Here is a 57,671-nt window from a genome sequence, read left to right as displayed (position 1 = left end):
ATCATAACTGTAGCAATCATTAAGACGATAAATGAATATCTTCTCATGGTACTCCCCCTCTTTAGTCCCTAAACGAATTTTGTATTTGGAATGTTCCGCATAAACTCTATTTTGTTTAATCCTTAAAGTACATCGATGTTACTGGTGGAGGTGTGTCCATATGAAATTTATGAAGGTGTTGTTAATATGTTCACTGTTATTTATATTGAGTGCATGTACCATTTTTAATTCAAATGATCAATGGGTTCAAGGGTATGTAAAAGAGATTGATCAATCGAACAAAAGAATTCTTGTAATAAGTGATTTGGTACCAGAGGATCTTCAGGAAGATACTAATAAATTAATACAATCAAACAAATATAGTGAAGTATATTGGGTTAGTGGTATAAACCTGTCTAAGTTTAATGTTGGGGACGAGATAGAAATAACCTATGATACTTTAGAGACATCGTACCTTAGAAATATACTAAGTTAGCAAATGAGTAAAACAAGATGGCTTAAATCGATTTAATATATGAAGAGTGTTGTCTATGCTGATTTAGTGCAACACTCTTCTTTCTTTTTGCTTAGAAATCTGTATGTGATTTAGTTGACTCCAGAGTTTGAAATAGTTTGCACTTCAAACTTCACTTTTGAATCATTGCGGGAAGAGGCGACAGCGGAGCAGATTGGGCGGTATCGGGTGATGCTGGAGGAAATGAAGTAGGAAAGGTATTTACTGAAACTGGTAGGATATGCCTTGAAGTGGGTATATGCATATAGGACCATAGCACCGATGAGTAGCACAGCTTGTGTTTTTACCATGGTGAAATCAGGATGTTAGCCGGATAGTTTACATATTACACTTCTGCTAACATAGGATAATCCTATTTCAAATGAGCGGAGAAACGTATGAGTACAATCAAAGTTACCCCTGAACAACTACATCACGTATCGAATCAGGTGGATCAAGCCAGACAACAGTTGGAGAGTATACGAAGTGATCTGACGAGACAGATCATGTTCGTTCAGATGATGTGGATGGGCGCGACGCAGGAGCGATTTTACTATGAGTTCGAGCAGTCACGACCTATACTGGATAAAGCGTTGGAGAGTATGGTGAATACATCCAAGGGATTGAAGGATATCGCCACGCGTTTCCAAGATGCAGATGCTCAGAAGGGAAGTCTGGGTGGTGCGTTTGGAGCAGTCGGTGCTGCAGCTATGATGACCAAATCAACAGGTGATTCAGGTTCGGGTGACAAGGGCTATCGGATGGCGCAAATCAATATGTTCGGTAAATTGGTATGGATGCCCGTCAACGAGAATGGTGTTGCGGATCAGGCTGCTCTTCAGGCTTATCAGAGGGATCAGGGAAATCTGGACTTTAATCGCATGCAAGCTGTGAACGTTGAACCGCCTGGGGAAGATATTTTTGCGTTACAGATCAAGGCGTTTGAGATGGGCATTCATCCTACGACAGGAGAGCCTGTATCGTATAAGTATGCTCAGATGATGGTTGCGTCTCTGAAGTTTAGTCAGATATTCATGGCGATTCAGATGGTTCGTGGGAGTATGCCGGGACGTTCAGGACCGTTTAAAACTTCGTCATCTGGCTTGGCATCTAAGATTCAGAATAATATAAAGAAAGCTGAATCGGAAGCCAAAATGGGTAATAAGCCAGCGGAGAAAACAGTTGAGGGAACACCGAGCTCTCCTATTGTCGAGGATCTTTCTAGAGCGCAACAAAGGAACCTTACAACATTGGATAATATAGTTGATAAGCATCTTACTGAGATGGATTTTTCCGGTACTTTACGTGATTTGCAAGGAAACCCAGTGCCGAACAAAAAAACAGGCGGGTATTGGAATCATTTACAAGAGATGCAGGACTCATATAAAGGATTAAGTAAAATAAAACGCGGATTAGAAGGTTCTCTACAGAACCCTAATCTATCGCCTTCACTGAAAGGTACATTGGAGGGAGCCTTAGACAAGGCCAATACTAATTTGAAAAAAATCGAGGATTTATTTGAACCATTTGGAGGAATAAAATAAATGAGTAAATTAATTAAAGAAATATATTCAATAGATCAAAATATCCAGACTGATAACTCTGATTCACCTTTGGATCATTGGTACGATAGACTTGTAAATAAAAAAGTGAATGAGCTTGATTTAGAAGATGTTAGTAGAATGTTGGGCCAACATGTATTTATAGATCTTGGTATAGAAAAGGCTATAGAAATTTTATCAGAAGATCCCCTTGCTGGGGAGATGTATGATGGACATTTGTTGAAGCTTCTTTGTTCTATTGAAACGAATAATTTCAGAGACTTATCACAACTAAAAAGATTACTCCAGACTATCAAGAGTAATCTTTCTCAATTTGAATGGGCTGATGAAGAAGATCAGGAAGAGTACGCTGAGTTATTAGAACTTTTTTTGAAAAAGGTTGGCCTTTAAAGCTATGAATCAAAATTTAGCTCTTAAATTTGAGCTTCACAAAAAGTGGGTAGAGACTAGTGGTCAAGAAGGTGAGAAGCTACGATTACAGGAAGTTGATTTTCAACATTATGAGTTAACTGGTTTGTGTTTGGAACAATCGTATATGACTAGCTGTAATTTTGATAATCTTAGTCTGAACAACATGGATTTCCATGCCTCAGTTCTAATTTCGTCAACTTATAATGACGCAGAATTAGTGGATGTTGATTTTTATAAGTCGGACTTATGGTATGCTGAATTTTCTAATGCAACTTTGAATGGCGTAAGATTTGCTAGAGGTGATTTTTGGGAGACTGATTTTAAAAGGGCTACGATTATAGATTGTAATTTTTCGGCAAGTAGCTTCTCTCTAACTGACTTTAGTAGCGCTTCATTAATAAATGTAGATATAAGCGAATCGAGGTTTGAAGGAGTTTCATAGCATTAATGTTGGCACTCCTGAAAACCCAACAGTCCTTCTAGGTCAAGATGCAGCAAACTGGTTAGAAGCCACGGCGAAGAATGAATTTTAAATTATAATTTAAAGACAAGTGCTGAATTAAATTTAAATTAACGGAGTAGGCATGTTGATAAAATATATGGATCTAGATTCTTTTAAGGAATACTTATTAAGAACTGTACATGAATTATCTTCTTATCATAACGAAGTCCTGGGTGAGAACAGTAAATTCATAATCACTCCGATTGAGGAGTTGGGTAAATCTTTAAATTCTACAGACGAATATCTTTACCGGGGAATGTTAAATCCGAATAATTTAGACGGACGCGAGTTCGATATTGATTCTGTTATAAAGATACTGGGTTGTAGAGTACCCTTCTGCCCCCTTTGGATAAAAGTTTTGCTTAAAGAAGTTAGGACTGAAGCGCCTGTAATTGAACTGCAGACGAGTTTAAGATTTCGTAAACCAAGTTTGTTACAAAACCAAGAAACGGGGCATGCTCCGTTCATAGCAGTTCTACAGTCCTTAAATTAATAAAGAAGAGGATAACTAATGGGAACCAATGCTTTTTTCCTGATAGAGCGTGAAAAGTATACGCCAGAAAAGTTTTTGTCTGACACTATGATTGCAGCATTTAACTCCGATAACCGGATTATTTTTGATAATCATAAAAATCTTGAAAATGGAAAATTCTCTTCTACAACGTTGAACATACTGGCTCATTCCTACAACAGCGACGAGAATAATCATCAATTCATTATGTATGTGAAGGCAAAGGAAAATAAGAGTGTAATATTCAGTGACTATGAAGATCTTGATTTGGATCCTGATCATGAACTCATTCGAGTAGGTACAATAGAAGAGGTGTTTGGAGCAGAAGGGGTCATTCTTCGTTTTGTTTATGAATACCTGAATCTTAATAGATCCGACTATTTTTGGGTGTCTGATTACGATTGGGTCTACACTTGGGAAGACATACAAAAGATAAACTCAATGATTTATGACTCTGATTGGTGCTATAAAGATCCTAAAATGATTTGAAAAATTGTAAATCGATTGGGTTCAATGTTCTAAAAATGGAGGTCACTATAATTGATCGAAGAGTTTAGAGAAGTAAAACGAAAAAGAGCGGCTCTTCATATGAACGATCCAGTAATCGAGCAATACAGAGATGAACTAATTAATATACTAAGCCAAAATGAAGATGAGACGATTCAATTCCTCAAGAACTGTAGTAAGGACGAACTTATTTGGGTTAGTGAGGTGTTTGAAGAAATAGCTTATAATCTCCAAAGTACAGAATATATCAACACCCTCAAGGAATGTGATAAAAAATATCCTGAATTAAAATTAACGAATATTATCAAGACGGCCATTTCTTACATGGATTAATCTTACCGGTATCCAGAAAGTAGGATCAAACTGGGAGATGACTAGATAGAGGTTAATGTTTAATATGTACAAACTATTAGATAATCTTTTATCAGCTGTGACGACAGTTGATTCCTGGTATGATGACGGTTGTATTATAGCAGCAGAATTATTGGAGGATTTCGGACAAAGTGATTGGGATCAGTTAACCATTGAGGTGTTGAATAAGCCACTGTACTGGAAGAAAAAACTGGCTTACTGTCTAGATAGTACACAGCACACACAAGAATTTGAAATCCTGCGTTCTCTACTTTCTGTTGAAGACAGCGAGTTGTTTGAAATATGTATAGATACATTAAGAAGTTACACATCTACTGAACATAAGCAACGAATTATAAATCATCCTATGATATTAGATCGTGTGCATAATGCAATTTCAGGAACAGGCACTGCCAGCCAAAAACTATTAGAGGAATTTCTTAAGGGGTTAAAATAGGTGAAATGAGTATAATAAGCGAGTACCTAAGTTCATTAGAGCGAGGGTAATGCTCTTTATGAGCGTTGGAGAGTTGATGAACTATGAAAGAAGATAAAGTTAGTGACTTTTATTATGTTGGTTACGAGGGGCAACCGGAAATATTAATTGTATTTGGAAACTCTGCGGAGAAAAATATCCTAAAGATGTGGAATGGATATTTTGATACATTATTGGATCTTATGTGCCAGTATGAGTCTACTGACAATGGTATTCTACAAGAGTAAAGTAACTGGTGAGCAAATAGAGAATGTTAAGAACATTGTTCCTACTCTCCCAGAAGTAGCACATCAGATATCAACATTTTTAGAACTAGGCAAAACGAACGGTTGCAGCGTGTATATTGAATACGACTGATTGAGATTAAAGAACATACTTTAAAACGATAACGCAGTTGCCAGGGCTGCGTTATTTAGTCGTTACCTTGTACGTAACTCTAAATAGGTTTAATAGTTAATCGAGAGGAGAGCAACACATGGGGCAGCTACTAACCAAAGCTATTGAACGTTTGTCGTTTATTTCATTTGAGGATACCGAAGATAGCTCACTAGAATCTTCTCATGTTCTGATTAAAGAATATCTTAGACGCGTTAATCAATTATTAAATGAGATGGATGCTTCAATAGATCAGTATCCCCTATTTAGTTTTGCTAAAATCCTTGGAAAAGCCATAGATGAAAAAGTATATCGAACCTGTTCAAAACTGGACACACTAGGAAATCCTTATGTGAAGGTGATTTGCTACGGTTATTTAGAAGTCTCCGAATTAGCAGATCAGGGAGTGGATGAAGCAATTCAATATATCGACCTCTACGAACCGATGCTAAAACTCTTCGAACTAGGTGGGAGTTTCAACATAAGACAAGGCGAAATGGTTGTAGGTAGTTCAGCTTATCCTCTTAAGTATTGGAGACATTTAAATATTTCAGTACAAGATATTAGCGACATTGAATAGGATCATGTTGATCAAACTGGGGGGATACTAATGTCCGTAGGTCTATACAGATATAACGGGGATATAGAGGCCCAGAATAGTGAGCTTACACTCAGTGAGAATATTGCTACTCAGGAATTTTATGATGAGTACTGGGAAATAGCAATACATGAATTAGGAATAGCTCTAATTCGGGATGGATCTAAAATATATTTTCACCAATTAGAAGCTGCTGTAGTTGAGTTAAAACGATTAAGTGAGTGGACAAAGGAACATTTATACGGGAGTGAGTTAGAATATATGACGGGTAGAATTGAAAATTTACTAGATATATTACCTAGCGCATTTATTAGTGAAAGTACAATCCTGTATATATTCTGAGGTTGATAGAATTGAGTAGTTGACTCTAGAGGAGGAGGTATTAATGAATCAATTATATAAAGGTATAGAAAGAATAAACAGCATCAATTGGGGTACTTCCGGTAGAACAGATGAGCCCTCAAACATGGCATTATTACAGGAGTATATTAGAAGAGCAGCAATATTGACCACTACATACAGTTTGAAAACATCGTATCCCTTTTTCAACGCTTCTCGTGCGTTCGGATATGACGTTGATCTGGATATAACTGAAAAATGTCCTCAATTAAAGGAATTGAAAAACAGTTTCCTAAAAGGAACGTGTGAAGCATATTTGGAATGGTTGTTATTATTTGATTCCGGAAATGAAATTGCGTCGGAGTTTCATGATTTGTATGAACCTTTGATTCTTTTAATCGAAAGAGGAGGACGCATTAGGAGAAAACATGGTGAGATTATTACAGGTGGCTATGCTTTTCCTCTAGCCCATGCCGAATACATGTCTAAGCAGGCACCAATTGATATAAGTGATGAGGGACTGGAAGCCTGGACGCACCAGTGATTTTTTAGATCAGTCTTATGGCTCTAGCTCAAGCATTTTAAAAGTTAGAGGAGTGAGAGTATGGATTTTGATATCGTAGAGATAAAGGACTACTATGACACGGAAATAATAAATTATGACTATACTAAATTAAAAGCTTGGGGAGTAACTGAAGAGAATGCTCATTTTTTAATCGACATTGGTGTTCCGGAACAGTATGATGATTTTTCCTTTTATGAATCTGAAGCTTTCCAAGTGAAAGTTATTGAAGGAGAAGAATATATTCAGATTGGTCAATTCGCAAGTTATGGTATGCGTGACTCGTATGGTCTGTATCTAAAACAAGGGAGCGATATGTTTTTCACAACATCATCATTGGATAAATCCAACGTATATATGCTCAATAAGAATTTGGGAACCTTCTTTTTGTTTCATCTAATTAGAAGTGAACTGGCAACTAAAATGAGACTGGAAGGTACATATACCTCAGATGAGTATGCTAGAGCACTTCGTGGTTATTTTGAGAAGATTGATCCGATAGCAATGAAGAATGTCGAAGGTTACTGGTCACATTTGCTGGAAGACTACGAAACTGGATTGTAACTTTTCGAGAAACCCTGCGTGGTTCTACCTGTAAACAATCACGGATCGTAAAGAAAATACCTACTAATCAAGCCCTCATATGTAACAAAAAACATGAAGAATCCGCTCTCATCCGAGAGTCGGATTTTTTCTCGTTCTAACACCAACATAACTCTTGTCAAAACGTAATCATTACGATATGATAATACTCATTGTTCAGATCATAATGATTACGATTAAGAGAGAGGGGCATTACCTTGAATAAAAAGACGCCACTGCTAGCGCTGTTCTCCTTGGCCTTGAGCGCTGGACTGTTGAGCGCCTGCGGATCATCTGAGTCTAGTCCCGCTGCGCAACCATCCACCGATAATAAAAATGTTCACTTCCTATATAACTTCTCCACGAGTTCGCTAGATCCACATGTGGATTCCAGCTATGTGCCGCTGCGCGCGGGCATTACGGAAACGCTGGTTCGTCTCGATGAAGAGAACCTGACGGTTGCTCCATGGCTCGCCGAGAGCTGGAAGAGCGAAGATGGGCAACATTGGACGATCGACCTGCGAGATGATGTGACCTTCCAGAACGGCAAGCCAATGACAGGTGAATCCGTTAAGGCATCCCTTGAGCGGGCACTAGAAGAGAATGTAGCCATCCAGAACGCGCTGAAAATCGATACGATTGAAGCCGAGGGCGACAAGCTGGAGATCACCACAACTCAGCCGTTCCCGGAGTTCGCTTCCGAGCTGGTGAATCCGAACACGGCGATTATCGACGTGAGTGAGCCGGACATTGTGAACAAGCCCATTGGTACGGGTCCGTTTAAACTGACTTCTTTTACCCCAGGCAGCAAGCTGGAACTGAATCGTTATGATGAATACTGGGACGGAGCATCGCCTCTGGATTCCATCACGTTCTCATTCAATGAAGATGCCAATGCCCGTACACTAGCGCTCAAATCTGGTCAGGTAGATATCGTATACCGTCCGGAAGTCGAAAGCCTCGAATCGCTCAAAGCGATGGACGGCATGAAGGTTGAGTCCACATCGACATTCCGCGTGCATCAGCTAACGATGAACATGCAGCGGGAGAGTATGAAGGACCTCAATGTTCGTCGTGCGCTGGATGCTCTGATTGACCGTCAGGGTATCGTGGACACGATCCTGCTCGGCTACGGTGAAGCTGCTATCGGACCGTTCCTGCCATCGCTGCCATTCGCACCAACCTATACGGATACAGCAACGGAATCCGGAGCTGATGTCGCTGTAAAATATCTTGGCGAAGCAGGGTACACGCAGCAAAACGGCGTGATGACCAAGGACGGCAAACCGTTGCAGTTGACGCTGCTGACATATTCAGCCCGTGCCGATCTGCCACTGATTGCTCAAGTGTTCCAATCTGATGCGAAGAAGATCGGCATCGACGTGCAGATCCGTCAGATTGACACGCCAGAAGATTATATGGCATCCAACCGCGACTGGGATATTGCGACCTACAGTAATTTGACAGCTCCGCGTGGGGATGCAGGATATTACCTGAATGCGACGTACCATCCGAAAGGTGCTCTTAACTTCAGCGGATCGGAAGATCCGGAGCTGACCAAGATCATCGACGAATTGAATCTCACAGTTGCACCAGAGAAGCGCGCAGAGCTAGCCGAGAAGGCAGCCAACTATGTGCATGACAACGTGCTGAATTCATTCGTGCTGCATCCAGGTACGATCGTTGCCTACAACGGCAAGAAGATCAAGAACTGGGTTACCACTCGCAGTGAATATTACATGATCACCAATAAGCTGGATGTGATGTAATGTTTCGCATTTTGCTTCGGAAGTTCCTTGAAGTATTTATCTTTCTGTTGTTCATTATGTTTGTGAGCTTTCTGTTCATTCGTCTGGCTCCCGGTGATCCGGTGCTGACGATCCTGAATGTGGACGAACTGTCTGTTAGTCAGGAGCAGGTCGAAGCTGTACGCGAGGAAATGGGTTTCAACGATTCGCTTCCTGTCCAGTTCGGCAACTGGTTGCTCGATTTCGTTCGACTCGACTTCGGCGTATCGTACTCGACAGGTCAGCCCGTCATGCAGACCCTGATGCGTGCGCTGCCTGCTACGGCTGAACTGACGATTGGCGCACTGCTGGTCATGCTTGTTATAGCTATCCCGCTCGGCTCGCTATCAGCACTCCATCGTGGCAGTTGGATTGACCGCGGCAGCCGGATGCTCTCCATTGTGGGTGCGGCGGTGCCAAGCTTTTGGCTGGGTCTAATCCTGATCGACATGTTCGGCGTACGCTTCGGCAATCTGCCGACCATGGGCAGGGATGGATTCGCCTCGCTTATTCTGCCATCTCTGACGCTGGGACTTGCCATCTCCAGCGTTTATGTGCGTCTTTTGCGTTCCAGCCTGCTAGATTCACTAAGTCAGGAGTTCGTTCGGTCCGCCCGGGCAAGAGGGTTATCCGAAGGCCGGATCTTCATGCTTCACGCGTTTCGGCACAGTCTGCCGCCTGTCATTACGGTATTTGGCGTAAGTCTCGGCAGCCTGATTGGCGGAGTTGTCGTGATTGAAGTGTTGTTCGCTTATCCGGGTATCGGCAAGCTTGTCGTTGACGCCATCCGCCAGCGTGATTATCCACTGATTCAGGGTTACATTCTGATCATGGCTATCGTGGTATTCCTCGTGAATACGGCAGTTGATCTGTCTTATCGTTATTTGAATCCCGAAATGAAACTGAAGGAAAAGGAGGCCCACCGATGAAAACCATACCCCTGCTCATTCCAACGACAAAATCTAAAAAACATAACTGGCAGGCGATCATTGGTCTGCTGTTTGCACTGCTGGTCATCGCGGCCTCCTTATATGCCTTTTTATACTTGAAGCATGATCACACCTTAACGGATCTACGCGGACGATTGCAGGGCGCAAGTGCTCTCCATCCGTTCGGTACCGACCATCTGGGCCGCGATGTACTGACACGTCTGCTGCTTGGCGGCGGCCAAACACTGGGTTATAGCTTGCTGGCACTCGGTGCTGCACTGCTGATCGGTATTCCGTTTGGACTTATCGCAGGATACAAACGTGGATGGGTCGATAAGCTGTTCATGCGAATTGCTGATGCTTTTCTAGCTTTCCCTGATACTATCGTGGCGATTGTGCTCAGTGGCCTGCTTGGCGCGGGAATCGGTAATCTGGTATTGGCAATCGTGATTGTGAAGTGGGTTAGCTACGCCCGTCTCGTTCGAAGTACGGTCTTATCTGAGTCACAAAAGGATTACATTCGCATCGCCCGGACCAACGGACTTTCGGACGGTCGTATCATGAGAAAACATCTGCTTCCGCATATCGCAGGCCATGTGCTCGTGCTGGCCAGTCTTGATCTGGGCAAAATTATTCTGCTCATCTCATCATTGTCCTACATTGGCCTTGGCGCACAGCCGCCAACACCTGAATGGGGTGCGATGCTGAATGACTCGCGGCCTTACTTCCAGTCTCGGCCAGAGCTGATGATCTATCCTGGTCTTGCCATTGTCTCGGTAGTACTGCTCGCGAACATGCTGGGCGACTATCTGCGAGACCGGTTTGACGTGAAGAAGGAGGTGCAGCCATGATTCTCTCCATTGAGGAACTGAGCATCTCCAGCCAGGATCGCACTATTGTAGATCAAGTCTCTCTGGCTGTTCGCGAAGGTGAATTCATGGCATTGGTTGGACAGAGCGGTAGCGGCAAAAGCTTGCTCTCGCAAGCCATTGGTCGTCTGTTGCCGCCCAACCTGCATGCGTCGGGTCGAGTCATGTTCGAAGGCAGCAACCTGCTCGAACGGAATCCGAAGGAGATGCGCGCCCTGCGGGGAAGCCGCATCTCATATATTTTTCAAGACTATCAGGGAGCGTTTACGCCATTCCGTAGCATTGGCGGACACTTTGATGAATACCAGAAGGTACATGGGGAAAAGTCTTCTTCCATCCGCAAGAAACGGGCTGAGGAAGCATTGGAATCCGTTGGCCTTGGCGCTGAATTGCTGCGCCGCTACCCGTTCCAGTTGAGCGGTGGGCAGCTTCAGCGGGCCTCGATTGCCACATCGCTGATGCTGTCTCCTCGTTTGTTAATCGCAGACGAGGCAACGACGGCGCTCGACAGTGTATCCGGTCATCGCGTACTGGAACTGCTGGCACGCAAACAAGCGGAGACGGGATGTGCCATTTTGTTTATCACACACGACTGGCGCCATGTACGTCGCTATGCCAACCGCTTGGCTGTGATGAAGGAAGGGCAGATCGTCGAATCTGGTGGGAAGCATCGCATTCTTGACCATCCCCAGCATGAATATACGCGTCAGCTGATTGATGCGGCTCCCGTCCTGAGTCGCTCGCTGAAGTCGGGATTGAAGGAGGCAGGAACGGAATGAAGACAACCACAAATGATGAACGCCGTGGACTCGTGCAGTCCGAAGAAGAATCTGGTGTGCGAAGCCACGATTTTGCAAAAGACGTAAACCATGCAGACACAGACAATGCAGTCATAAATACTACAGAAACAGATCATGCAGTTAAAGATGCGGATATAGATACCACGGTTACAGGCAATGCTTCATCGCTCAGCATCCCTGGCAATCCTGTGCTTCACGTGGAACATCTCAGCCGAACGTATGCAGGTGCAGACCGACCGGCTGTGAATGATATTTCCTTCACTCTGAACCACGGCGAATGCCTTGGCCTGGTTGGCGAGAGCGGCTGTGGCAAGAGTACACTCGCACGCTGTCTGTTGAGGATCGAAGATGCAGATACGGGCTCAATTACACTGGGCGGACAGGATATCGCGCGGCTGAGCGGCCGACGGTTGCGACCTCATCGCCGGAAGATTCAGATTGTTTTCCAGAATCCAATGGCAGCACTAAACCCGAAGCTCAAGATTGCCGATTCACTAATCGATCCGTACGAACAACTTGGACGGAACGCCGAGCTGTCCCACTTTACCTACACATCGAAGGAGGGATACGTCCAAAAGCTGCTGGAAGCGGTCGAGCTTCCAAGCGATTTGGCTGGACGTTACCCCCATGAGCTAAGTGGTGGACAGCGTCAGCGCGTCACGATTGCACGTGCCATTGGCATTGAGCCGGACGTTGTCGTTCTGGATGAACCGACAGCCAGCCTGGACGTGATCTCGCAAGGAGCAGTGTTGCAGTTGCTTACCGATCTGCGGACATCACTTGGTCTATCATACGTGTTCATCTCACATGATCTGGCTGCGGTACATCGCATGAGTCAGCGTATCATCGTCATGCGGGAAGGTCAGATCGTTGACCGCTTTGGTGCAGATGCGTTGTTCGCCGAAGAACGCCATCCGTATACAAAGGAACTAATTTCAATTTTCTGAGTACTCCCGGAGACGCCGGGGGTGGTAATCGTTTATTTATAGTTTATTTATATATGAAGCCGCCTTACGAAGAGATTCGAGAGCGGCTTTTAGTGCATCCATGTAATAACCCAAAGTCCCCCTAAAACCGGGTTCCTTTCTTTGTTTTGAACAAATATATCTTTCAGGCCTATAACCGGGCTAACGTTCCGATGTAAACTAGCGTATACTGATGGAATAGCAAATATCTTGAAATTGCATATTTAAATTGCTCTATATTATTGATACACTAGATCAAGGTTATAATCATTCAGAGAAGGTGCGACCCCGTTCAAGAATGGGCTTGCTGCAAATGCCAAATCGATAACGCTTACATCCTTTTGGCAAATATAGGATATAAGGACGGTAGACATGAGCCAGGGACAAACGAGTACAGATGTTATCTTGATTGGTGCCGGAATTATGAGTGCAACTTTGGGAACTTTGCTAAAAGAATTGGCACCAGACTGGAATATTAAGGTTTTCGAAAAGCTAGCCACTGCAGGAGAGGAAAGCTCCAACGAATGGAATAATGCCGGAACCGGGCATGCTGCATTGTGCGAACTTAACTATACCGTTGAACGACCAGACGGAACCGTAGATATTAGCAAAGCGATTAAAGTGAATGAACAATTTCAGATCTCAAAGCAATTTTGGTCCTATCTCGTCAATAGCCGTCTGATTCGTAATCCGCGGGACTTCATTATGCCGATTCCTCATTTGAGTTATGTACACGGAGAGAGCAATGTCCAGTTTCTGAAAAGACGTTATGACTCCTTGTCGAATCACCCGCTGTTCGCAGGCATGGAATTCTCGGATGACAAGAAAGAACTGGCGAAATGGATGCCGCTGATGATGAAAGATCGTACCAGTAATGAACCTGTTGCAGCGACCAAAATTGACTCCGGTACGGACGTTAACTTTGGTGCTTTAACGCGTATGCTGATCAGACATTTGAAGGAACAACACGTGGGTATCCACTACGAACATAGCGTGAAGAATATGAAACGTACCAGCGATGGACAATGGGAATTAACCGTGAAAAACCTGAAGAGCGGTACAGTCGAACGCCATAAGGCAAAATTTGTCTTCATCGGCGCGGGCGGTGGAAGTCTGCATTTGCTCCAGAAGACGGGCATTCCGGAAGGTAAACATATCGGCGGATTCCCGGTCAGTGGCATCTTTATGGTGTGCAAAAATCCAAAAGTCGTGGAACAGCATCATGCCAAAGTATACGGCAAGGCTTCGGTAGGGGCTCCGCCGATGTCGGTTCCGCATCTGGATACCCGATTTATCGACAATAAGAAGTCGCTGTTATTCGGACCGTTTGCCGGGTTCTCACCGAAGTTCCTGAAGACGGGTTCCAATGCCGACTTAATTACGTCGGTTAAGATGCATAATCTGCTTACGATGCTCGCAGCAGGTGTCAAAGAAATCTCTTTGACCAAATATCTGATCCAACAACTGATGTTATCTAAAGAACAACGCATGGCTGAATTGCGTGACTTTGTTCCGGGTGCGAAGAGCGAGGATTGGGATATGGTTCTGGCGGGCCAGCGTGTGCAGGTGATCAAGGATACCGTTCAAGGTGGCAAGGGTACGCTCCAATTCGGTACAGAAGTGGTCACGTCTGCAGATGGAACGATTGCGGCTCTGCTAGGTGCATCACCGGGTGCATCCACCGCGGTTCAGGTCATGCTTGAGATTCTTCAGCGGTGCTTCCCGCAGCATATGGAGGCATGGGAGCCAAAGATCAAGGAAATGATTCCATCCTATGGCATATCCCTTGTGGAGAATCTGGATCTTCTCAAAGAGGTTCATTCTTCAACAGCCAAGGCGCTGGGGTTATCGGATGAAAAACATGTCATGCACGTATAACCATTAGCTTATCGTGTTAGATAATAATCAAGCCAAAGAAGAGAGCTAAGCCGGGGCGACACCCGTGCCTAGCTCTCTTTTTTAGGTTTATTTCGTATATCAGAACTTGATCGTGAGCTTGAATTTGGAATTGAACATGAACATGTCCGCTACCATCGCGTTCCTCTAGACCTTACACCTAAGCATCTGGATACGGATCGTACAGTACAGTATGTCCACTGTAAAGTCATAGAACGATCTTATCGCTCAGAATCTTGTGCTGCGGTCCAAAGGGATGACAAAGGAAACTTTTGTGCCTTGACCCGGCGAGCTGACGATGGTCAAACCTTGTCCGTACATCTGGGTTAACCGGCGATGTGTATTGGTTAATCCAATACCTCCCGTTCCGCCGGGACCTTTCTTGGGCCACGCCAGTGCCCGTTCGATCTGCTCGGGCTGCATCCCAACACCGTCATCCTCGATCTCAATCAAGGTGGACGCTGTTTGGTTGATGATTCGGATATGCACGGTTCCACCCTCAACTTTGCTGAGAATACCATGTCGAACAGCATTCTCAATGAGCGGTTGAATGGTGAGTGGCGGCAGGGATAGATCAAGATCATCGGGAATATCCCAGATGACATTCAACCGATGCATGAATCGTTCTTTCTCAATGTAGAGATAGGCACGGGAGAGATCCAACTCATGGGTGACCTCAACCATTTTCTCCGAATTGACAAAATGAAAGCTGGTCTGAAGATACTCGATAAAAGCATCGCCCAGTTTCTGCATTCGCTCCGTGTCCATCTCACTAAGAACCATGATTGAATTGAGCGTATTAAAAAGAAAATGGGGCTGAATCTGTGCTTGTAAGTAAGCAGCCTCCATGCGCAGTCGCTCATCAATAGATTGTTTCAGTACGATCAGAGACCCGATGCGATGCCTTAATTCAACGGCATCCACGGGCTTGGTGACATAGTCCGTTGCACCGGCCATGAATCCGGCGTACACATCAGCTGGTTCGTTACGAGCCGTCAACAACAGGATGGGAAGCTCCGATACCGAATAACGCTTGCGTACGTTCTCGGTCAGTTCATAACCGGACATATGAGGCATCATGACATCGGCAATTAGTAAGTCCCAGGGCTCCTTATTCAGCAATTCAAGTGCTTCAAGCGCCGAGGCTGCAGGTTGAATATGGTAAGGTTCATTCGCAAGCATGGAGATCAGTACTCGCAGGTTTACAGGATCATCATCGACGGCAAGAATACGGGCGGCAGTCTTATCCTGAGATATGGTCTGCTGCTGTGGCTCTGCAATCGCAATTTCATCGAAGCTGTGAGCGTCCCATTGCTGCTCAGTCTGGTCCGATAGCGATGCGGTGTCTTCCCGTGGAAGCGAGATCTGGAAGGTGGATCCTTGCCCAGGTACGGATTGCACGGTGAGTTGACCGCCATGGAGTTCTGTGAGCTGCCTGCTAATATTGAGACCGAGGCCGATTCCTCCGCTTAAACGAGCCTCTGGGGTCCCTTGTTCATACGCCTCGAATATTCGCTGTTGTATCTCCTCACTCATACCAACACCTGTATCTGAAACTTGAATCAAGACGTACTCTCCATGTTCCCGAACGGACACGGTAATTGTACCCTCATCGGTAAATTTGAGCGCATTATGCAACAGGTTGTAGAGCACCTGAACAAGTCTTCTCTCATCAGCCTGAATCAACGGTAGTGAATCTGGAATATCCACCTGCATATGGATGGGCTTGCCCTCTGCCATGAATCGGAACATACCGATCACGCCTGGAATGACAGATGCAAGAGATAAAGGCTTCTTCTGGAGCGTAATGCGTTTTTCCTTCAAACGAATGACATCCAGGAGGTCATCAACCAGTTGGGACATGCGTCGGCCGATGGTAACTAACAGTTTCATGTCTTCTGCCTGCTGCCCACCTGATTTACGCCGTTCACGGACCGCGATACTCTCGGCAATATTGATGATCCCGTGCAGCGGTGTACGCAACTCATGAGCCGTATTCACAAGAAACTGATCCTTCTGGCGATCCTCCTCTTTGAGTTGTTCGTACAACTTCTCGATCTCACTTGAATTGCGGAAGTATTTCCTGAACCAATAGGCGGAGAAGCCAAACATGGCCGCAATCACATCGATCGGATAATACACGTTGGTAATTTCGCTATGTGAGTTCACAATTCCCCATAACACGCTTGATAGGCTGCTAGTAGCCGCAAAGAGCAAAAAGCTTGCGTCGCTTCGTTTCTCGGCTGCCATTCGGAAGAATAGGTAGACAGACCAGCCGATGGCAAACAGATAAAGGAAATCAGAAAGCCCAATCTCAAGTACATGATAGATCAGGGTCACTGGTGCGACGAGCAAAAATAAACAGTAAACGCCAAGCACGCTGGCATAGATACGGAACAGTTTACGCCCTTGTAGACTATAGGAGAAGCTTCTAGCCATCTGTAAAAGAAAGAATGCGAACAACGGATAGGAGAACGCTTTGGCCTTAACGATCCAAGTGAAGTTGAGTGGAATCCAACCCAATAACAGACTGTCATGGTCGGAGACGACCGTTAGGCCAGCTACCAGTGTCAGCATCGAGAACGTCAGCAGAGCTCGTTCCTTTCGGATAAACAGAAACATCACAAAAGCGTATAGGCTGTGCAAAAGCAGTATAGCGAATGTAATCTTTTGCAAGTCAATGGATAGTCCTCGCTCACTGCCAATGGCTTCTGGAGAACCAAAATAGAGAGAGCGTGTGATCCCTCCGCTATAAGGATCGTCAAAATTGGCTGTCTGCACCAAAAGATTGAGTTCGGTAGAACCCTCAAGCACATAGGAAGTCGTAAATGCAGTCCTTTCTGGTCGATAGGCTTCGGCATGAGTGGCAGGTTGGCCGAATTCGGCAACAATGGTCCCGTTCATCTCGATGATCGATGATGTCTGGATTTTCTGAGCCCAGAGAGAGACTTCCTCCACAGATGGATCTAAAAGTATACGAAGACGGTACGTTCCGTATCCGAACGACGATGAGGATTTTGGTAATGCATTACGCCAGTCACCGGGAACTTGAATCCATGAGGATAGGTTATCCGTTATTTTCGCATCAGAATTAGAGATTAACGCTTGGGGATAAAACTCCCATTCTCCATCTAGGGATATGGGTGAAGTGTTGGCGAGGTTCCAGCCTCGAAGGTCCAACACGCCTTCAATGGGTTCAGGATGTGCGGGTATAGTGAAAGTCTCGGACCATATCCAGCGAAAGCCAAGCAAAATAGTCAGGAATAGAATCGACAGCACTACATATCGGGGTATCTTTTTATAGGTTATTGGTTTCATGGCAGACTTTAGTTTTCGACAGTTTACTTCAAATTCCTGCATGCCCTCTGCCAAAAATGAACATTTTTTTGAATTCCGGAACATAGATTCTATATTTAAATGATAGCGGTCCCACGTCAGGATTTATGGTAAAATTATAGATTAAAGGGTGATCAGTGAGCCAGAGGAGTTGTGCATATGAGAGTGATTTTGGTAGATGATGAATATCTCGCTCTGAGCAGGTTGAACAAACTGTTGCAAGAGAGAGAGGATTGCGAAGTTATCGGCTCTTTTCTGACGGCACAGGAAGCCATAGATCAGATCAAACTTCATCTGCCGGAAATCGTCTTCATGGACGTTCAAATGCCGGGGATGAACGGAATCGAGGCGACCGAACGTATCCATGAGGTTTCTCCTGGAACAGAAGTTATTTTCACAACCGCATATAACGAACATGCACTGACAGCTTATGGGCTTGAAGTGCTGGACTATATTATGAAGCCTGTAACGCGTGACCGTTTGGAAAAAACGATGAAGATGTATCAACGCCGAACGGTGCCAGCAAGTCTGAATATAGCAGAAGAGCCATCCATGTTAATCCGCTGTCTGGGAATGCTTCAGGTCCAACTGCACCCGAATGAGCCGCCAAAACATATGAAGTTCAGAACAACCAAAATCAGAGAGTTATTTGCCTATTTGCTTCACCATCGGAACAAACCGATTAAGCGGGATACGCTACTTGAATTGTTGTGGCCAGAGTTGGATGAGCGGAGAGGTATATCCAATCTGCACAGTGGCATCCATCGCTTACGCAGCATGATGAACGAATTCATGGGCGAGGACAATATGGTCATTCGTTATCAACAGTTTGGTTATCTATTGGAAACGGGTGAATTCAGGATTGATGCTGAAGAATGGGAGAGTCGTCTTAACCGATTGCCTCTATTATCATCGTCTACAATAGCTGAACATCGGCAGACCTCAGATCAATATGAGGGCAAATATTATAGTGAAGACGATTATGTATGGGCTGAGTTGGAGCGCGAACGATTGCATGCACTCTGGCGTAACCACGCCATGCAACTCGCACAATATTACATCGAACTGGGACAGAATACGGAAGCACTCACGGTATATCACCGGGTACAGCAATTCGAGCCATCATTGGAGGAAGTCGGACTGGCCTTAATGAAGACCTACGATCGATTAGGCAATAAAGATCCTGTGGTCGCTCAATATAACCAGTTGGTTATCGCTTTAGAGCAAGAGGCAGGTATACGTCCCGGCCTGGAAGTTGAGTTATGGTACCAACAATGGAAACAATCAAATATGTAATTGAAAATATTCAGCCTCGCAGCTTCATTTGCAAGGCTGTTTTTTTGTTGTATTTACGAGCGAAAGGTTTGGTAAGAGTTTGGTAAGAGGCTATGTGTAGAATAAGCAAGATGAGGGTCGATATTATGCGAAATGTAAAAGAGGGAGGATAAGTATGTCGTTTTTGTACAGTAAGAAGTGGAAAAAAGGATTTAAAGTGTCCGTAGTTAGCATGTTGTTATTAAGCACATTCATCTCTTCAATTGGTTCAGAGAGAGTAAGCGCAGCTAGCAGCCCTGTTCCAGGGGGAACGGGTCTTGAACCTGTGTTATGGCTGAAAGCAGACTCGGATGCTGATACGGTGGAAGGTTTACTGACCGATTGGAAGGACCAATCAGCTAACGAGGTAGAATTTGACCTGGTTATTCCTTCTGGGAAGACAGCACCGAGTTATAATCCGGGAGGAATTAACTTTAACCCCAGTGTAAAATTCAACAATCCGACAGGTGGGGGCCACTATAGTAGCTCCGTAAAGCTGGTAGGTGACAAACCAATTAAATTCCAATCTGGCTATGCCGTTTATAAAAATAACAACGGGGGAGCTCTTGTCGGAGCGACTACTCCTACAGGAACCAATGGCGTCATTATAATGGGTGGATATGGAAACAATTTTGCCTCAGGTAATGGCGTCGATGGTGTTTATGACTATTTCAATCTGGTGGATAGAAGTAGAGCTCAGATCGTGAACTTTGATATCATAAGTAATAATAATCATACAGCACGAGTAGATGGTGTTGAAGCTAGCTTCAGTCGGAAAGGGGTCTTTGGAGAGATTAACTTTACTCCTGTTATAGGTGCTACCAACGGCGGAAGTGCCACTTATAACTGGGGTGGTCTTGTAGCTGATGTTGCTGAGATTATTTTGTATGACAATCAGACAGCTATGGATGCTTCAAAAATTGAGTCTTATCTAGCCATTAAATATGGCATTACGCTCAACAACGGAGCAAGTCCTTATCTTTCAACTAACGGAAGTGAAGTGTGGACTGTCGATTCCAAGTATAAGCACAATATTGCAGGAATCGGCAAAGATGAAGCACAGGGCTTGAATCAAAAACAAAGCTTAAGCATCAATGCTGGAGTACCACAAGTCGCCGTAGGTGTTAACACGCTGGCTGCTACAAATGCAGATAATTCCAGCATTTTGACGGATCAGCAATATTTCGTATGGGCGGATAACGGTCTGCCATTGACCTATGATCAGTCTATAAATAAACCGGGACAATATCATGCGCAAAGAGTTTGGAAAGTGCAGAATACGAATAACGTGGGTGAAGTGGAGATTGGTATCCCGGAAGTGTCAGTTCCAGCAGGTTATCAATTACTGGTAAGTGACAGTGAAGATTTTACAGATGCATCTGGCTATGAATTGAGCCTCAATGATGTAAATGGAATTCCACATTATACAGCCAAGGCGGCATTAAAAGACGGAGAGTATTTCACGTTCAGTGCGTGGGCACCAAAATTCACAAGCGCAAATGTAAGTAATGTGTCTGTGACAGAAGATGAGGTTATTGTAACGTTCGATGAGGAGCTCGATTTTTCGAATATAGCAAGTTTAACTGGCTTCAATCTGGAGATCAACGGCCAACCAATCACGATCGACAGTTTCGAACGAGGAGCGAACAGCAAGACATTGAAGTTAAAAACGAGTCAGATTATCCCTTCCAATGCATCAGTGATCGTTTCTTACGATATTGAAGATGGTAATCTAAAAGGGACTAACGGTGCCCCAGCTCAAAGTTTTAGCGAAAATGCTGTGACAAAGGTAGACAAGTCCTTGTTGCAAGCCAAAGTAACTGAAGTTACAGGCGAGGGTCTAGAGGAATCTGAGTACACACCAGTGAGCTGGACAGCACTGAATAATGCGATGAACGAAGCAGAGCGAGTGTTGAATGATCCGACAGCGACCCAAGCGCAGGTAGACAAGGGACTTTTGGATCTGACAGATGCAAGAACGGGCCTAATCCCTACAACATCTGTACCAGTTGTAGATAAATCAGTTTTGCAAGCGAAAGTAACTGAAATTACAGGTGAAAGCCTGAAAGAGTCAGCGTACACGCCAGTGAGCTGGACAGCACTCGATGATGCGATGAATGAAGCAGAGCGAGTGCTGAATGATCCGACAGCAACCCAAGCGCAGGTAGACAAGGCACTTTTGGATCTGACTAATGCAAGAACGGGCCTAATCCCTACAACATCTGTACCAGATGTAGATAAATCAGCTTTGCAAGCGAAAGTAACTGAAATTACAGGTGAAAGCCTGGAAGAGTCAGCATACACACCAGCGAGCTGGACAGCACTGGATAATGCGATGAATGAAGCAGAACGAGTGTTGAATGATCCGACAGCGACCCAAGCGCAGGTAGACAAGGCACTTTTGGATCTGACAGATGCAAGAACGGGACTTACCAAAGTAATTGGTACAGATACATCAACGCTGCAAACGCTGATCCCGTCTACAGGAAGCTTGTCTCCGGCCTTTGATCCGGCTAAAGACACATACACCATTTCAGTGCCGAATAGCGTATATCAATTCCAGCTAACGCCAACGGCACTTGATCCACTTGCGAAGATTGAAATAGCTGTTGGAGATGGAGAATGGAACGAGATTTCAAGTGGTGCTGTAAGTGAGAATCTACCACTCCAAGTTGGCGGAAATAAGATCGTTGTTAGAGTAACGGATTCACTTGGCCACGTTACGGAGTATAAAATTAACGTGACTAGAGCATCCAATGACAATGGTAACAATGGTGGAGGCAACAATGGCGGCGGAAATACGGGAGGTAACAGTGGAAGCACACCAGCACCTACACCTGCGCCAGTACCAACGCCAACGCCGGCACCCGTGAAGGATAATTTGGAGACAACTCGGGATGGTAGCCATCAACCATTTGCTACATCCAAACCATCTAACAACAAAGAAACGTTGGTTCAAGTTGATCCAGCCAAGCTGAATGTTGCCATGTCACAAGGCACAGGACAGCAGTTCGCCATTCATTCACCGAATGATGGGAATATGAAGGTGGACGGTTTAACCCTCGAAACACTGAAACAATTAGTAGATCAAGGTTCCAAATTGAACATTAGCAATCCGTTAGCGATCTATCCGGTACCTGGTGGCAAAATGGACTTGAATGGTGTGTCCAAACAGCTTGGTAATGCAGCGTTGAATGATATTGATGTCCATATTGATATTGCACGTTCCTCGGATGCATTGATTGACAGCGCCGAGACAAGAGCCGCATCCCAAGGATACGAGCTACTTGTCACACCAGTTGATCTGGATCTGACGTTTACGAAAGATGGACAGACTGTGCGATCTAGCCAGCTGAATGGCTATGCACCGAAGTATATTGCACTTCCAGAAGGCATCGACCCGAACCGGATTACAACAGGAGTGATCATCAACCCGGACGGTAGCATCTTCCATGTACCAACGGTTGTTACCAAAGTCGATAGCCGATACTATGCACTCATTAATGACCTGCGCAGCAGCGGAAGTTACTCAGTCATCTGGAATCCGCAGGATTTTGAAGATGCCAAGTCCCATTGGGGTAAAACCGATGTGAACAACATCGCTGCGAGATTAGATCTGAAAGGTAACGGAGATAACACGTTCTCACCGAACCGTCAGGTTACTCGTTCTGAGTTTGCCGAGATTGTTGTACTTGGACTGGGCCTAATGCGTCAGGATGCACCACAGAATCTATTCCCTGACGTTAACGAATCCGCATGGTTCCGCTCCGCGGTAGCCCTTGCGAATGAATTCGGTATCGTTCGCGGTTACGATAATGGCAACTTCTACGGTAATCAGGAGATCACACGTGAGCAAGGATTTGCCATGGTCGCTCGTGCCTACCGTCTGATTGAACCAAAAGCGGCAATCAGCCCGGAACAGATGAACTCTGAACTGGAGCGTTACAGTGATGCAGCCGATGTATCGAATTGGGCAAAAGAAGATGTAGCCCAGTTGATTGCAGCGGGGATCATCCAAGGTAATGGGCCAGAGGTTCTGAGTCCGAAGACCACGATGACCCGTGCTGAGGTCACTGCATTGATTGCAAGAATGTTGAAAGTAACAAACCTGATTGATAAGTAACAAATCTATACGGAAAAGCCTTTGCTGACATTGGGGGTCGGCAAAGGCTTTTTTCTATTTTCATTAAATTCTTAAATTCATGTCGTAATACTTTCGCCCTGTTGGCAGATCATGGAATCTGAGATGATGGGTTCACCAGAGGTTCGGGTGACAAACTTTGAACCGCTGCCCTTCAGGCTATTGTGATCCTTCCTTCTACAATCATTGGAGATCATAGGGTCGCAGCTCTCCTGAAGATTTCATTTCAGAGAGGAGGCGTCCAGGCTATCATATTCCTTCCTTCTAAAGCCATCTACCAAATGTTAATAGGAATATGGCTTTCCTGGACTCTTTTATCATGAACAATACAATCTATTTGCGCAGAGCGAACAAACTCATTATTGAATCAAACGAAGGGAAGCAACAGTTGCCGAAGACACACCTGGCGACTGCCCTCAAAAATATTGAAGCACTCGGATACACCTTCTCGGATGAGTTGATTCAAGCGATGCGGCAGCTGTCCAAGGAACAGTTTGAAACAGTATATATTCAACTCGTGGCTGATCTAAGAGTCATGGTCGGCGCACATGTGAAGTACACACCGATGTATGCTGGATTCCCAATGCAGGTGATGCAAGCGGATGAGGCCGAGTTATATCTCAATGCGATTATTCATTATCTGACCAACCTGACTGTGGTCTATCCGGATCAACAATCTGTGGAAAGAATGCCTTTGCTGGAGAAGACGGACTTGAAAGTCATTGGTTTGGGAAACCAGCAAGCATTCCAGACGCTCATCCGTCAGATCATTGAAGCAAAAGGTTCTATCTCGGAAACAGACAAGGCGGATATCGACATGGTGTTGGAGCATGCAGATCCAAGTGAAGTGGATGCGATTCTACCTGCTGAGATTCCGTTCAAAGAAAATGTGGGCTTTGTGGTCGCCTCGCTGTTGAAGCATGAAAAGGCGAACCTCGACCGAATTAGTCCGTATTTCAAAACGGCAAGTGATGTCCTCCGTCTGGCTGTTGCCTGGTCCAATGGTGATGTTAGCCTCGCTGTGGCTTCTCCCTTCCGAAAATTCAAACGGCGTGAGAGACGCCTTTTGCTCGGATTGCTGGAGCAATGTGGCTCCATCACGGAGGATATGTTGCGATATAAGGATCGCTGGATTCGCCTTGGCGAAATTCTGCATCCATCGGAATATAAGCTTCGGTATCCGCGATGCGAAGAAGCCTTTGATATTTTGCGTAATAATAAGCCGTATTCGACCTTCAACGGAAGTGTGGAACTTGCCTTCCAATATCGGAATGTCTGGAGTCTGATCGATCTGTTGTCACAGCGTCCAGGTGAATTCGCGAGAAGACTGGATCACTTGTTGCGGATGACCGAAGATGAAACGTATGTACTGCTGGCATTTGGTGAGGTACTGGAGCAAGTATCCACCCCGGTGTTATTGCAGGTACGACAGCATTTTGCCCGCCGTAATGAACCGCAGGATCTGCGTGTCTTCTTCCCAAAAGGCAATGTAGCCAAAGCTTTTGCTGTTCCGAATGAGCTGCCAGACATCAATGAAGCCACGTGTCAGGATGTCGTGCAATTGTGCGAGCAGGCGCTGGTAGAGCGATTCGCACACCTTTCCCCGCTTGGGAAGACATATGTCGATCCACAGCTTCATGATTATCTGGTACCCTTTTCCCAGAGATCGGCGAGCAAGGCTCTGCATACCATCGTTCGTGGAAGTCGTGTGCCGATGGCAGAGGGTGATACCATCCGTTTCTTCAACTGGTGGAAAGAGGGGGACGTGGATGGAAAGTCTACAGGGCGCGTGGACATTGACTTGTCTGCGGTGATGTATGATAAGGACTGGAACTATGTGGAGCATATCTCCTATACGAATCTGCGATCCTCTAACTATAAGGCTGTCCATAGCGGAGATATCGTGACTGCACCTAACGGAGCAAGTGAGTTCATTGATCTGCATATTCCATCCATCGTGGCTTATGGTGGACGATATGTTGTGGCAACACTGCTTTCGTTTACCAGTCATCCGTACTGTGATCTGCCGGAATGTTTTGTAGGGTGGATGATGCGGAAGAAGCCGGGTTCTGGCGAGATCTTCGAGCCGTCCACCGTAGCTAACAAAATCGATATTACCGCAGATACGCAGATTGCGATCCCTGTCATTATGGACCTGGTTGAACGTACCGTCATCTGGACAGACCTGGCGCTGACAAGCCACCCGGATTACTACAATAATGTGGAAGGCAATCAAAAAGGCATGGTCCTGATGGGCAAAGCACTAACGACTTTACGCAAACCCGATCTGCATGACTTGTTCATGCTCCATGCCAAAGCTAGAGGAGAACTGGTGGATACAATAGATCAGGCGGATACGATCTATTCGGTGGATCAAGGCGTTACGCCGTATGATATCGAGCAGATTATGGGGGAGTATCTGGTTTGAGTCCAAATGCATGTGAATAAAGGGTCGAGAACAGAGAAGAGCAGCGGAATGCTGCTCTTTTTTGAGACTCAATTTGTGGTTAACAGGGTTAGCCCCTGGGCTTTTTCTGTACATATTTTTTGTAATTGGTAACAGAAGGTATTTTTCGGCTTTGAGATATGAGTTCTTTATCGCTAATGATCCAAGTATGGTTGGATGAGTTTCGCCTGCGGATCGCAACAAAATTATTTTTTCCAGCAGAATATACGCGATAACCCTTTCGTTTGCTTCTAATGCAAAATAGGTCGTCCTCACCGACGCTTTGATTCGGGAACGGTACTTGGTTTACTACCTTGCGTTTAAAAACAAGCGTTGCGCCAGGGATTAGGGTCACCGGTCGATGTTCATCATGAGGAGAACGAAGGATAAACGTCTTAGATCCGCGTAAATACATGTAATGAGCCTTCTTGCCAATGACATCAGCATTGGTTCTTTGAAAGGTCTGCATACTTTCCTTCAAATAGTAGGGGGCGTAATAATCATCATCGTCAAACTTGGCAATATAGTTGTATTTCGTCTTCTTGATAGCATAATTTAGACAGGCGCCGAGGGAAGTGCGTTCTGGAAGACGATAGACGTGTACGTTTGAAAGTTTTTTGGCTAGACTTAGATATGGGGTAAGGGGAATGTTATTGTTATTGACAATAATGATAAGTTCCTTCCTGGCGTGGATCTGTCGACTGTAGTTATTGAACAAGTTTCTTATATAGTTTTGACGTTTCGTGCAGGCAATAATAGAAACCCCCTGCTTTTGGATAGCGCCATGTGGCTTAGCTCCCATTTCAATTGCACCCCTTGTCCGTTAAGATCAAAACTAGTTCTCTATAAAATATGTAAACGGAAAATAAGAGGAACGGCATATCTCCACAATGGAGAATTGGCACAAAAACTTTTCAATGTACTCGTATGCTGGTACTATAACGACGCATCTAAACGAACATTGTAGAGTGCGGGAATGAGAATGAAAATCAGACTTCTGCATGTTGAAGTAAATTTTGTTTTCAGAACTTACTATTGGATAAACGGTTCATTTTCATTGCCAGTATATGTAATATAATGGTATTATTTTATTGGAATTGTAAGAATTCTTGTATGTAGAAGAGTGATTTAAGAAGGGGGTGGCCAGATCAGATTTACATGAAGTAGCGACTCTACTCTATACGCACGCAGACATAACATTCCATTGATTATGGACAGGCTCACATAGCAGACATATCGATATGAGACGGAAGTGTCAGTTATTATACATTATAATGTAAGCGCTTTATTAAAAGAGTTCCAAGGAGGGATTTACTCATGACCAAAAGTATAGTGAGAAAGGCGCTTGGTTTGTTTTTAATTGTCGTTATGATCGCAACAGCTGTTGTATACCCTGCATCTACCGGACACGCGGCAACCATTAATGTTACGGATAACGGCTCCAGAATTGAAGTAAACACCGGTTCAGGATTAGTCTATGTGGTGAACAAAACCAATGGGGATATTATCTCAGCCAAAATGAACGGTACGGAGCTGAACAGCAACAGAGGGTCACATATCGGCTCAGGTTTGGGCTCCTCGGCCAATGTGACGTGGAATACCTCACCTTCAGGATCAACCGTGTTAATCACGGTATCCACAAGCACACTGACTCACTATTATGCTTCGCGTGGTGGGGAGAACATCATATACATGGCAACGCATATCACGGCTCAACCTTCGATCGGGGAGCTGCGGTACATTTTCCGCGGTAATGGTAGTGTGTTGACGGGTGTTCCGGCGAATTCCAATAATCGAGGTAACACAGGAGCAATCGAGAGTCAGGATGTGTTCGGGTTTGCAAATGGACAGTCGGCCTCCAAATATTATGGTAATGATCAGGCCAAAGATTTATCCGTTCGTGGAGTTACGGGGAATGGTGTCGGTGTATTTATGGCCTACGGCAATCGGGAAAAAAGCTCTGGTGGTCCATTCTTTCGCGACATCCAGTTCCAAAGTGGCACAGAGACGGAAGTATATAACTATATGAACTCGGGACATGCACAGACGGAGAATTGGCGCCTGGGTCTGCATGGGCCGTACGCTTTGATCTTTACAACCGGAGGTACACCAGGTGTACCCGATTTCAGCTGGATGTCTGGTCTGAATCTGCAAGGTTGGGTATCCAGTCGGGGGAATGTGGTGCTTAATGGCCTCTCCGGGATGGATACAGGGTATGCTTACACAATTGGGTTCGCTAATAGCAATGCGCAGTATTGGGTGGGGACGTCTTCAAGTGGGGCGGCCGCCAAATACAGCATGATTCCTGGGACGTACACCATGACAGCATATAAGGGAGAACTGGCCGTATATACGGAAACGGTTAATGTCACGGCTGGACAAACGACGACTCTGAATACACGTACGATCAACAATGATCCAAGTAAAGCCTCTAACATCTGGCGAATCGGTAACTGGGATGGTACGCCACGGGAGCTCCTGAATGGACAGACGATTCCGATTCGTCACCCTTCCGATAGTCGCAACCCAAGCTGGGGACCTGTCACCTATGCTACCGGTAGCGCGACCAATCGATTTCCGGCAATCCAGTTCCGTGGTCAGAATTCTCCAACCACAATAACGTTTAACTTGAATGCAGCTCAAGCTGCATCTTCTCATACATTCAACATCGGTATTACCGCAGCCTACAATAATGGAAGACCTAGTATAACGGTTAATGGACATGCTTTAACCAATCCTGCTGCATCTTCACAGCCCAATTCTCGTAGCTTCACCATTGGTACCTATCGTGGTAACAACACAACCTTTAGCTGGAATGTTCCAGCATCCTACTTCGTCAATGGTTCCAATACCATCACTATTACGCCGATCAGCGGTTCCAGTGACTTGGGTAACTGGTTAAGTGCAGGTTGGGTCTACGATTGTGTTGAGTTGCTGAATTGAATTAAGAATTCAATGTATTGGAAGGAATAAAGAAGGTAGCCTGCCTGGTTTTCTTAACCGGGCTCAGGTTACCTCTTTTAGTATTGTCATCAGAAATGAAAAGATATCGATTCATGATATCCCTAAGGATCTTGGTTTGCTGGAGATGGTGATCCGGATAGTGGTATAATTTTCAATACGTAATCATGAGTGAATGAACGGGGAGGAAAAGAGAATGAGAGACGATCTGTTGGTTCAATTGCAAGAGTGGCATGAAGAAGATGAATTTCAGGAAATTGTAGATGCAATTCAAGCAATTCCTGTGGAAGAAAGAGATTATGAGCTGGTTAACCATTTGGGACGAGCGCTAAATAACCTGGAACAGTATGAAGAAGCGGTTGAACAATTCCTGACGGTTGCTAAAGAGGGCACAGGTGACCCACTCTGGCATTATCGGATTGGACTGGCTTATTATTATCTGGAGCAATATGCGCATGCGCTACAGGCGTTTGAAAGAGCGGATGAATTGGACCCTGGGGATGAAGATACGCTGGAGTTTCTGGAATGGATTCGAAGCAAAACAGCAGAGGAATCCGTAGAGAAGCTCGTGAATACCGTCCCATCTGTCTCTGAAATCTCAACCGCACCTGTTAGTGTTGGCCATCTGGAACCAACGGGTTTTTGGAATGACAGTGCTGAAGCCGTGGAGCAATATGTGATGGCCCCGCCTACCGATGAACAGGTCGAGTCAGTGGAGGAGCAGTTGGTGTTCAAGCTGCCAACATCCTATATTAACATGATGAAATTACATAATGGTGGTGTTCCCCACTATCGGTATTTTCCAGTTAGCCAAGCAGAGGCTGCCAAGAAGGTCCGCGTTGAGATCGCGGCAATACTGGGTATTGGACGGGAGAAGGCACACTCGTTAGGTGGTGAAGCGGGCAGCCGGTTTATCATCGAGCAGGAGGGTTACCCCGAAATCGGTGTTGTTGTATGTGAATGCTCTTCCGATTCGGAGGTGGTGATGCTGGATTATCGTGAATCCGGCAATGCAGGTGAGCCCGAGGTTGTTCATGTGGATAAAAATGAAAACTACAAGATCACTTGGCTTGCGCCGAATTTTGAAACCTTTATCCAAGGTCTGTTGAATGAGGACAATCAACCTGCAAACCTTCAAGGTTCACTGTAAATAAGGGTTGAGCTTCCCTTCATACGAAACGTTGCAAAGGCTGCATTCGTCATGACGGATGCAGTTTTTTTGCTGGTTAGTTATGCGAAGTAAGCCGAATTATCACCCAACAACGGGTTTTTACTACTGTGTTAGCTTTAATTATAAATCCAAAATATGGATATAGTAACAGACTCGTTGCATAAAGGAAGTGACTCTGATAATATTTAGATGTGTAATAGTTAGACGTCTAAATATTATAAGTCTAAATAGATTGGTTTCTTCAGGAAAGAGGCTTAAGCAGCATGTTAAGCATGAATGACAATACGTTAGGAGCGATCTACATGGGAAAATTAGATAATAAAGTAGCCATTATAACTGGCGGAGCTTCGGGAATCGGGGAGGGCATGGTTGATCTTTTTGCGCAGGAAGGCGCCATCGTCATTGCAGCAGACATTAATGAGGAAGCACTGGAGAGAGCCAGCCAAAAAGAGAATGTGTACGGAATGAAGTTGAATGTATCTTCGGATGAAGGTTGGCAGGCACTGGCGAAAGTAGTGAATGAACGTTTTGGAAAAATTGACATTCTGGTCAACAATGCAGGCATTTCTTCGGAAAAGCCATTTGAGGAAATCAATGCACAGGATTGGGAGAAAATGCTCTCCATTAATGGCTTTGGCCCATTCGCTGGCATGAAACATGTCACTCCTTATATGGCAGCCCAGAAGAAAGGTTCCATCGTTAACATCTCTTCATACACCGCTTTGATTGGACAAGGATTTAACCATTACTCGGCATCCAAAGGCGCGGTACGAGCATTATCCAAAGCTGCTGCGACCACCTTCGGACGTCAAGGTATTCGGGTGAATGCTCTTTTTCCTGGGATCATCGAAACACCAATGACCCAATCCTTGAACACATCCAAGGAACTGCTTGAACGATTAATTCAGGCAACGCCTTTGCAGCGTCTGGGCCAAGCAAGCGATATTGCCAAAGCGGCATTGTTCCTGGCATCGGATGATTCTTCGTACATTACAGGATCTGAACTGGTGATCGATGGTGGCTACTCAGCCCAATAGCGTGTAAAATGATGACAGCCCTTAAGATGAATGAGGGCTGTTGTTTATTTTTTCGAGGAGGATCTAATGGAAGAACAGAACATTTTTGAGCTTATACACAACATGGATAATTTCACCAATAAATTGATCATACAATGGAACAAATCATTTAATGAGGACCTTGGTGTCTCTCATGTGCTTGTACTCAGCCATCTCCATCAAAATGGAAAAAGCCGACCTTCGGATATTGCAAAAATTTTAGGGTTCACTCCGCCTACACTCAGTTATTTATCTGACAAGATGGTAGCCAAGGAATTAGTCGTCAGAATGGTAGATGAAGCGGACCGTCGCATTGTTTATTTGAACATTACGGATAAAGGGGCTGAAGTCCTCGGAAGAGCAATATTGGAGGGCCAGAAGCTGCGCAAGAATTTATTCCAGAAATTAAACGAAGAGGATCGAGCGCAATTAGTCCATATTTTTGAGAAGATGAATCGGGAAGATTGAGCAATAGCCTGGAAGGGAGACAGAAGGTGATATGGAGGAACCGTTCAAAGTATATAACACCGCAGTTGAAGCTTTTCTTGAAGTAATTGGGGGAAAGTGGAAGCCTGTTATTCTATTCCATCTTACCTTTGGCAAAAAACGTAATGGTGAGCTGATGAAACTGATCCCTGCGATCACCCAGAAAGTGTTGACTCAGCAACTTGGTGAACTAACGGAGGCGGGGATCATTGTCCGAATTTCCCATCACCAGGTCCCGCCTAAAGTGGAGTATGAGTTAACAGAGTACGGGGGGAGTCTTAAAGAGATTCTTCATCTGATGTGTAGGTGGGGCGATATACACGTGGAGAATGTTTATGGTGATCGAGGAAAAATTCTGTTTAAGCCGCCAACTACTACTAACGTTGAGTGAATTATATAAGCCGATTCTGGAATTCAGGAATCGGCTTATTATGCATTTTATTTACTTTACGGAAGGATCTTACGATCACGTAGATTTCTGAAAATATCCATAAACATAGCCTCAGTGTCAATGAATTCATGAAATCCGAAGCGGCGAGCTTTGGAACCATCTGCGAAGAAATCGTAATCCCACGAGAAGACAAAGTCACCAAATGCCCAGGAAGAGACATCATCATAAGGGGTGTTTACCAAACCATACTTTTCAATCATGGACTTCCAAAGATCTTCTTTATCTGCCATCACTGTTGTAAGTGAGAGGGGGAGTGGAGGTGCGGTTTCCAATTCGAAAAATGCAGCGATTCTGGGCCATAGTTCATTCCAGCGAAACAGATCGCCATTGGTGATATTGAATGCCTGATTGGCACAGCGAGGTTCGGTTGCTGCCCATACGGTTGCATGAGCCAGCAATGTCGCATCAGTCATTTCAAGAAGCGAATGATACGCTCCTGGTTTCCCAGGGAATCGAAGTGGCAAGCCAAGTTCCTTGGAGATAGACGCATACACGCCAATAACCATGGCAAGGTTCATTGGATTACCCAGAGCGAATCCACATACAACAGAAGGGCGCAGGGCTGACCAGGTCCAGCTGCTTCCGGGTTGCCGATCCTCCAGAAACTGTTGCTGATCGACATTGAATTCAGGGGGCATATGATATGCGTCTGTTTCTTTGGCAGGAGTTTTGAATGGCCCCAGATGTGCACCGTACACTTTATAACCTTGCATTAGGCTAATATGTTGGAGATTTGGAGCGATCGGTTCGATGGTATTCACCACATTGACGAGCATGGCCAAGTTGGGCTGTACCAATTCGGCCCAGGTTGGGCGATCCTGATACGCGGCGTAGAAAATATGCGTAACGGTCGTTAAAAGACTCAGTTTGTCTTGTGTGTCTGCTTCGTTCAGTAAATCAGCTGATATATAACGTAACCCAGGGGCATCTTCTCCTCCGCGGCGAGATACACCAATGACATTCCACTCGGGAAGTGTCACCAGATAATCAATAAGGTTTCTTCCAATGACGCCTCCAGCACCAATGACAAGTGCAGTGTAACGGGTAACGGATTGTTCGGGTTTCAATGGACATGCTCCTCTCTTCTTCTGTTCATATTGTGGGTCAGAAAAAGAAGGATGAGAAGTACGCACTTCAAAGTCATATACGTACTTTGAAGTAATATATGAGCCTGGTACAGGATATGAGCGTTATAATTGCACTTCAATGGATGTTACTTGCCTATAACCACAAGAAGCTGTAAAAGGAACAATCGTCCTTTCACAGCTTAGATGTGTCTGTATATTCGTTCAATAGATCTGTTGTAAATATGGTTTACGCCGGGTATCCGCCACCTGGAGGCGGCCATGCGCCGTAGAAGCGACGCAGCAGAACAATCTCACCCAGATGGTACGAGTTATGGGATGCGATATTGCGCAAAAGTCCTGCTTTGGTTTCACCCGGGAAATAGAGCAGTGGATCATCTAATTGTGCATTTTCGGCAATGGCTACGGCTTGATCAACCCCATCCAAGAATGCCTGAATATCTGCCTTCCACGTGGCTTCGTCCTGTGGACCCTTCTCCTCAGGCCAGCTCTCACTCACGTTAGCAGGGAGCTGTGGTTTGCGTCCTTCCAAGTGATCGAGCATGAATTGCTGCCAATAATGCATGTGCTTCACCAACTGATAAATTGTATATGGCATGGCATCGTGCGTACGAGCAGCAAGTGTGACATCGATATCGGGCAGAGCACGGGCGATGCGGATATGACCGCGTTCCCCGACTAATGATTTGACAAGGGCTTGCCCAAAGCTTTGATTAACATCTGACATATGGTACCTTCCTCTCTTCCAAGACCGGATCTGATAACCTGTCTTCTATTAAGTATTATACAATTAAATTGCTACAAATTGAAAATAGGAAACAAGAACCTAAATACTTAAAATGCCTATGATATAATAGTGAAAATAAATCTCAAGACCTCAGGGTCGAGGAGGAAGCTCCTGTGAAAGTGATATTGGTTGACGACGAACGTCTAGCGTTGATAGGCCTTCAAAAATCACTAGAAAAAGAAGTAAGCGGCATTGAAATTATCGCTACATATATGAATCCAACAGAGGCTGTGGCAGGTATTGTGGAACACCGTCCTGATGTTGTATTTCTGGATATTCATATGCCGGAGATGGATGGTATGGATCTGGGAAGACAGATTCAGGCTGCAACACCGGGCATCGAAATTATATTTGTGACCAGTTACGATCAATATGCGGTGCATGCTTTCGAACTACAGGCTTTGGACTATGTGATGAAGCCCATCCAAAAGGATCGATTGAAGCAGACGGTGAGCCGCGTAAGAGAGAAACTGAGCGTAAAACGGGAGCAGCGGTCAAAGGATACAAACGTACCTTTAATTTGCTGTTTTAATCAGATTCAGTTTAAGCTTCCAGGAAAGGATACCCAGGTTGCCAAATGGCGTACAAGCAAGGCGCAGGAACTGTTTGCATACTTGCTTCACCACCGGAACCAGGTCATCCATCGCAGTGTTCTGCTGGAGCTTCTGTGGCCGGGAATGGAAGAGAAGAAGACGGCACACCAACTCTACACTGCGATTTATCATGTCCGCCAAACCCTGAAAACTTGCAATATGGATATGATCACGATTCAGAGTGGACACCTGGAGGCAGGCTATCGACTCGAATTGGGTGAGGCTCAGTTGGATAGTGAGCAGTGGGAACGGGAAATCAGGCAATGGAAAGCCGTAGACGAAAGTACCGTTCATGCCTATGAGCAAGTGCTTCATCTATATAAGGGTACCTATCTTGGCAATTATGAATACATGTGGGCTGAACCTGAGCGGGAAAGATTACGCTATCTGTGGCTGTATCATATGAGACAACTAAGTCTGTATTACCAGCAGCATGGGCTGGCGGAGAAAGTGATCGAGAGTACACAACGTATCCAGCATATGCTTCCGGATGAAGAAGAAAGTTATTTTATGCTAATGAAGTTATATGATGAAATGCACAACGATCTCGGTGTGGAGGAGCAGTATCGTCTCTTAACCACCAGAATGGAGCAAGATTTGGAGATCCCGATCAGTGAGGACATTACCGAATGGTATCAGGACTGGAAGCTCGGTTTAACCAAAGTCATGAAAAAATAATTAATGAAATTACTTCAAACGAAACGTGTGGACCGTTACAAATATTTGTTCATTATGCTAATCATTTTTGGAGTGTTAATTGGCATGCGCTCGGTATGGTCTGAGCTATTCCACACAGTAGATGAGCATCGCGCCGTTAACGGGGTGCTGGATTTAAGGGGCGTGGATCTGGATCAATCTCCAGTCATGTACTTGAATGGGGAATGGGAACTTTATCCGGATGAGTTGCTGACCCAACAAGATATTGTGAAGAGGAATGGCGGTGCCAAGAGTGTTCAGGTCCCTGGGGACTGGGGGAGTGCACAGAATCAGGAACAAGAGAGTTCGTACGGTTACGGAACATATCGATTGCGCATTTTGACAGATCCGCTTCAGACGCCGGTAACCTTCTGGTTCAAGGGAATCCGAAGTTCATCCGAGGTTGAGATGAATGGAGACGCGGACGGGGGCATGGGTGAGGTCTCCACGGATAGCAGTACATATATACCCAGAAGCACTTCATATACAGCGACCTACGATCAGGAAGGAACAACCTCCATTGAATTATTGGTCCGTGTAGCCAATTACGACAGCCCGTATATGGGCGGAATTAGCAAACCTGTTCGCTTTGGTTCACAGGCAGCTGTTGATTTTTCGCGTTGGTATTCCATTGGTTTTCAGATGCTCACCTTTCTGGTTATGCTCCTCCACGGCATGTATGCCTGTATTCTTTACGCATTTAATCGACAGGAACGTTCCTTGCTGGTTGGAGCCGTATTAACTTTAGCTGTTGGCATCACGGTTACGATGGGTCATGACAATATATTGATGTTATGGCTTCCAATTAATTATACCTGGGGCATTAAAATTCGATTGATCTCATTGTTGCTGCAAAATGCTTGTATCCTTCTGTTATTCCAGAGATTAACGATGGTTCATGTACGAAAGGCATGGCTACAGTGGCATGTTGTCATGACCTTGATCTATACGGCCGTGATTGTGGTGGTGCCCATTCATATTACATATGCCATGATCCATTACAACGTCATTAACCTATTCTTTCTTGTATCCATGATCTGGTTTCTATACATCGTCGGAACGATGATCTTCAGGAAACAGGCGGACCGGGACATTGTGTTTCTGCTACTTACTGCAGGAGGCATTACATCCAACCTGATATGGAGTGTGGCCGAGACAGCTAAAGATGTGACAACAGTCTACTATCCCATTGATATTATCTTTGCGATTACGGGCTTCTCCGCCTATTGGTTCAAGAAATACTTCAGGAATGTCAGGGAGAATATGAAGCTGAATACAGAGCTGCAGAAGGGCGACAAAATTAAAGATCAGTTCTTGGCGAATACATCACATGAACTGCGGACCCCGCTGCACGGGATCATTAACATCGCTCATAACGTCATCACCCGAGAGAAAAACCGGTTGGATGAACGGAGCCTGGAGGATATGGAGTTGCTGATTACGATCGGTCGACGGATGTCACATCTTCTTGGTGATCTACTGGATGTAGTTCGGCTGAAGGAGCACCGCATTGAGTTACGTCAGGGGCCTCTTTCCATACAGTCGGTTGTGCCTGGCGTTATCGCCATGCTGCAGTTCATGGCAGAACGAAAACCAGTCCACCTTCATATGGAGATTCCGGAATCGTTCCCTCAGGTCATGGCTGATGAAGAAAGGCTTGTTCAGATTTTGTATAATCTGCTGCATAACGCGCTTAAACATACAGAGGAAGGAACGATATCCGTAAGTGCCGAAATTCGTGAAGGACATGCTCTGATTCATGTGACGGATACGGGCATTGGCATGGATGAGGATACACGGATGCGTATTTTCCTCCCGTATGAACAAGGGTCATATGGAATCAGTGATGGACAAGGCATCGGGCTTGGACTGAACATCTGCAAAGAGCTCGTAGAACTGCACGGCGGGGCACTTACGGTTCACTCGGAACTCGGAAAGGGCTCGGTATTCAGCTTCAATCTGCCGCTTGCGAATGAAACCACCCATCAGGCTCAGTCACAACTTCCCCTGATATGGGAACAGGCCGCGGAGATGATGGAAGATGCACCTAGCGGATTCCTGTTACCCCGCTCAGGTATGGGGGACGCGGAAGCCTTGGCGACAGCAGAGATGGCTCCGTTGTTAAAAGAGGGGAGAGCTACCATTCTGGCTGTGGATGATGATCCGGTGAATCTGGATGTGCTGGTCAGCATCCTTTCTACTGAACCATATGATATAACTACAGCAGGTTCGGGTCAGGAAGCGATGGAATTGCTCGGCACACGTCAGTGGGATCTGCTCATTACAGATGTGATGATGCCCAATATGTCCGGATACGAGTTAACCCTGAAGGTGAGGGAACAATTCTCAATGTCTGAGCTTCCTGTGCTGCTGTTGACGGCACGAAGTCAGCCGCCAGATATCTACACGGGGTTTGCATCGGGGGCCAATGATTATGTCACGAAGCCTGTAGATGCGGTGGAACTGAAATATCGGATACGTGCATTGACCATGCTAAATCAGTCTATCCAAGAGCGCCTGCGCATGGAGGCCGCTTATTTACAGGCTCAGATTCAGCCTCACTTCCTGTTTAATACGTTGAATTCACTTATGGTTTTAAGTGATATTGATACAGAGCATATGCGGAAGCTTGGTGAAGCTTTTTCATCTTATTTACGGATCAGCTTCAACTATCTCAATACAGGGGAACTGGTGAAATTATCATACGAGCTGGAACTCGTTGAAGCCTATCTTTTTATTGAAAAAACACGATTTGAAGATCGATTGTCGGTGGTATTAAACGTAGAGCCGGACCTTCCTTTGCTTCTCCCGCCGCTATCAATTCAGCCTTTAATTGAAAATGCCGTCAGACACGGTCTATTAAGCCGCAATGTAGGCGGTACGTTATGCCTATCCATCACTCGTCATGAGGGTTATACCCGTATTGAGGTGAAGGATAATGGCAAAGGTATGGAACCGGAGAAGGTTGCAGAACTGCTACATGCTACGCCAGGTGGAAAAGGCGGAATAGGTATTGTGAATACAAACCGCAGATTGATGCAACGGTATGGTCAGGGATTATCGATCGTAAGTGAGCCGGGTGAGGGAACGATGGTGTCATTTGATATTCCGGATGAGATATAAGGAAAAGGCCGCAGAAGTGAAGACTTCCGGCCTTTTTGTTCTGCTTGCGTGTTCATTCCCTAATTTTAATTATTTCTAATGCTTCTTTCATATGTTAGTATATTTAACATTAGAAGCGCGGGTTCCGGCATTGGGCGCTAAACGTTGTTATAGTGGGTGAAGAGATCGATGCGCAATTGGGTCAAAAATGAGAATGTGCAGATGACGGCCATTGCCTTTGCCACAGCGGTAGGGGCGCAATTCAAGATAAATCCGTTCCGGGAAGATTACTTCCGAATCGGGCTGGGGGTTAGCATCCTTTTATTTCTGCTGATGATCATGCCACACTTGTCTTATGTGAAGACAGGAATCCTAACAGGCATCGCGAATTTGCTGTTTCAGTCAGCAGATCTCATCAATCATGTACAGACCGTGTCCATTCTGGAAAGCATGCGGGACAATCTGGGAGCAGGTGTGTATTATGTGGTCTTTGCCTATGGGCTTAGCAAGTTCAAGCATCGATTCCATGAGATGCAGCCTCTTCTACTCGGCGGGTTAATTACATGTATCGATTTCTCCTCTAATCTTGTTGAGTTGCTTTTTCGCGGAATGTTAAGCGGGACCAATATCTTTTATATGAAGGAATGGTTGTATCTGCTTGTGGTGGGCGGTCTGCGAAGTTATTTTGTGATTGGGCTTTACAACAGTTTTGCGGTGAGGCAGATGCGGCTTTTGCATGCAGAGCAGGAGAAGCGGATGGAGCAGATGTTGAGTGTAAACTCAGGTCTGTATGGCGAGGTTTTTTACTTGAAGAAAGCAATGAATACAATCGAAGGCATTACGGCAGACAGCTACGACCTATATCGAGATCTCCGAGAGCAGGAGATGAACCAATACAGTCAGCGAACACTGGGTATTGCTCAGCAGATTCATGAAGTGAAGAAGGATTCACAACGCATTCTCGCGGGGCTGCTGAAATTGTATGATAACGAAAAAGCGGTCAACATGAGCTTGTCCGAAGTGCTGAACTTTGCCAGCAAAGCAAACCGAAAATATAGTGAGATGCTGCATAAGCAGGTAGAGATCGACATCGAGCAACAGTATGATTGTGAGTCTCCGTATTACATTCCTCTTCTAACGGTAATGAACAACCTGATTGCCAATGCGGTAGAGGCGATTGAGCATGATGGGACGGTCCGAATTCGTGTGTATGAGCAGGACGATGACGTGCATTTGGTCGTGATGGATACTGGGAAAGGTATACCTGAAGCCAAACGGGATGTGATCTTCGAACCGGGCTATACAACGAAATTCAATGAAGTTGGCATTGCTGCAACAGGCATTGGCCTGTCTCATGTACGTGATATCGTTCAGTCATTGGCGGGACAGATTAAGGTTGAATCTGCGCCTCCGGGAGCTAGAGGGACTACATTTGCTATAGCGATTCCCAAAATGAATCTAATCAAGGGGGGCGATGTCGATGACACTTTCTATCATAATCGTGGATGATGATGTGGTAAGCCGGAGCATGCTGCATGATATCATCGAATCCTGTGGAATCGGCGAGCTTGCAGGCATGGCAGAGGGCGGTATAGAAGGGGCACGCATGATTATGGATCTGCGTCCCGACGTGGTGCTGATTGATCTGCTGATGCCGGATCAGGACGGAATTGAGACGGTGGCGAAGCTGAAGCATAGCGGATATACCGGGAAATTTATCATGATCTCTCAGGTGGAGAATAAAGAGATGGTAGGTGCGGCCTACCAGAACGGAATTGAATTTTTCATTCATAAACCGATTAATCGGGTGGAAGTGGAGCATGTGCTCAGCAAAGTGAATGACCAGTGGAAGTATGAGCGTTACGTGCTGGAGATCAAGCAGTCGATGGCCCGATTGAATCTGGTGGAAGCGCCGGCCCCTGCCCAAGGCCGGACGGTGCGAGATGCGGCAAGAAGCATTCTGATGGATCTGGGGATCATCGGAGAAAGTGGTAGCAAGGACATCATTGCGCTCATGGAGTATGCGATTGACCAGAAGCAGGTCGCGGAGTGGCCGCCACTGAAGGAGTCGTATGAAGCGGTGGCCCAGACGTACAAGTCTACGCCCAAAGACGTGGAGAAAGAGTGCAAGGCGATGGAACAACGTATTCGCAGAACGGTGATTGCCGCACTGACAAACATGGCCTCGATTGGACTCACCGATTATAGCAACCACAAGTTTGAACATTATGCTCCCCTCTACTTCGACTTCCAGGATGTTCGAATGAAGATGAGAGCGATGGAAGAAGATCAGGCAGGCGACAAAGGCAAGGTTAATATCAAAAAGTTCCTGCATGTGTTCTATATGGAGACGATTGAAAAGATGAATAACTGAATAACTAAATAGTAACTGAGATATTCTTTCTCTTATCCAAAAGCCGGATTCCCGAAGGTAACACCTTCACGGATTCTCGGCTTTTTTTGTTTATCACTTTCTTTGTTGTTATATAACCTTACATATAATATTGAAAACAGATCTTTTAATAGCGTTTTTCACGCTTTTATCTACTTAAAAACAACGCATGTGAATTTAATTATCATAAATTGTGATTATTTTATGTAGGATCATGTAAGTTGGCGTAGGGAGCGAACTACAATACGTGTATAAATACAAATGGTCGATTCGGTCGATCCCAATCTAATTCGGAAAAGGGGTTTTTCTATGAAAAAGGTAGCATCCATTGTAATGGCGTCCGTTCTTGCTCTAACACTTAGTGCCTGCGGTGCAGCAAAGTCCGGTGAAGAGAGCAATGCACAATCGGCAAATGGTTCAGCTGTTGAGAAATACACATTTGGTACCGATGCAACGTATCCCCCTTTTGAGTTCCAGAAGGACGGCAAATATGTAGGGATCGATATTGACCTTATGAACGCGATTGCGGAAGAAGAGGGCTTTGAAGTAGAGATCAAACCGATGGATTTCAAAGGTATTATTCCAGCCATTACGGCGAATCAGTTGGACGGAGCCATTGCAGGCATTAGCATTACGGACGAACGTAAAAAAGTCGTGGATTTCTCGGACCCGTATTATCAGGCCGGTCTGTCCCTAATCGTACATGAAGATAACGCGGACATCCAAAGTCCTGAAGATTTAAAAGGAAAAATTATTGCGATTAAAAAAGGAACCTCAGGTGCCAATCTCGCAGATGAATATGCGAAAACCTATGGGGCAACCGTGAAATATTTTGATGACAGCCCATCGATGTATCAGGAAGTCGCGAACAAAAACGCAGATGCTACGCTGGAGGATTTCCCTGTCATCTCCTATAAGATTGCCATTGATCCGAACGCCAAACTCAAAATCGTTGGAGACCGATTGAACGGTGACTTCTATGGTATTGCTGTCGCCAAAGGTGATGCGGAGTTGCAGAAGAAGATTAATGATGGACTGAAGAAATTGCAGGAAAACGGAAAGTACGACGAGATTGTTGGCAAGTATCTGGGAACAACGGCTAAATAGAAGGGAATGTGGTACGGATGGACTCCTCCTTACAAGTCATAATAGACGCACTGCCTCTTCTGTTAGAGGGTACAGTCGTTACGTTAAAACTAGTCGTGATCTCGCTCATCATTGCGATGGTGATCGGTTTGATCTCAGGTCTGATGAGCACTTCTTTGAATCGAATGTTGCGGCTGGTAGCCACACTTTACGTGGATATTATCCGTGGCACACCCCTTCTGGTGCAGGTATATTTCATCTACTTCGGTCTGCCTGTGTTCCTAGATATGCGCATTCCGGCGATGACCGCAGGCATTATTGCGATTAGTCTGAATGCCGGAGCGTACATCTCGGAGATCTTCCGGGCAGGGATTAATTCCATTAGCAACGGGCAGCATGAGGCGGCGCGATCCCTGGGCTTAAGTCGTTTTCAGACGATGCGACTGGTCGTGTTGCCTCAAGCAACCCGGCGCATGATCCCTACCTTTGTGAACCAGTTCATTATTACGATTAAGGATACCTCGCTGCTATCCGCGATCGGTATCGCAGAATTAACGCAGAGCGGGGAGATTATTATTTCCTCCAACTTCCGGGCATTCGAAATCTGGGGTGTGGTGGGCATATTCTATCTGATCATTATTGTTCTATTGTCCCGGGCTTCCCGGTTCATTGAGAGGAGGTATGCGATCCGATGATTACCGTACAGAACCTGAAAAAGCAGTTTGGTGCCAATGAGGTATTGAAGGACATCTCCACAACGATTCAGGAGAAAGAAGTTGTATGCGTCATCGGGCCTTCCGGGTCTGGTAAAAGTACGTTTTTGCGCTGTCTCAATCTGCTGGAGGGTGTGACGTCTGGCAAGGTGACGATTGGTGGTATTGAGGTCACTTCACCCAAGACGGATATCGATCAGTTACGAACCAATGTGGGCATGGTGTTTCAACAGTTCAACCTTTTCCCGCATCTGACCGTGCTGGAGAATATCATGCTCGCGCCGAAGCATATCAAGAAACTGCATAAGGCCGAGAATGAGAAAAAATCAATGGAACTGCTCAGCAAGGTCGGGCTATCGCAGAAGCGGGATGCTTATCCTGAGCAGTTGTCAGGTGGACAACAACAGCGTGTGGCCATTGCTCGTGCACTTGCCATGAACCCAAGTGTGATGTTGTTCGATGAACCTACGTCTGCACTGGACCCGGAGATGGTTGGAGAAGTGCTGCAAGTCATGAAAGACCTCGCTCACGAGGGGATTACCATGATTGTTGTTACGCATGAGATGGGCTTTGCCCGTGAGGTGGCGGATCGGGTGATCTTTATGGATGGCGGATATATTGTAGAAGAAGGCACGCCAGAAGAGCTCTTTCAGAATACCCAGCATGAGCGGACCAAGGCGTTTCTGGGTAAGGTTTTATAGTCTTTCGAAAAGATAACCCCTTATGGCAGGCCGTGCACTAAAGACATCAGGTATGATGGACTTAGGTCGGGAAGCTGAAGGGGTTATTATTTTAATCCAGAATGACTTCTTTATCTGGTTGTTCAAGAAATTCGAACATGATTTTAATTTGTTCCAGCGTATTTCTTTCCAATGATAATTCAGGTAAAGCGTCGATAGCAAAAAAATCAACTGCGCTGGTTTCTACACCTGTTTCCGCATGCCCTCCCACAATGTCACAGCGGATAAACATCTTATATACGTGATAAGGCTCAGGTGGGTGTCCATGGAATTTTTTGTCCAATACTGCTAACAACCGCATCGGCACAACATCAAAACCGGATTCTTCTTTAATTTCTTTCACAGCTACTTCTGATGGTGATAGGCCGATGTCACTCCATCCCCCTGGTAATGCCCATGCCCCATCTATCTTCTCTCGAACCAAAAGTACTTTGTTTTTCCTGAAAACAACACCACGAATATCGACTTTAGGCGTCGCGTATCCTGAATCACTTGCAAATGTAAGTGATATTTTCTCTTTGTTAACAGAAGTATAGTTGCTTAAGATATCAATACTAATGCGTCTCAATTCCTCGTATCGCTCGATATCATAAACATCCTTGGCATAGGTTAAACCTGTTTGTGAGATAGCTTGAATCTGTTTTGCCCATTCTAGCCACTTTGTGTCCATGGACTCCTCTTTTCTTCGCAAGTCACGAGATTTAGTTTAGTTAGGAAATAACCCCATTATATCATATGAATTACAGTCTATAATTATTGCTTTTTATTATAGAATTGCGAGATATTATAAAGAAACGATGTTCAAAGGAGAAAGTGATATGATCATAACTATTGATCAACAGGGCAATTCCAAGGTCGCCATTATTGAAAGTAATGGCATCGTCATCAACAATGCTCAAGATGCACTGGATTTGATGGTTTCGGTAAGGTATACCGATGATGCTGACAAGCTCATTATCGACAAAACGAACATCACCGAAGAGTTCTTCGAACTGAAAACCAAGCTTGCAGGGGAGATTTTGCAGAAATACGTGAACTATCATGTTAAGCTTGCTATTGTGGGAGATTTCGAAGGACATACCAGCAAGAGCCTGAGAGATTTCATCTATGAGTGCAACAATGGCAAGCATTTTTTCTTTTTGAAAAACAAAGAGGAAGCGCTTCAAAAGTTGCATAATATCAGTTAAGTGCATATCCGAAGCATGTAGAGAGCCTGCTTATAATCTGAGTCAAACGTAGGAGGTTTGCATGGTGATAGCTAATGAGAGTTTAAAGGTAACTGCTCTGCCCGATGTTCATAATCTCAAAGTGCATGGCAGAACAACTGGAGAGCTGGCGCCGTTGACGTTATTTTGGACGGGAAGTGCAGTTGAACTTAATGTACAGGGCTCCGAACTATGGGTTGAGTTGGAGTCGCAGTATGACATGTATGAGTCATGGATCAGCATTCTGATCAACGGTGTTCCGGTGAGCAGACAGATGTTAGTGGCGGGAAGATACTGGGTCTGTGTATTTCGGGGTATGAACGCGGATGTGGTGAAGAATGTTCGGATCGTTAAGGATGTTCAAGCGATGAGTGGTGACCCGGGTTGTTCCTTGCAGATTCATGCGGTGAAATCCGATGGAGCGTTCCTGCCTGTGCGGGAAAAACCGTACAAAATCGAGTTCATCGGTGACAGCATTACATCTGGCGAAGGTGCGATTGGGGCAAAAGCGGAAGAAGATTGGATTCCGATGTGGTTTAGTGCCATACATAATTATACGTATATGACAGCAGAGGCATTGAATGCAGAATACCGGGTCATCTCGCAAAGTGGCTGGGGTGTGCTGACAAGTTGGGATAACAACCCGAAGGGGAACATCCCTGATTATTACGAGCAGGTCTGTGGCCTGCTTGCCGGAGAACGTAACAAAGCGCTCGGCGCAGGAGAAATGCATGATTTTGGTTCGTGGCAACCGGATGTGGTGGTTGTGAACCTGGGCAGCAATGATGGGGGTGCATTTCAGTCACCTGAGTGGAAAGATCCCGACACTGGCAAGGTGTACAAGCAGCGGATGAACGAGGACGGAACGTATCATGAAGAGGATCTGGCCGCTTTTGAGAAAGCGGTGGAACAGTTCCTGTTCAAACTTCGGAAAAACAATCCGGCGGCACATCTCGTATGGGCTTATGGCATGCTTGGTTTTCCCATGATGCCTGCCATCTACCGTGCGGTTGATGCGTATACAAAGGGGACAGGAGATCGCAAGGTTACGATTATCCAGCTTCCCGATACAACCGAAGAGACGGTGGGGGCGCGCACCCATCCAGGCGAGTTATCTCATCGTAGGACGGCAGAGGTGTTAGCCGAATATGTACGAGGAATGCTAGGATAGCTTCAAATATGGTAATAGAAAGACCACTCTTTCATGAACGGTACCCCACAATTCTTAGATGTGTCTCACGGTATGGGGTCCCTTCATGATAAGAATGGTCTTTTTCCTTTTCTATATAAGTTGAACAAAGATTATTTACACTGACACTACGATGACAGAACAACCTTCCAATCGCTGTTATCCCCAGATTTTTTTCATTCCCTTTTTTAAAGGAGAAAATCCGGGGATAAAGGCGAACGCTTCGCTTTTTCAGGTTATTTCTGTCCTCTCCGTTATCATGTAAATGATTAGTTCAACTTATATACATTATCTAGACATTCGGTGGTGTGTCCGCTGTGCCGCTGTTCTGTACCTCATAACGAATCGAGATGATCTGTCCGAGCGTCTGGGTTCGGACCATTTTGAATTGAATTGGTACTGAGCCTGTCGGGAATAAGGGGATGCCTTCACCAAGAATTTTGGGAATGATGGCGACTTCAATCTCATCCAGTAATTTTTTGGCTAACACAGCTTGAACCAATATGCCGCCACCCACAATCCACACGTCTCCATCAGAAGTTTGTTTTAACTGGGGAATGAGTGTATCTACCTCCTCGGTTGTAAACTGTACATGCGGAGCGGGCGGCTGTTCCGAGCGAGAAAGCACATATGTTGGCCGATCCGCATAGGGGAAATCTTCGGAAAGTGTGAGCACCTCTTCATACGTATAACGTCCCATAACAACGCTACCGATCGTTTCATAAAAGGCAGCATATCCGTTATCTCCTCCGTCACCCTCCACATCAAATAACCAATCTACTGAACCGTCTAGCCTTGCAATATATCCATCCAAACTCATGGCAATGTACAAAATGGTTTTGTTATTCTTCATGTTCATCGCTCCCTCCTACAATGTATGATACACTTTAACTATGACAAAAGTTGACGTAGTTAGGATGTTGAATAAATGAATCATCGGAAACTGGCTATCATGCGCCTGATGGATTCCAGACAGAAGTTCACTGCCCGGGAACTGGCAGAACGGTTCGACGTATCGGTTCGTACCATTCAGCGTGACCTGGATGCATTGCAGGCGCTTGGTTTTCCTTTGTACACAGAAGTTGGCGTGAACGGCGGATACCGGGTGTTGCCCAATCGGATTTTGCCACCTCTCCAACTCACACAACAGGAGGCATTAGGGCTGTTTATGATGCTGGAATATCTACAGCAAGTCCCGGATTTTCCATATGGATCAATGCGTGGACATCTGGCTGAACAGTATTTCTCTACTTTGCCTGAGGATGTACAGGATCTGATTATGCGAATGAGAGAGCATATCACCTTTGTCCAGCACCCCGGTGGGCATGCCGAGCTTTTAACAACCGAGATATTGGGTGCAGCGGTAGAAAAGAGAGAAATCGAATTTATGTATCATGCCCGCAGTGGTCGTAAAAAAGTCCAAGTCTTTCCCTATGGCATCTACTATGAGCAGGGACATTGGTACATGCCAGCTCGAAATAAGGACCGGGTATTGTTGTATCGGGTGGATCGCATGCAGCAGTTGGCTGTTATGGAATCCGTAGATGAATCTATTCCGAGTCTGAAGACATGGCTAGATACCAAAGAAGACAGAGCAAGCGTAGAAGTGGTACTGCAATTCACGGAATTTGGAGCAAGGATTGCCGCTTCAGATGTGCTGTTCAAGTCGGTTGAAGGCAATGAGTGGCGCGGACTGGTTCCGCCCGAGGAGTTCTCTTTTACAGCGCGAAAATTACTTTCCTATGGGCCGGAAGTGAAGGTGGTGTCTCCGCTCGAACTGCAACAGCAGGTTATAGGGATGCTGGAACGGAGTTTAAGCCAGTATGGTGGGGGATAAAAGATTTCAAACGCTGGATATTAGGGTATCAAGGAAGAGATAGGAAAGGTGTGTGGACAAATGAGCGAAGTTTGGACTAAAGAAATGATCCCGACTGTATCCGATAAAGTAGTGATTGTGACAGGTTCGAACGGTGGTTTAGGGTATGAAACGGCATTAGCATTAGCTGAAAAAGGCGCAAAAGTTATCCTTGCAGTTCGTAATCTGGAAAAAGGTGAAAAAGCAGCTAATAAAATAAAGTCGTCTGTGCATTTAACTGGAGAGGTAATCGTTATGCAGCTCGACCTTAGCGATTTAGCTAGTATCCGTGAGTTCGCAGCCGCTTTTCTTGAGCAATACGATTCTTTGTCCATTCTCGTTAATAATGCAGGAATTATGAACCCTCCATTCCAGTTGACGAAAGATGGCTTTGAATTACAGTTTGGTAGTAATCATCTAGGCCATTTTGCGCTTACGGGTCTACTATTGCCTCGATTGATCTCTACTCCGAAATCGAGAGTAGTCACTGTAAGTAGTATGGCAGCTCATAATGGTGTAATTGATTTTAATAATTTAGATGGCTCCAAAGGATATAATCCCATGAAGTTCTACAGTCAAAGTAAGCTAGCCAATCTGATGTTTGCGAAAGAGCTGCAGAATAAATTTAATTCCGCCCATATTGATTCCATGAGTATCGCCGCTCATCCAGGAATTTCGCATACCAATCTATTTTCCTTCGGTTCGGGGAAACAGACCAATATATTCATGCGCAGTCTTTTGAAAATCATTAGTCAACCGGCACATATGGGGGCATTACCTACCTTATATGCTGCAGCAGATCCGACGATCACGGGAGGGGAGTATATTGCTCCCAGTGGTATGGGCGGCACGAAGGGCTATCCCAAGAGCGCTAAGATCATCGAAAAATTATATGATGCTAACATTTCAAACAAGCTATGGAGCGTTTCAGAAGAATTAACTGGGGTTTATTACAAATTTGACGACTAGATTTTTCCATTAAAAATAGTTATCCTTATTATGGTATGGACAGTTAAAAGTTCTTTTAGCACGAATAAGATTTACTGATTGGGGGGCTACCATGATTCGATTCATAAGAAGTTTCACGATCCGCTCTATGCAGAGTCCATGCGATGAACAACGGCGGTTGTTTGTATAGAGCGTGAAATCCATTTCCGCCATATCACTATAGTGCATATCCGATGTGTTCGTCGTACGACTCTGCTACCTTAAAGATTTTAACTTTTAAGGAGTGGAGCAACGTGAAATATATTAATGCAGACACGATCTTCCCGGAAGAATTGATCAGAGAAATACAGCGTCATATCCCCGGTGGATTGATCTATATTCCGAGGCCCAAGGATGCCCATAAGAAGTGGGGAGAGAACTCGGGTGGCAGAAGGATTGTCCAGGAGCGGAACGACGAGATTCGCCAGCTTTTTGCTGCTGGAACAACTATCGATCAGCTTGCGGACCATTACTGTTTATCCATCGATAGCATCAAGAAAATTGTGTATTGCAAAAAGGCATGAAACTATAGAAGCCATGTTCGAACAATCGGATGTGGCTTTTTCCTGTAAGGATAAAAAATGGTTATTAAAGGTTTTTTACATATAAGAGGTTGTTAACTACGCGTACAATTCATTTGACGGTACAAGGTTATGGGGTGAGAGTTCTTGAAAATAACTCCTTAAATCATCTGGTAAGGTTGGTGAATATGAATAATATGAGTATAGAAGTGAAATTAACGAATAAGGACGAGGCGTATGTGATTAAAAATATGTACCCGCTATACCTTCATGATCTATCCGGACATTATGGTCTGGGTGGAGAGCATACCCCGAACGAACATGGCATTTTTGAGCCAAGTCCTGATTATACAACGTTACAGGATCAGTATGATGTGCAGAATATTTGGTGGGAAAAACCGGAGTGTCTTTATCCGTTCCTCATGATTGTGGATGGCATACCGGCAGGATTTGCGTTCGTAGCCACGCCACCTTATTGCTCACAAGGAATAGATTTCTTCGTACATGAATTCTTTCTGATGCAGCCATTTCGAGGTGTAGGCGTTGCTGAACACGCGGCATCAACGATCTTCGGCATGTTTAGAGGAAACTGGGAGTTGTTCACCAATCCATCGGAGAAAAATAAGATTGGCCAATCTTTCTGGCGGAAAACAGTGAATCATTATACCAAAGGTAACTATCGGGAAATGTACGGGCATACGTCCGATGGTTATAAATTGATTTTTCAATTCTCCAATATATAAAGGAGGGGTCGTCTCCCTTAGAGGAAAACGATCTCTTTCTCCTTTGCCTTTTATAGATTGCCGTTGAGATAGTGATACTCAGAATTCAATTCAAAACCAACACTGCGGTACAGATTCAAAGCACGTTTGTTCTCGGTAACAACGGATAAGCGAATATCTGTGTAACTTTGTTTCCTTAGGAGATCAACCAGGATGCTAAGCGCAGTGCGCCCCAGTTTCTGTCCCTGATAAGCAGGCAAGATACAGAAGTTATGAATAAATGCGGTTGTTGCATTAATGGAGTTGACCCGCAACAGCCCAACAGGCTGTTGATCCTGCCAGGCAATATAGGTGACTCGGCTGGGTTCATTTGTTTGCATAAAGTAATTGCGTGTCCAGTCCTCCGAATCTCCAAAAGCTTGGGATGAGCAAGTGACCATAAACTCCATATCCTCCGCTTCTGCCACGGCCAACGTTAGTTCAGGTGGCTCCACAACCGAAAGGACCTCATTCACAAGTTGCATCGAGTACTCGGCACGATCATAAATGGCTCCAAGGGATTGGGCAGTAAGAACACCCGGAGATAAACCCTGAGGAACGCGATAACTGAGTTGGTTGATTCCCTGTGGTTTCATGTCCAGGGTGGCCCTTTTCAGTAGGCTGCTGAACACACCTTGGCGACGATAATGCGGATGTACGATGGCGTTAATATTTCCGGTTACGACGTCAGAAGCATACTAACTGAGGAGTCCTGCCAATTCACCGTCGCGATAACAGAGGAGTGCATGGTCTCCGTCTTTTTTACTGATATGGTCAAGGTCTGCTTTCAGATGAATGGAATCGAGCTGTCTACATTGTTGTTCGAGTAAAATAATTGCTTCAATCTGTTCCTTGGAGTTATAGACCATGAAAACGACTTGATAAGTTGACATAGCTTTCACACCTTCAATGTTGAAGGAAACACGCAGTTATTGGACCCGCAGGCGCTATCCTTCGAGAGTTGGTCCAGTTGTAATTTTGATCATCATTATTATCTCCTCCAAATCACTTCCCGATGACTATAACACAATCTATGATGAAGATGACACCGAATGGATGTAATTCACTGGGTGTCTGTTCAGATGCGCCCAATAACTGGACATTATATCCTATTGAAGGGATAATTGAGAGTAATACTGACGAGAAAGGGAGGGATTAACCATGCGCAAGTTGGCATCTGTGATGGGGATACTATTTCTTTCCGCCGCCATGTTAATGGGATGTACATCATCTGAACCAGCGGAAAGCACGGAACCCGTCACTCCACCAGCAACGGAACAGCCAAGTGATACGGGGGACCAGAAGGCGACGGCGGAGGAGCAGCAACAAGCGCTCGAAATGTCGCTGGATTATAAGACAACAGAACTCACTGTGGATGGCAAGGACTATGATGATACATTAGAGATGGATGGGTTATTGGCCAAAGGAGAGACGATGAAGCCGTTCCTGACCTCCAGGAATTATGAGGCTTACATGGCTAATCGATATATTGTCTTGCCTCTTCAGGTTGCACACATCGAACAAGCAAAACTGCATCCTGAAAATATACAAACCAAGATCAAAGATAACAAGAGCGACTGGATTTTGGTGGAATACACGCTTGATCTGAAATTTACAGACAAGAACGGCAAGGAGTTCAAGTCCATTCCGTTATCGGGGGATATCACCTTTTTGCAAGATCAGGGAGAATGGCGCATTCAGGATGATACGTACAACAGGGATGCATTCGCAGACATCATCAATAGTTCTCTATAGTTCATGAAGTGTCTGTGATTCCGGCACATTATGCACACCCCACTTGCATATCTCCTCCAGAATGGGCATTAGACTCTTGCCTCGAGGGGTTAAGGAATACTCCACTTTGGGCGGAGTCTGATCATACTCCACTCGTTTTATCACACCTTCACGTTCCAAATCGTTCAGTTGAGAGGTTAACACCTTGTACGTAATCCCGGGGACACGTCTTTTGAGTTCGCCGTAGCGTGTGACCCCATGGAAGGCAAGTTGATACATGATCTTCATCTTCCACTTCCCGCCGATAATGGATAGGGTGTAGTCGAATGGAGTTAGTTTTTCCATTGGGATTGTGCTCGGATTATCCATCACGAATAAGCTCCTTTATGCAGGTACGCACTTCAAAGTGCGTACTTTTTTTGTGGTGAACAAGTGTATATTCTTATACCAACTATATGTTTCCCATGGGGCTTTGTAAACCGAAGGAGCTTCTGTTGGGATGGGGAAAAGGAGCGAATGTAATTGGCAAAAAACAATGTATTTGAGTATGCAGCAGATGATATCACCATCGATGAAATGTATAAATTAATGATTGGTTCCGTGGTGCCACGGCCTATTGCCTGGGTTTCTACGAGAAGCAAGGACGGTGTTCTTAATCTGGCGCCCTTTAGTTTTTTTACCGTTGCTTCGCGCAACCCACCAACCCTGCTCATATCCATTGGACCCGGTGTAGGTGAGAGGCGAGGCACCGTGAAGGATACACTACTCAATATTCGAGAGACGGGGGAATTTGTCATCAATATGGTCCCGGCTTCGTTGGTGGAGTCGATGCAGCAATCATCTGCTGATGTGGCATCGGAAGAAGATGAATTTGAACTGGCAGGCGTTACTCCGAAAGCGGGCATACGTGTAGATGTACCTTCCGTGCTCGAATCTCCGATTGCTTTTGAACTTACACTGGATCGGATTATTGCGGTGGGTACAGATCATCTGGTTCTTGGAAAAGTAGAGCACGTACGGGTGGATGCAGAGGCATATGCCGGTCATTATAAAATAGCGATAGAGAGCTGGCAGCCATTAGCCAGTCTGGCTGGCGATTACGCTCTAATGAAACCTGCATTTTCAGTCTGAGATGGGGTTACGTAATCTATATCTGACATGGTGGTGCAGAAAGAACCGCTTCTTCAGTTGTGACTCCTGAATAAGCGGCCTTTCCCCAAGATTTAAATTATAGATGTAGGTGGCTAATCCTCATCTCCAATTCATTGGTTTAGAAATTGGTTCGCCCAAACGTGGCATCACTCTTCACCGTTGAGCTGCTGGATGCATTGATGGCATCGAGTTGTAACACGTAGTCATAATGCCGGATGTAATATCCGGGCTGACTGTACGATTGAAGGGATACTTTGGTGCTGTCAGCCCAACCAGGGCTGCTTAGGAACGTAGCATCTCCTTTATAGGCAGCGGTGTCGGCGTAGGCTTCAAGTACAATTTTGTTGCTGGCATTACGCTTCAGAAAGTAGCCTGGGAAGTTAATGGACTCCAGTGAAATTCCTGTGGAGCTGGCAAGACCCGGTACGACGCGGAACTGTGAATCCAGAACAGGGGAGACGTTGGCATCCATGCGAGCGGTGTAATTGGCATGGCGGATGTATTGATCCGGATAGTTGTGTGAACTGAACCGGCTGTAACCTGTGGCTTCCGGTGTTGCAGGGCCCAACATTTTGACCTCGTGCAGAGTTGGGGTATACCAGTTCCCCGGATTATTCCACAAGACGGCGTTCACCATATTAATCCGCACAAAACGGGCTGTGAAATGTACAGCATCCGTGGTGAAACCATAGGTAAGATTGTTGGTGCGATCCAAGGTAGAGTAATTGACACCATCGTTGCTAATCTCGATTTTGTATTTGTAGTATCCTTCGGAACCTTTATACATAAACCAGGAGGTGTCGATCTCGGTGATCGTCTTTGGTGCGCCAAAGTCCACCTGCCACCAAGCAGGCCAGCTATTGGAGGAAGCCACCCATGAAGTCTGGTAGTTGCCATCATTAACGTTGGATGCAGACGAGCCGGAGGCTGTGGAGATGGCGGTAGCTGCTTTGCCCTGTGCATGATTGACTAGAGCAGGAGGTGTTACCACTCCTGTTGCTGCATCGATATTCCACGTTGTATACCACTCCAATGATGCTGTTCCGTTCGAATCATTCAAGGTTAGCGGCAGCCAGATATGCTTGTGCTCTCCGAGGTTCATCGGATTCCAGCGATCCCCCATGTAGATGTAGGATGTGGTGTTGCTGCCTGTAATCGTGGCAATATCATGAATCTGCGAACCAAAGGCAGATGGATTGCCATATGGCGTAAGCGCAGTCCATGGACCCGTCATGGAAGTGGCTGTAGCGTAAGCACCCTGATTCGGATACCAGCCAGCCGCTTGGGAGGTGAAGAGGTAGTAACGGTTTCCTTTTTTCACAACGGCAGGCGCTTCACGATAGGCGTTCTCAAACAGCCAGCCCTCGAAGGATTGTATTCCGGTGTAACTTGCATTCATTTTAAAAATAGCCATCGTATCATTGGCACCGCCATTTTTGCGTGAAGCAGTAACCAGATAACCTGTGCCATCTGTATCAACAAAGACGGTCATGTCACGGGATTCATAATTCAGCGGGCGGAAACTGCCCTCATAGGTGAATTTGCCATTCGGGGTATTACTTGTTGCGACCGCTACACGCCCGAGGTTGTAGTCCGTACCGTTCTCATAGTGTGCCCAGAGCACATACTGGTTGGTAGAGGCGTTATAGATGACTTTGGGACGTTCGATCTTGCTGGAGGCCAGCTCGGTTGCGGAATCTTTCGTCAGAATGGCATTGCTGAAAGTCCAGTTCTTCAGATCGGTGGAGGTGTAGACGTTCACGCTGTCGAACTTGCCGCCCACCGCATGTTCACCGTACAGATAATACGTCGAGCCTACCTGCAGAATGTCGCCGCTGTTCGCATGGATGGGGTTGCCTGCGGTGTCGAGCCAATCGGTGCCATTGGTTATCGTGACACTTGCTGCGCTTGTTCGTTCAGGATGAAGTCCAAACAGGGTGAACGTGAGTGCAAAGACCAGAAACCAGACGGCTTTCCTGTTACCCATTACATACACCTCCCGAAAGATATCAGATAAAATGTAGCGCTTTCATTTATATTGTAGTTCGGCTAGACTCTTTTTCAAGTGAACAATCCATCCATTGCTGAACAAACCTTCATTTCATCGTGGCTGAGCGGTGAGAGCAGAGGAAATGTTGCTAAATATCAAGTACGATGATGTAGAGCGGATCAGGTACACACGTTAAAATAAAGCTAGACTGAATTCACATCATGGTTGGAGGGTGGACCGTCATGAACAAGTTTATTGTAGATGAGGACCTTCATCAGGTGAAATTGCATAATGACGAGGATGGAAAGAACACTCCGATTAAGGGAGGCATTACTGCTCAGGATTTTGAAGTCATCTCTACGCATCAAAAGGGATGGTTGACCTTCGCCTACCTGCGCGATCGTCAGGGAATATGGTGGTTCAATGCCCGCAAGAATAAGGCGAGTTTGTTCAGTCGGGATACGGAAGCTTTTCGTGTGATCGATGAAGATTACTGCTGCGACTCTCAGTATGTCTATCTGGAAGATCAGGCCGTGCCTGACTCCGATCCGAACAGCTTTCGGCTGTTGCCGGATACGCCCTACTTTGCGCAGGACCAACGTTATTTATATGTGAAGAGTAGCCAGCATTTTCATCTTTTTGAGGATATCGATACAAATGCTGTGATTGCTCATCACGATTATTGTACCGACAAAGACCACCTCTTCCATCTGTCCAGCTCTCTTCGCTATGCGAATGGGGACAAGGATGAGGTGAGAGAATGGTTGCGTGAGCATCATTCCGACGTACCTGGCTGGTGGAATGATCAATATGCACACAGTGCAGAGGGCGCTACGCAGATCACAGGGAATTGGTATGAGACTCAGTCGTCTATTTTTTATAAAACAGAATGGGGCGGTACGTATCGTCGAGAAGCGAAAACGGTATTCAACCTTGTCCGTGGAGCGGACAGATCTACCTTTGAACCACTGGATGAGCACTTTGCACGGGACCAGGAACGGGTTTATTTTCAGTGGCGTACTGTACAAGGAGCAGACCCGGATACGTTTCAGCCACTAGGTGGCCCTTTTGGACGTGACCGCAATCATGTGTATTACAACGGATATCGTGTCGATGAGGCAGATGCTCGGGAGATTGAAGTGTTTGCCGGGACAGAGCCTCTCGGACTTGCCAAGGATCAGCACCATGTGTATCGTGCCGAGGTTGTTCGGACAAGTGAGCCTTTCGGTCATCCAGACGATGTGCTTCAGATGATCAAGGGGGCGGATGCAGCAACGTTTGAGTTAATAACACCTTCGGGCAGTTGGGCGGTGGATGCCGATCGTGTGTATCTGTGGGGTAAACCGAATAAACATATCGATCGAGCCAGCTTTACACATCTATTCGATGCCGATCCCCAGAGTTGGGCCACGGATCAGAATGGTCTATATAATGCCAATGGCAACCGTACGGTAAAGGATGTCAATGGAAGTACATTTGTCATGCTGAATCCATATTGGGGCAAAGACGACCGTGTAGTGTTCAGCTTTGTGACGGGTGGGGTTTATAAGTCGGGAGATGCAGCAACGTTTCGAGTTACGGATGATATCGGGGGCGCCGAAGATGCGCTATTTCGGTATACGGTGGAAGGCGGTACAGTGCGGAAAAAGAAGAGGTAATGAAAACAGGGATGGCAGACTTAAAAAAGAGTCCACTATCCCTGTTTGAATTTCTATTTATCCGTGTTTACCAAACTATTTATGACCTTTGCGAACCTTGAGCTGCATCTTTTTGATCGTTGTATTCTGCATGAGCTCTAATACGAGTGGGCCTTTGCCGTTCAGAATCTCTACATCCGTCACATTATCCAGAATTGTAATGATCCCGATGTCGTCTGCAGTAACTCCTTCAAGCTTGGCGATGGTACCTACAAAGTCAACGGCGCGAAGTTTCTTCTTCTTGCCTCCGTTGAAGTTCAGCTTCATGATCTGTTGGTTCAGCTGTTCACGCTTGTCCTTTTTACGTTCAGGAACGATCTTCAATCGCTTCTCAAAATCTTCTCTGCGGCGATCTACAGCTTCCTCGGAAGGTGCTTTCACGACAGGGATTTCGAATCCAATATAGGATTCAATCTCCGCCAGACGTCTGCCATCTTTCGGTGTAATCAACGTAATGGCTTTACCTGTTTTGCCTGCGCGCCCCGTACGGCCTGTACGGTGAACATATCCCTCTTTTTCCAAAGGAATATCGTAGTTGATGACATGAGTAATATTTGTGATATCAATACCACGTGCAGCTACATCTGTCGCGATCAGATAACGGAATTGTCCCCGTCGGAATGCGTTCATTACTTCAATCCGCTCATCCTGCTCCATACCACCATGGATACGATCTGCTGGATAGTCAAGGTCAGCCATGACACGGAACAGTTTGTCCACATTCTCCTGCGTACGGCAGAACACAATGCAGCTATCCGGATTTTCCACAATGAACAAGTCCTGAAGCAGCGCGGTTTTGTTCACCTCTGGAACGTGAATCACGGCATGTTCGATGGTGGCTGTTGTCAGTCCACTTGCCTTGATCTCAATCTCCACCGGGTTGTTCATGTATTTGCGTGACAGCTTGGCTACATCTTCAGGGAACGTAGCGGAGAACAACATCGTTACTCGCTCCTGCGGCAGTTTCTGAATGATGGACTGTACCGTCTCAATAAAGCCCATATTCAACATCTCATCGGCCTCGTCAATAACGAGATAGGCGATCCGTTCGAGTGGCAGCGTGCCACGTTCGATATGATCCAGTACCCGACCTGGTGTACCAACAGCCACGTGTGTTCTTTGTTTCAACTCCGCTTTTTGGATATGGAAAGGGGACTGTCCGTATAGTGCGGTTGCTTTAATACGCTTAAAGCGGCCGATATTCGTAATATCTTCGTTAACCTGCAAAGCCAGTTCCCGGGTTGGGGTAAGAATCAAAGCCTGTGGCTTATTCTCATTCCAATCCACCAGCTCACAGAGCGGAATGCCGTAGGCGGCTGTTTTACCACTGCCTGTCTGTGATTTGACCACAAGATCCTGATTCTCCAGTGCTACCGGAATAACTTTAGTTTGAACCTCGGTTGGTGTCTCATAGCCCAGACTGTCCAGTGCTTTTACGATCTCTTCACCAAGTCCATAATCTTTAAATTGTTGCTCGCTCATCGTTTACC

53 protein-coding genes (1 of these 53 running past the window's edge) are annotated in these 57,671 nt (G+C 45.5%); 41 read left to right on the top strand and 12 right to left on the bottom strand.

Annotated elements, in window-relative coordinates; genetic code table 11:
* Positions 1 to 47, bottom strand: the beginning of a protein-coding gene (locus NZ043_RS08870) for a hypothetical protein (protein WP_133386372.1). 379 nt of this gene lie to the left of the window's left edge; 47 of the gene's 426 nt are visible here — the first part of the coding sequence; it begins with the start codon at positions 45 to 47; its stop codon lies beyond the left edge, outside the window.
* Positions 48 to 891: 844 nt separating this feature from the next.
* On the opposite strand from NZ043_RS08870, the gene NZ043_RS08865 reads away from it, so the two are divergent.
* From NZ043_RS08865 to NZ043_RS08785, 17 genes are all read left to right on the top strand, one after another.
* Positions 892 to 2,037: a WXG100 family type VII secretion target gene (locus NZ043_RS08865; RefSeq protein ID WP_339311521.1), complete on the top strand. Its 1,146-nt coding sequence runs from the start codon at positions 892 to 894 to the stop codon at positions 2,035 to 2,037.
* Positions 2,038 to 2,445 (top strand): contact-dependent growth inhibition system immunity protein, encoded by a 408-nt coding sequence (locus NZ043_RS08860; RefSeq protein ID WP_133386369.1) that lies wholly within the window; start codon positions 2,038 to 2,040, stop codon positions 2,443 to 2,445.
* Positions 2,446 to 2,449: 4 nt separating this feature from the next.
* Positions 2,450 to 2,908 carry a pentapeptide repeat-containing protein gene (locus NZ043_RS08855; RefSeq protein ID WP_206105802.1) on the top strand — a complete coding sequence of 153 codons (459 nt, stop codon included), beginning with the start codon at positions 2,450 to 2,452 and terminating at the stop codon, positions 2,906 to 2,908.
* Between the two features lie 571 nt (positions 2,909 to 3,479).
* Positions 3,480 to 3,968 (top strand): hypothetical protein, encoded by a 489-nt coding sequence (locus tag NZ043_RS08850; protein ID WP_133386368.1) that lies wholly within the window; start codon positions 3,480 to 3,482, stop codon positions 3,966 to 3,968.
* Between the two features lie 51 nt (positions 3,969 to 4,019).
* Positions 4,020 to 4,319, top strand: a complete 300-nt coding sequence (locus NZ043_RS08845; RefSeq protein WP_240768214.1) for a hypothetical protein — start codon at positions 4,020 to 4,022, stop codon at positions 4,317 to 4,319.
* A 64-nt stretch (positions 4,320 to 4,383) separates the two neighbouring features.
* Positions 4,384 to 4,794, top strand: coding sequence for a hypothetical protein (locus NZ043_RS08840; RefSeq protein ID WP_133386367.1), 411 nt, complete (start codon positions 4,384 to 4,386; stop codon positions 4,792 to 4,794).
* A gap of 83 nt (positions 4,795 to 4,877) precedes the next feature.
* Positions 4,878 to 5,060 (top strand): hypothetical protein, encoded by a 183-nt coding sequence (locus tag NZ043_RS08835; RefSeq protein WP_133386366.1) that lies wholly within the window; start codon positions 4,878 to 4,880, stop codon positions 5,058 to 5,060.
* 248 nt (positions 5,061 to 5,308) lie between these two features.
* A complete protein-coding gene (locus NZ043_RS08830) occupies positions 5,309 to 5,788 on the top strand; it encodes a hypothetical protein (protein ID WP_133386365.1) in 480 nt (159 codons plus the stop codon).
* Positions 5,789 to 5,818: 30 nt separating this feature from the next.
* A complete protein-coding gene (locus tag NZ043_RS08825) occupies positions 5,819 to 6,148 on the top strand; it encodes a hypothetical protein (RefSeq protein WP_133386364.1) in 330 nt (109 codons plus the stop codon).
* Positions 6,149 to 6,191: 43 nt separating this feature from the next.
* On the top strand, positions 6,192 to 6,689 hold the full coding sequence (locus NZ043_RS08820; RefSeq protein WP_133386363.1) for a hypothetical protein: 498 nt from the start codon (positions 6,192 to 6,194) through the stop codon (positions 6,687 to 6,689).
* Positions 6,690 to 6,749: 60 nt separating this feature from the next.
* Complete coding sequence (locus tag NZ043_RS08815; protein WP_133386362.1) at positions 6,750 to 7,271, top strand: SUKH-4 family immunity protein; 522 nt, start codon at positions 6,750 to 6,752, stop codon at positions 7,269 to 7,271.
* 236 nt (positions 7,272 to 7,507) lie between these two features.
* Positions 7,508 to 9,058: a nickel ABC transporter substrate-binding protein gene (nikA, locus tag NZ043_RS08810; RefSeq protein WP_091035365.1), complete on the top strand. Its 1,551-nt coding sequence runs from the start codon at positions 7,508 to 7,510 to the stop codon at positions 9,056 to 9,058.
* The gene (gene nikB / locus NZ043_RS08805; protein WP_091035368.1) at positions 9,058 to 10,005 is read left to right on the top strand and encodes a nickel ABC transporter permease; all 948 of its coding nucleotides are present in this window, start codon (positions 9,058 to 9,060) and stop codon (positions 10,003 to 10,005) included. Before nikA ends, nikB begins: the two co-directional genes overlap by 1 nt.
* On the top strand, positions 10,002 to 10,856 hold the full coding sequence (nikC, locus tag NZ043_RS08800; protein WP_091035370.1) for a nickel transporter permease: 855 nt from the start codon (positions 10,002 to 10,004) through the stop codon (positions 10,854 to 10,856). Before nikB ends, nikC begins: the two co-directional genes overlap by 4 nt.
* A complete protein-coding gene (locus NZ043_RS08795; RefSeq protein ID WP_091035373.1) occupies positions 10,853 to 11,653 on the top strand; it encodes an ABC transporter ATP-binding protein in 801 nt (266 codons plus the stop codon). The genes nikC and NZ043_RS08795 overlap by 4 nt, the downstream gene beginning before the upstream one ends.
* Positions 11,650 to 12,621: a dipeptide/oligopeptide/nickel ABC transporter ATP-binding protein gene (locus tag NZ043_RS08790; RefSeq protein ID WP_339311510.1), complete on the top strand. Its 972-nt coding sequence runs from the start codon at positions 11,650 to 11,652 to the stop codon at positions 12,619 to 12,621. The genes NZ043_RS08795 and NZ043_RS08790 overlap by 4 nt, the downstream gene beginning before the upstream one ends.
* Before the next feature lie 390 nt (positions 12,622 to 13,011).
* Positions 13,012 to 14,517, top strand: a complete 1,506-nt coding sequence (locus NZ043_RS08785; protein WP_339311508.1) for a malate:quinone oxidoreductase — start codon at positions 13,012 to 13,014, stop codon at positions 14,515 to 14,517.
* A gap of 246 nt (positions 14,518 to 14,763) precedes the next feature.
* On the opposite strand, the gene NZ043_RS08780 is transcribed toward NZ043_RS08785, so the two are convergent.
* Entirely contained in the window at positions 14,764 to 17,895 is a 3,132-nt protein-coding gene (locus NZ043_RS08780; RefSeq protein WP_339311506.1) for an ATP-binding protein, read from the bottom strand.
* 135 nt (positions 17,896 to 18,030) lie between these two features.
* Here NZ043_RS08780 and NZ043_RS08775 point away from each other — a divergent pair, with 135 nt between their 5' ends.
* The 3 genes from NZ043_RS08775 (at position 18,031) to NZ043_RS08765 (ending at position 25,754) form a co-directional block, all read left to right on the top strand.
* Complete coding sequence (locus tag NZ043_RS08775; protein WP_091035386.1) at positions 18,031 to 19,167, top strand: response regulator; 1,137 nt, start codon at positions 18,031 to 18,033, stop codon at positions 19,165 to 19,167.
* Between the two features lie 154 nt (positions 19,168 to 19,321).
* Positions 19,322 to 23,308, top strand: coding sequence for an S-layer homology domain-containing protein (locus NZ043_RS08770; protein WP_339311504.1), 3,987 nt, complete (start codon positions 19,322 to 19,324; stop codon positions 23,306 to 23,308).
* A gap of 337 nt (positions 23,309 to 23,645) precedes the next feature.
* On the top strand, positions 23,646 to 25,754 hold the full coding sequence (locus NZ043_RS08765; protein ID WP_339311502.1) for a cytoplasmic protein: 2,109 nt from the start codon (positions 23,646 to 23,648) through the stop codon (positions 25,752 to 25,754).
* 88 nt (positions 25,755 to 25,842) lie between these two features.
* Here NZ043_RS08765 and NZ043_RS08760 read toward each other — a convergent pair whose 3' ends face one another.
* Entirely contained in the window at positions 25,843 to 26,574 is a 732-nt protein-coding gene (locus NZ043_RS08760; protein WP_133386355.1) for a glycosyltransferase, read from the bottom strand.
* A gap of 515 nt (positions 26,575 to 27,089) precedes the next feature.
* On the opposite strand from NZ043_RS08760, the gene NZ043_RS08755 reads away from it, so the two are divergent.
* The 5 genes from NZ043_RS08755 to NZ043_RS08735 all read left to right on the top strand — a co-directional run bounded on the left by NZ043_RS08755 (position 27,090) and on the right by NZ043_RS08735 (position 31,836).
* Positions 27,090 to 28,715: a rhamnogalacturonan lyase B N-terminal domain-containing protein gene (locus tag NZ043_RS08755; RefSeq protein WP_339311499.1), complete on the top strand. Its 1,626-nt coding sequence runs from the start codon at positions 27,090 to 27,092 to the stop codon at positions 28,713 to 28,715.
* A 214-nt stretch (positions 28,716 to 28,929) separates the two neighbouring features.
* A complete protein-coding gene (locus NZ043_RS08750; RefSeq protein WP_339311497.1) occupies positions 28,930 to 29,883 on the top strand; it encodes an SMI1/KNR4 family protein in 954 nt (317 codons plus the stop codon).
* Positions 29,884 to 30,206: 323 nt separating this feature from the next.
* Positions 30,207 to 30,941 (top strand): SDR family oxidoreductase, encoded by a 735-nt coding sequence (locus NZ043_RS08745; RefSeq protein WP_339311496.1) that lies wholly within the window; start codon positions 30,207 to 30,209, stop codon positions 30,939 to 30,941.
* Between the two features lie 66 nt (positions 30,942 to 31,007).
* Complete coding sequence (locus NZ043_RS08740; RefSeq protein WP_091035402.1) at positions 31,008 to 31,427, top strand: MarR family transcriptional regulator; 420 nt, start codon at positions 31,008 to 31,010, stop codon at positions 31,425 to 31,427.
* A gap of 31 nt (positions 31,428 to 31,458) precedes the next feature.
* Complete coding sequence (locus NZ043_RS08735) at positions 31,459 to 31,836, top strand: helix-turn-helix domain-containing protein (RefSeq protein WP_133386354.1); 378 nt, start codon at positions 31,459 to 31,461, stop codon at positions 31,834 to 31,836.
* Positions 31,837 to 31,892: 56 nt separating this feature from the next.
* Here the strand turns inward: NZ043_RS08735 and NZ043_RS08730 are convergent, their stop codons facing one another.
* Complete coding sequence (locus tag NZ043_RS08730) at positions 31,893 to 32,963, bottom strand: SDR family oxidoreductase (protein WP_339311493.1); 1,071 nt, start codon at positions 32,961 to 32,963, stop codon at positions 31,893 to 31,895.
* A gap of 247 nt (positions 32,964 to 33,210) precedes the next feature.
* Positions 33,211 to 33,708 (bottom strand): DinB family protein, encoded by a 498-nt coding sequence (locus tag NZ043_RS08725; protein ID WP_091035410.1) that lies wholly within the window; start codon positions 33,706 to 33,708, stop codon positions 33,211 to 33,213.
* A 173-nt stretch (positions 33,709 to 33,881) separates the two neighbouring features.
* On the opposite strand from NZ043_RS08725, the gene NZ043_RS08720 reads away from it, so the two are divergent.
* From NZ043_RS08720 to NZ043_RS08690, 7 genes are all read left to right on the top strand, one after another.
* Positions 33,882 to 35,039, top strand: a complete 1,158-nt coding sequence (locus NZ043_RS08720) for a response regulator (protein ID WP_339311489.1) — start codon at positions 33,882 to 33,884, stop codon at positions 35,037 to 35,039.
* A gap of 3 nt (positions 35,040 to 35,042) precedes the next feature.
* Complete coding sequence (locus NZ043_RS08715; RefSeq protein ID WP_339311487.1) at positions 35,043 to 38,180, top strand: ATP-binding protein; 3,138 nt, start codon at positions 35,043 to 35,045, stop codon at positions 38,178 to 38,180.
* A gap of 168 nt (positions 38,181 to 38,348) precedes the next feature.
* Positions 38,349 to 39,668: an ATP-binding protein gene (locus tag NZ043_RS08710; protein WP_339311485.1), complete on the top strand. Its 1,320-nt coding sequence runs from the start codon at positions 38,349 to 38,351 to the stop codon at positions 39,666 to 39,668.
* A complete protein-coding gene (locus NZ043_RS08705; protein ID WP_339311483.1) occupies positions 39,640 to 40,533 on the top strand; it encodes a response regulator in 894 nt (297 codons plus the stop codon). The genes NZ043_RS08710 and NZ043_RS08705 overlap by 29 nt, the downstream gene beginning before the upstream one ends.
* A gap of 327 nt (positions 40,534 to 40,860) precedes the next feature.
* Positions 40,861 to 41,658, top strand: a complete 798-nt coding sequence (locus NZ043_RS08700; protein ID WP_339311481.1) for a transporter substrate-binding domain-containing protein — start codon at positions 40,861 to 40,863, stop codon at positions 41,656 to 41,658.
* A gap of 17 nt (positions 41,659 to 41,675) precedes the next feature.
* Positions 41,676 to 42,332: an amino acid ABC transporter permease gene (locus NZ043_RS08695; protein WP_339311480.1), complete on the top strand. Its 657-nt coding sequence runs from the start codon at positions 41,676 to 41,678 to the stop codon at positions 42,330 to 42,332.
* Positions 42,329 to 43,051, top strand: a complete 723-nt coding sequence (locus NZ043_RS08690) for an amino acid ABC transporter ATP-binding protein (RefSeq protein ID WP_339311478.1) — start codon at positions 42,329 to 42,331, stop codon at positions 43,049 to 43,051. Before NZ043_RS08695 ends, NZ043_RS08690 begins: the two co-directional genes overlap by 4 nt.
* Before the next feature lie 91 nt (positions 43,052 to 43,142).
* Here the strand turns inward: NZ043_RS08690 and NZ043_RS08685 are convergent, their stop codons facing one another.
* Positions 43,143 to 43,760, bottom strand: coding sequence for an NUDIX hydrolase (locus NZ043_RS08685; RefSeq protein ID WP_091035430.1), 618 nt, complete (start codon positions 43,758 to 43,760; stop codon positions 43,143 to 43,145).
* Positions 43,761 to 43,908: 148 nt separating this feature from the next.
* Here NZ043_RS08685 and NZ043_RS08680 point away from each other — a divergent pair, with 148 nt between their 5' ends.
* Positions 43,909 to 44,277, top strand: a complete 369-nt coding sequence (locus NZ043_RS08680) for a DUF4180 domain-containing protein (protein ID WP_339311476.1) — start codon at positions 43,909 to 43,911, stop codon at positions 44,275 to 44,277.
* A 61-nt stretch (positions 44,278 to 44,338) separates the two neighbouring features.
* Positions 44,339 to 45,466, top strand: coding sequence for an SGNH/GDSL hydrolase family protein (locus NZ043_RS08675; protein WP_339311474.1), 1,128 nt, complete (start codon positions 44,339 to 44,341; stop codon positions 45,464 to 45,466).
* 310 nt (positions 45,467 to 45,776) lie between these two features.
* On the opposite strand, the gene NZ043_RS08670 is transcribed toward NZ043_RS08675, so the two are convergent.
* A complete protein-coding gene (locus NZ043_RS08670) occupies positions 45,777 to 46,343 on the bottom strand; it encodes a dihydrofolate reductase family protein (RefSeq protein ID WP_339311472.1) in 567 nt (188 codons plus the stop codon).
* Between the two features lie 69 nt (positions 46,344 to 46,412).
* Here NZ043_RS08670 and NZ043_RS08665 point away from each other — a divergent pair, with 69 nt between their 5' ends.
* The 4 genes from NZ043_RS08665 (at position 46,413) to NZ043_RS08650 (ending at position 49,590) form a co-directional block, all read left to right on the top strand.
* A complete protein-coding gene (locus NZ043_RS08665; protein ID WP_249913108.1) occupies positions 46,413 to 47,321 on the top strand; it encodes a YafY family protein in 909 nt (302 codons plus the stop codon).
* Positions 47,322 to 47,381: 60 nt separating this feature from the next.
* The gene (locus tag NZ043_RS08660) at positions 47,382 to 48,308 is read left to right on the top strand and encodes an oxidoreductase (protein WP_339311469.1); all 927 of its coding nucleotides are present in this window, start codon (positions 47,382 to 47,384) and stop codon (positions 48,306 to 48,308) included.
* A 272-nt stretch (positions 48,309 to 48,580) separates the two neighbouring features.
* Positions 48,581 to 48,850, top strand: coding sequence for a CD3324 family protein (locus tag NZ043_RS08655; protein WP_091035445.1), 270 nt, complete (start codon positions 48,581 to 48,583; stop codon positions 48,848 to 48,850).
* Between the two features lie 185 nt (positions 48,851 to 49,035).
* Entirely contained in the window at positions 49,036 to 49,590 is a 555-nt protein-coding gene (locus tag NZ043_RS08650; RefSeq protein WP_339311466.1) for a hypothetical protein, read from the top strand.
* Positions 49,591 to 49,640: 50 nt separating this feature from the next.
* On the opposite strand, the gene NZ043_RS08645 is transcribed toward NZ043_RS08650, so the two are convergent.
* Both NZ043_RS08645 and NZ043_RS08640 read right to left on the bottom strand, forming a co-directional pair.
* Positions 49,641 to 50,204: a GNAT family N-acetyltransferase gene (locus NZ043_RS08645; protein ID WP_339311465.1), complete on the bottom strand. Its 564-nt coding sequence runs from the start codon at positions 50,202 to 50,204 to the stop codon at positions 49,641 to 49,643.
* Positions 50,205 to 50,306: 102 nt separating this feature from the next.
* Entirely contained in the window at positions 50,307 to 50,501 is a 195-nt protein-coding gene (locus NZ043_RS08640) for a hypothetical protein (RefSeq protein ID WP_339311464.1), read from the bottom strand.
* A 268-nt stretch (positions 50,502 to 50,769) separates the two neighbouring features.
* On the opposite strand from NZ043_RS08640, the gene NZ043_RS08635 reads away from it, so the two are divergent.
* Positions 50,770 to 51,363 carry a hypothetical protein gene (locus NZ043_RS08635; RefSeq protein WP_339311462.1) on the top strand — a complete coding sequence of 198 codons (594 nt, stop codon included), beginning with the start codon at positions 50,770 to 50,772 and terminating at the stop codon, positions 51,361 to 51,363.
* On the opposite strand, the gene NZ043_RS08630 is transcribed toward NZ043_RS08635, so the two are convergent.
* Positions 51,358 to 51,711: a helix-turn-helix domain-containing protein gene (locus NZ043_RS08630; RefSeq protein ID WP_339311460.1), complete on the bottom strand. Its 354-nt coding sequence runs from the start codon at positions 51,709 to 51,711 to the stop codon at positions 51,358 to 51,360. The two genes, NZ043_RS08635 and NZ043_RS08630, sit on opposite strands and share 6 nt — an antisense overlap.
* A gap of 153 nt (positions 51,712 to 51,864) precedes the next feature.
* On the opposite strand from NZ043_RS08630, the gene NZ043_RS08625 reads away from it, so the two are divergent.
* On the top strand, positions 51,865 to 52,473 hold the full coding sequence (locus tag NZ043_RS08625; RefSeq protein WP_240768210.1) for a flavin reductase family protein: 609 nt from the start codon (positions 51,865 to 51,867) through the stop codon (positions 52,471 to 52,473).
* 139 nt (positions 52,474 to 52,612) lie between these two features.
* Here NZ043_RS08625 and NZ043_RS08620 read toward each other — a convergent pair whose 3' ends face one another.
* Complete coding sequence (locus NZ043_RS08620; protein WP_339311458.1) at positions 52,613 to 54,481, bottom strand: AbfB domain-containing protein; 1,869 nt, start codon at positions 54,479 to 54,481, stop codon at positions 52,613 to 52,615.
* Positions 54,482 to 54,726: 245 nt separating this feature from the next.
* Here NZ043_RS08620 and NZ043_RS08615 point away from each other — a divergent pair, with 245 nt between their 5' ends.
* Positions 54,727 to 56,142, top strand: a complete 1,416-nt coding sequence (locus tag NZ043_RS08615; protein WP_339311456.1) for a DKNYY domain-containing protein — start codon at positions 54,727 to 54,729, stop codon at positions 56,140 to 56,142.
* A 75-nt stretch (positions 56,143 to 56,217) separates the two neighbouring features.
* On the opposite strand, the gene NZ043_RS08610 is transcribed toward NZ043_RS08615, so the two are convergent.
* On the bottom strand, positions 56,218 to 57,663 hold the full coding sequence (locus NZ043_RS08610) for a DEAD/DEAH box helicase (protein ID WP_339311454.1): 1,446 nt from the start codon (positions 57,661 to 57,663) through the stop codon (positions 56,218 to 56,220).
* Positions 57,664 to 57,671: the final 8 nt, after the last annotated feature.

It is taken from the genome of Paenibacillus sp. FSL k6-2145 (assembly GCF_037976585.1).
Taxonomy (GTDB): Bacteria; Bacillota; Bacilli; order Paenibacillales; family Paenibacillaceae; genus Paenibacillus.
The sequence above is the reverse complement of the archived record's forward strand: the minus strand, read 5'-3'. Positions and strand labels throughout refer to the sequence as shown.

Bases quoted from the DNA above. Each gene is read 5' to 3' on its own strand.
- NZ043_RS08840 (WP_133386367.1), top strand. From the start codon at position 4,384: ATGTACAAACTATTAGATAATCTTTTATCAGCTGTGACGACAGTTGAT.
- NZ043_RS08825 (WP_133386364.1), top strand. From the start codon at position 5,819: ATGTCCGTAGGTCTATACAGATATAACGGGGATATAGAGGCCCAGAAT.
- NZ043_RS08795 (WP_091035373.1), top strand. From the start codon at position 10,853: ATGATTCTCTCCATTGAGGAACTGAGCATCTCCAGCCAGGATCGCACT.
- NZ043_RS08685 (WP_091035430.1), bottom strand. From the start codon at position 43,760: ATGGACACAAAGTGGCTAGAATGGGCAAAACAGATTCAAGCTATCTCA.
- NZ043_RS08640 (WP_339311464.1), bottom strand. From the start codon at position 50,501: ATGTCAACTTATCAAGTCGTTTTCATGGTCTATAACTCCAAGGAACAG.
- NZ043_RS08850 (WP_133386368.1), top strand. From the start codon at position 3,480: ATGGGAACCAATGCTTTTTTCCTGATAGAGCGTGAAAAGTATACGCCA.
- NZ043_RS08675 (WP_339311474.1), top strand. From the start codon at position 44,339: ATGGTGATAGCTAATGAGAGTTTAAAGGTAACTGCTCTGCCCGATGTT.
- NZ043_RS08755 (WP_339311499.1), top strand. From the start codon at position 27,090: ATGACCAAAAGTATAGTGAGAAAGGCGCTTGGTTTGTTTTTAATTGTC.
- NZ043_RS08635 (WP_339311462.1), top strand. From the start codon at position 50,770: ATGCGCAAGTTGGCATCTGTGATGGGGATACTATTTCTTTCCGCCGCC.
- NZ043_RS08765 (WP_339311502.1), top strand. From the start codon at position 23,646: ATGAACAATACAATCTATTTGCGCAGAGCGAACAAACTCATTATTGAA.
- NZ043_RS08865 (WP_339311521.1), top strand. From the start codon at position 892: ATGAGTACAATCAAAGTTACCCCTGAACAACTACATCACGTATCGAAT.
- NZ043_RS08740 (WP_091035402.1), top strand. From the start codon at position 31,008: ATGGAAGAACAGAACATTTTTGAGCTTATACACAACATGGATAATTTC.
- NZ043_RS08700 (WP_339311481.1), top strand. From the start codon at position 40,861: ATGAAAAAGGTAGCATCCATTGTAATGGCGTCCGTTCTTGCTCTAACA.
- NZ043_RS08705 (WP_339311483.1), top strand. From the start codon at position 39,640: ATGACACTTTCTATCATAATCGTGGATGATGATGTGGTAAGCCGGAGC.
- NZ043_RS08670 (WP_339311472.1), bottom strand. From the start codon at position 46,343: ATGAACATGAAGAATAACAAAACCATTTTGTACATTGCCATGAGTTTG.
- NZ043_RS08710 (WP_339311485.1), top strand. From the start codon at position 38,349: ATGCGCAATTGGGTCAAAAATGAGAATGTGCAGATGACGGCCATTGCC.
- NZ043_RS08645 (WP_339311465.1), bottom strand. From the start codon at position 50,204: ATGAAACCACAGGGAATCAACCAACTCAGTTATCGCGTTCCTCAGGGT.
- NZ043_RS08665 (WP_249913108.1), top strand. From the start codon at position 46,413: ATGAATCATCGGAAACTGGCTATCATGCGCCTGATGGATTCCAGACAG.
- NZ043_RS08650 (WP_339311466.1), top strand. From the start codon at position 49,036: ATGAATAATATGAGTATAGAAGTGAAATTAACGAATAAGGACGAGGCG.
- NZ043_RS08620 (WP_339311458.1), bottom strand. From the start codon at position 54,481: ATGGGTAACAGGAAAGCCGTCTGGTTTCTGGTCTTTGCACTCACGTTC.
- NZ043_RS08780 (WP_339311506.1), bottom strand. From the start codon at position 17,895: ATGCAGGAATTTGAAGTAAACTGTCGAAAACTAAAGTCTGCCATGAAA.
- NZ043_RS08770 (WP_339311504.1), top strand. From the start codon at position 19,322: ATGTCGTTTTTGTACAGTAAGAAGTGGAAAAAAGGATTTAAAGTGTCC.
- NZ043_RS08735 (WP_133386354.1), top strand. From the start codon at position 31,459: ATGGAGGAACCGTTCAAAGTATATAACACCGCAGTTGAAGCTTTTCTT.
- NZ043_RS08725 (WP_091035410.1), bottom strand. From the start codon at position 33,708: ATGTCAGATGTTAATCAAAGCTTTGGGCAAGCCCTTGTCAAATCATTA.
- NZ043_RS08745 (WP_339311496.1), top strand. From the start codon at position 30,207: ATGGGAAAATTAGATAATAAAGTAGCCATTATAACTGGCGGAGCTTCG.
- NZ043_RS08660 (WP_339311469.1), top strand. From the start codon at position 47,382: ATGAGCGAAGTTTGGACTAAAGAAATGATCCCGACTGTATCCGATAAA.
- NZ043_RS08715 (WP_339311487.1), top strand. From the start codon at position 35,043: ATGAAATTACTTCAAACGAAACGTGTGGACCGTTACAAATATTTGTTC.
- NZ043_RS08750 (WP_339311497.1), top strand. From the start codon at position 28,930: ATGAGAGACGATCTGTTGGTTCAATTGCAAGAGTGGCATGAAGAAGAT.
- NZ043_RS08775 (WP_091035386.1), top strand. From the start codon at position 18,031: ATGAGAGTGATTTTGGTAGATGATGAATATCTCGCTCTGAGCAGGTTG.
- NZ043_RS08690 (WP_339311478.1), top strand. From the start codon at position 42,329: ATGATTACCGTACAGAACCTGAAAAAGCAGTTTGGTGCCAATGAGGTA.
- NZ043_RS08860 (WP_133386369.1), top strand. From the start codon at position 2,038: ATGAGTAAATTAATTAAAGAAATATATTCAATAGATCAAAATATCCAG.
- NZ043_RS08695 (WP_339311480.1), top strand. From the start codon at position 41,676: ATGGACTCCTCCTTACAAGTCATAATAGACGCACTGCCTCTTCTGTTA.
- NZ043_RS08760 (WP_133386355.1), bottom strand. From the start codon at position 26,574: ATGGGAGCTAAGCCACATGGCGCTATCCAAAAGCAGGGGGTTTCTATT.
- NZ043_RS08820 (WP_133386363.1), top strand. From the start codon at position 6,192: ATGAATCAATTATATAAAGGTATAGAAAGAATAAACAGCATCAATTGG.
- nikB (WP_091035368.1), top strand. From the start codon at position 9,058: ATGTTTCGCATTTTGCTTCGGAAGTTCCTTGAAGTATTTATCTTTCTG.
- NZ043_RS08610 (WP_339311454.1), bottom strand. From the start codon at position 57,663: ATGAGCGAGCAACAATTTAAAGATTATGGACTTGGTGAAGAGATCGTA.
- NZ043_RS08815 (WP_133386362.1), top strand. From the start codon at position 6,750: ATGGATTTTGATATCGTAGAGATAAAGGACTACTATGACACGGAAATA.
- NZ043_RS08855 (WP_206105802.1), top strand. From the start codon at position 2,450: ATGAATCAAAATTTAGCTCTTAAATTTGAGCTTCACAAAAAGTGGGTA.
- NZ043_RS08630 (WP_339311460.1), bottom strand. From the start codon at position 51,711: ATGGATAATCCGAGCACAATCCCAATGGAAAAACTAACTCCATTCGAC.
- NZ043_RS08830 (WP_133386365.1), top strand. From the start codon at position 5,309: ATGGGGCAGCTACTAACCAAAGCTATTGAACGTTTGTCGTTTATTTCA.
- NZ043_RS08680 (WP_339311476.1), top strand. From the start codon at position 43,909: ATGATCATAACTATTGATCAACAGGGCAATTCCAAGGTCGCCATTATT.
- NZ043_RS08790 (WP_339311510.1), top strand. From the start codon at position 11,650: ATGAAGACAACCACAAATGATGAACGCCGTGGACTCGTGCAGTCCGAA.
- NZ043_RS08785 (WP_339311508.1), top strand. From the start codon at position 13,012: ATGAGCCAGGGACAAACGAGTACAGATGTTATCTTGATTGGTGCCGGA.
- NZ043_RS08615 (WP_339311456.1), top strand. From the start codon at position 54,727: ATGAACAAGTTTATTGTAGATGAGGACCTTCATCAGGTGAAATTGCAT.
- NZ043_RS08835 (WP_133386366.1), top strand. From the start codon at position 4,878: ATGAAAGAAGATAAAGTTAGTGACTTTTATTATGTTGGTTACGAGGGG.
- nikC (WP_091035370.1), top strand. From the start codon at position 10,002: ATGAAAACCATACCCCTGCTCATTCCAACGACAAAATCTAAAAAACAT.